The organism is Pedococcus cremeus, assembly GCF_900111375.1.
GTDB classification, from domain to species: Bacteria; Actinomycetota; Actinomycetes; order Actinomycetales; family Dermatophilaceae; genus Pedococcus_A; species Pedococcus_A cremeus.
In genome coordinates, this window is the sequence record NZ_FOHB01000006.1 from 56,356 (window position 1) to 112,699 (window position 56,344).

The following is a 56,344-nucleotide window of genomic DNA, read 5'->3' on the forward strand; positions in this document are numbered from 1 at the left end:
GAACCCGGTCTCGGGCACGTCGCGGTAGTCCTGCAGCCGCACCTCGACCCGGTCGCCGAGGCCCCGCTCGGCGACCCGCTGGTCGATGAACGCCTTCTGCTCCGCGGAGATCGTCACGCCGACGACCCGGGCACCGAAGTGCTCGGCGGCGTAGAGGCTGAGCGACCCCCACCCGCAGCCGATGTCGAGCAGCCGGCTCCCCGGCTCCAGCCCGAGCTTGCGGCAGACGAGGTCGAGCTTGTCGCGCTGGGCGTCCTCGACGCCGTAGCCCGGGACGTCGGAGGTCCAGTAGCCGCAGGAGTAGGCCATGTGCGGGTCGAGGATCAGCGAGTAGAACTCGTTTGAGAGGTCGTAGTGGTGCGCGATCGCGTCGCGATCCCGGCGCGGGGAGTGCAGGCGCCCGCGCAGCCGCGCCTGCGAGGCGGGGGGCGCCGGCGGAAGACCCAGGACGCCGAGCTCACCGGCCAGCCGCACCGCGGCAACGACGTCACCGGGCCCCGGCTTGCGGGTGCGCCCCGCCCGCGCCGAGGACCACACCCGGCGCAGCCCGTCGAGCAGGTCGCCCTCGAGGTCGAGCTCGCCGGTGACGTAGGCCTGGGCCAGCCCGAGCTCACCCGGCCGGGCGACCAGGCGCCGCAGGGCGTCCGGCGAGGAGATGACCACGGTCGGCGCGTCGTCGGGGCCGCTCTGGGAGCCGTCCCAGGCCCGCACCCGCACCGGCAGCGTCCCTCCGAAGAGCGGCGCGGCGAGGGCGGCGACACGGCCGGCCACCCCCGTGGGGTTCTTGGTCCGCTCTGCGGTGGTGGTCATCGCTTCTCCCCTGTTCGACGGCAGGCATGAGGGCCCCTCTCCCTTGGCGTTCGCAGCGACGGCCTACCCGGATTGGCCCGCGCGGATTGGCCCGCTCCGTGCCGGCTGCCTACGGTGGGCCGCATGGAGCTGCGCGTCTTCACCGAGCCCCAGCAGGGGGCCACCTACGACGACCTGCTGGCCGTCGCCCGCACCGCCGAGGAGCTCGGCTTCGCCGGGTTCTTCCGGTCCGACCACTACCTGCACATGGGCGGTGACGGTGGTCCCGGCCCGACCGACGCCTGGACCACGCTGGCAGGCCTGGCACGCGACACCTCCACCATCCGTCTCGGCACGCTGGTCTCGTCGGCGACGTTCCGCCTGCCCGGGCCGCTCGCGGTGGCCGTCGCCGGGGTCGACCAGATGAGCGGCGGACGGGTCGAGCTGGGCCTGGGCGCCGGGTGGTTCGAGGCCGAGCACGCGGCCTACGGCATCCCCTTCCCCGGCGTGCGCGAGCGCTTCGACCGGCTCGAGGAGCAGCTCGCCGTCATCACCGGTCTGTGGCGCACGCCGGTGGGCCGCACGTTCACCCACGAGGGCCGCTACTACCCGGTCACCGACTCCCCTGCGCTCGCCAAGCCGGTGCAGCCCGGTGGCGTGCCGGTGATCGTCGGCGGTCACGGCCCGCGGCGCACCCCCGCGCTGGCCGCCCGGTATGCCGCGGAGTTCAACGCAGCCTTCACCTCGCCCCAGGACGCGGCCCGCCTCTTCGAGGGCGTGCAGCGCGCGTGCCTCGACATCGGCCGCGACCCGGGCACCCTCACGCTCTCGGCCGCCCAGGTGCTCTGCCTCGGCGAGGACGAGGCCGCCGTGCGCCGGCGGGCTGCCGCGATCGGCCGTGAGCCGGACGAGCTGCGGACCAACGGCCTCGCCGGCACCGCCGAGGAGGTGCTCGAGAAGGTGCACGCCTTCGCGTCGGCCGGGGCGACGCGGCTCTACCTCCAGGTGCTCGACCTGTCCGACCTCGAGCACCTCGCCGACGTCGCGCGGCTCGTCATGCCGAAGGTGGGCTGACCCGGACGGCAGGGCGCGTCCCCGTGCTCGGACCGCTTTGCCGGGGTCGGAGGGTTGTCGTCACCTCGCCGATTTCACATAGATAGTCTGTCTATGTATTCTCGGTCGGGTGACCGAGGACCTGACCGCGCTGGGCAACGACCTGCTGCGTGCCATCGCCCGCCTCAACCGGTGGGCGACCCGGCACGCCTCCTTCGACGTGCCCTACGCGCAGGCTCGCCTGCTGGCCCTGCTCGACGAGCTGGGCCCGGAGCGCGTCAGCGCGCTCGCCGAGGCCGACAACTCGAGCCAGCCGACACTGACCACCCAGGTCCAGCGCCTGGAGGCAGCAGGCTGGGCCCGGCGTGAGGCCGACCCCGACGACGCCCGCGCGTCGCTCATCTCGCTGACCGAGCAGGGCCGGGCCGCCCTCGACGCGGTGCGGCACGCGCGCTACGCCGTGCTCGCCCCCGTGCTGGAGCAGCTGTCACCCGACGAGCAGGACCACCTGCGCGACGCCGTGGCCCTGCTCCACCGCCTCGTCGAGGCCACGAGCCAGCCGTCACCCCTCCCCCCGCCGAACTCCCCCCTCCGGAAGGACTGAGCCACCGTCATGTGGAGACAGCCAAAGACCGTCTGGGCCGTCGCCTTCGCCTGCGTCATCGCGTTCATGGGCATCGGCCTCGTCGACCCCATCCTCAAGCCGATCGCCGACGAGCTCGGTGCCGGCCCCTCGCAGGTGTCCCTGCTCTTCACCAGCTACATGGCCATCATGGGCGTCGCCATGCTGGGCACCGGGTGGGTCTCGAGCCGGCTGGGCGGCAAGACCACCCTGCTGATCGGCCTGGCGATCATCATCGTCGGCGCCGGCCTCGCCGGCAGCCAGGACAGCGTGGGCGGCATCGTCGCCTTCCGCGCGGTCTGGGGCCTCGGCAACGCCCTGTTCATCGCCACCGCGCTGACCATGATCGTCAAGGCCGCCAAGGGCTCCGTGGGCCAGGCGATCATCCTCTACGAGGCCGCCCTGGGTCTCGGCATCGCGGCCGGGCCGCTGGTCGGCGGTGAGCTCGGCTCCGTGTCGTGGCGCTGGCCGTTCTACGGCGTCTCGGTGCTCATGCTCGTCGCCCTCGTGGCCACCAGCGTGCTGCTCCCCGCAACTCCGCGCGCCGAGGCACCGACGTCGATCACCGCGCCGCTCAAGGCCCTTCGCCACCGCGGTCTGCTCACCGCGGCCCTGACGTCGCTGTTCTACAACTTCGGGTTCTTCACCCTGCTGGCCTTCACGCCCTTCCCGCTCGACCTCTCCGCCCACGACGTCGGCCTGGTCTTCTTCGGCTGGGGCCTGCTGCTGGCCTTCACGTCGGTCGTCGTGGCCCCGATGGTGCAGCGCGCGGTCGGCACCTTCACCGGCATCGTCGGGGCGCTGCTGGGCTTCGCGGTGATCCTCGCCGCCATGGGCGTCTGGACCGAGCACAAGCCGGTGCTGATCGTCGGTGTGGTGCTGGCCGGCGCCTTCCTCGGCGTCAACAACACCCTCATCACCGAGACGGTCATGAAGGTCGCGCCGGTCGAGCGCGGGGTCGCGTCGGCGGCCTACAGCTTCGTCCGCTTCTCCGGCGGCGCGGTCGCCCCGTGGCTGGCCGGCCGGCTCGGCGAGCGCTCGCTGCACCTGCCGTTCTACGTCGGCGCGGGCGCGGTCGTGCTCGCGGTCGTCGTGCTCTCGACCGGCCGTCGGTTCGTCGCCGCCATCGACGCCCAGCCCGCTCACGGCGCCGAGCGCGTCGACTCCCGGGTGGAGGCCGAGGCGGTCACGGTCGGCGACAGCTGACCTCCACCTCACCCCGGCCCACTGCCCTCTAGGCTGTCGGCCGTGCTCGAACAGATCACCGCGACCCGGTACGTCACCCCCCTGCGGGAGGGCGGCTCACTGCCGGGCATCGTCGAGGGCGACGACTGCGGCACCTACGTGCTGAAGTTCCGCGGCGCCGGGCAGGGCGTGAAGGTCCTCGTGGCCGAGGTGGTCGTCGGCGAGCTCGCCCGGCGGCTCGGGCTGCGGGTCCCCCGGCTCGCCGTCGTCGACCTGCAGGCGCCGATCGCGCGCTACGAGGCTGACGAGGAGGTGCAGGACCTGCTCAGCGCGAGCCTCGGGCTCAACCTCGGCATCGACTTCCTGCCGGGCTCGTTCGGCTACGACGGCTCTCGCCCACCCACGCCCCAGCAGGCCGCCGACATCGTGTGGCTCGACGCGCTGGTCGCCAACGTCGACCGCACCTGGGCCAACCCCAACCTGCTGGTGTGGCACGGCGAACCCTGGTGCATCGACCACGGCGCCGCCCTCTACTTCCACCACCAGTGGCCCAGCAGGGGCCCCGACCCCGACCGCTTCGCCCGCCAGCCCTACGACGCCAGCCGGCACGTGCTGGCCGACGTGGCGGGCAGCGTCGACGACGCCCACGAGCGCCTGGCACCCCAGGTGACCGCCGACCTCCTCGACGAGGTGGCCGCTCAGGTGCCCGACGCCTGGCTGGAGGAGGCACCCGGCCTCGACTCCCCCGGCGCCGTGCGCGCGGCATACCGCGAGCACCTGCTCGCCCGCGTCGGCTCCACGACCTGGCTGCCGGCAGGCGCGCGATGACGGGTCACGGACCGCTGCAGGGCTACCAGTACGTCGTGCTGCGCTGCGTGCCCCGCGTGGAGCGGGAGGAGTTCCTCAACGTGGGCGTGGTGCTCTACAGCCAGGCCGCCGACTACCTCGAGGCCAGCTACACCGTCGACGAGGCACGGCTGCGCGCCTTCGCTCCCGACCTCGACACCACCGAGGTCGCCGACGCGCTCGAGACGGTCTGCCGGGTGTGCCGCGGCGTCACCGGCGGCGGCCTGCCCGACCTCGGTGGGCTCGGCCGCCGCTTCGGCTGGCTCAGTGCACCGCGCAGCACCGTGGTGCAGCCCGGTCCGGTGCACGGGGGGCTCGCGGCCGACCCCGCCGCCGAGCTCGAGCGGCTCGTCGCACGGCTGGTCGGTCCGCCGGACCGCGGCTAGTGTCCCGAGCATGAACCTCGACCGACCGCAACCGCCCAACCCCTACGACTTCCTCCCGCCGGTGCCGTCGTTCACGGTCACGAGCGACGCGTTCTCCGAAGGTGGCGAGGTGCCCTCCAAGCACGCCGTCGACGGCAGCAACGTCTCTCCGCAGCTGTCGTGGATCGGCGCGCCCGAGGGGACCCGCGGCTACGCCGTCACCTGCTTCGACCCCGACGCGCCGACCCCGTCCGGCTTCTGGCACTGGACGGTGCTGAACATCCCCGCCGACGTCACCGAGCTGCCCGAGAACGCCGGCGCCGCCGGTGGGGCGAACCTGCCCGAGGGCGCCTTCCACGTGGTCAACGACTACGGCAAGAAGGCGTTCGGTGGCTGCGCGCCGCCGCCCGGCGACCGGCCGCACCGCTACTACTTCGTGGTGCACGCCCTGGACACCGACGACATGGGCCTCGACGACTCGGCCACCGCCACCGCCGCGTCGTTCAACACCTGCATGCACACGCTGGGCCGCGCGCAGGTGATGGCGCACTACCAGAACGCCTGACCCGCACCGGCCACCGCATGGCGGGGCGGAGCGCCCCGACGATCCGCCCCGCCATGTGAACCGCTCACCACATTGGGGGGTGCCCCTGCGCAAAACTTCCCGGTTTGCTCGGTAGGGTCCCCCGCATGAGCGCAACAACGGTGGGGGCCGAGCGGCGCCGCGGATCCCTCATGGCCTTCGCCTACCTCGTGCCCGCGCTGGTCGTCTTCGCCGTCTTCATCTTCTGGCCGCTGGGCAAGTCCGTCCTGCTGTCCGTCCAGGGCACCGACATCATCGGCAACCCCAGCGGCTTCGTCGGCTTCGTCAACTACACCAAGCTGTTCAGCGACCCCGACTTCCTCCAGGTGCTCTGGGTGACCTTCGCCTTCACGGTGCTCACGGTCTTCCCGAGCATCGCCATCGCACTCGTCATCGCCCTGCTGCTGCAGAGCCGGATCCGGGCGGTGCGGTTCTTCCGCACCGCCTTCGCCCTGCCGTTCGCCTTCTCCGTCGCCACGGCCTCGGTCATCTTCGGTGTGCTCTACAACCCGGCCTCCGGCGTGCTCAACGGCCTGCTGTCCTACATCGGCGTCGACAAGGTGCAGTGGCTCACCGACCCGGACCTCGCGATCTGGTCGGTGGCGGCCGCGACCGTGTGGATGCAGCTCGGCTACAACCTGCTCGTCATCTCCGCCGGCCTCGGCGCCCTGCCCGAGGACGTCCTCGAGGCAGCCCGGCTCGACGGCGCCTCCGGCCTGCGCCTCCAGCGCTCGATCGTCATGCCGCTCATCACCCCACAGCTGTTCTTCCTGGTGGTCGTCGGCACGATCCACGCCCTGCAGAGCTTCGGGCAGATCAAGATCCTGACCGTCGGCGGGCCACAGGGCACGACGACCACGCTCGTGTACTCGATCTACGAGCAGGCCTTCGCCAACAACAACTCCAACTACGGCTACGCCTCCGCACAGGCCATGGTGCTGCTGCTCATCGTGCTGGCGATCACCGCGGTCCAGTTCGGCGTGCTCGAGCGAAAGGTGTTCTACCGATGAGCAGGATCCGCACCGCCCGCGGACGGCAGAGCGGCATCGGCTCCTACGTCGTGCTCGGCCTGCTGTTCCTGGTCGTGCTCTTCCCCGTCTACTACGGCCTCGTCGGCTCGTTCATGGGTGAGCGCGACACCAACTCGTTCCCGCCGGCCCTGTGGCCGGTCAGCGGCCTGCACCCCGAGAACTACGGCGACGCGCTCGGCATCATCCCGCTGGGCAACCAGTACCTCACCAGCGTGCTGCAGACCCTCGTCATCACGGCCGGCCAGATGGTCACCAGCGCCCTCGCGGCATACGCGTTCGTGTTCCTGCCGCTGAGGTGGCGGGCGTTCTGGTTCGGGGTCTTCCTCAGCACGATGATGATCCCCTACGAGTCGATCATCATCCCCAACTACCTGCTCATCTCGCAGTGGGGGCTGAAGGACACCATCGCCGGGCTCACGCTGCCGTTCCTGGCGACCGGCTTCGGCGCCTTCCTGCTGCGCCAGTCGTTCCTGTCCTTCCCGATGGAGCTGCGTGACGCCGCCCGCGTGGACGGCGCCGGTCACTTCCGGTTCCTCTTCTCGATCCTGCTGCCGCTCAGCCGACCCAGCCTCGCCGCGCTCGGCATCTGGTCGGCGCTGTCGGCCTGGAACATGTACTTCTGGCCGCTGCTCGCCACCGAGGACCCGCGCCACCAGACCATCCAGATCGGCATCAGCCAGCTCCAGACCTCCGACGGAGACTCGCCGGGCATGGTTCTCGCCGGCGTGATGCTCGCCCTCTTCCCGACCCTGCTGCTCGTCATCTTCGGGCAGCGGTTCATCGTCCGCGGGCTCACCGCGGGTGCCGTCAAGTGACCGAAGTCAAAGGAGACCACGACGTGTTCAGTTCAAGCAGGGGGACCAACCGGCTCCGGTATGCCGTACCCGCCGGCGTCGCATCGCTGTCCCTCCTCCTCGCCGCCTGCGGCGGCGACAGCTCCGGCGGCGAGGCCTCCGGCGCACCGGCGGCCGGGGCCCTCGACAAGGCCAGCGGCGTCACCACGGTGTCGTTCTGGCACGCGATGGACGGCAAGAACGCCGAGGTGCTGACCAAGCTGGTCAGCGACTTCAACGCCGCGCACCAGGGCAAGATCGAGGTCAAGGCGACCTACGCCGGCAAGTACGACGACGCGATCACCAAGTACAAGGCCGCGATCCAGAGCAAGTCGACGCCCGACGTCATCCAGATCTACGACATCGGCACCCAGTTCATGATCGACGCCAAGCAGACCGTGCCGATGCAGTCGTTCATCGACCGCGACAAGCTCAACGTCGGTGACCTGCAGCCCAACATCACCGGCTACTACTCGGTCGACAAGAAGCTGAACTCGATGCCGTTCAACACGTCGATGCCGGTCATGTACTACAACAAGACGCTCTTCAAGAAGGCCGGCCTCGACCCGGAGAAGCCGCCGACCAACCTCGACGAGATCCGCACCGCCGCGGAGAAGCTGTCGAAGAAGAAGGGCGGGCCCGCCGACTACGGCTTCGGCGCCGCCATCTACGGCTGGCTGCTCGAGCAGTTCATCGCCACCAGCGGCAGCGAGTACTGCGACCAGGGCAACGGCCGCGACGGCAAGGCCACCAAGGTCCAGTTCGACCAGGGCGCGGCCATCGACGTCGTGACCTGGTGGCAGAAGATGGTCAAGGACGGCCTCGCCGCCAACACCGGGCGCGACACCAAGGCGGCCCAGGCCGCCTTCAAGTCGGGCCAGCTCGCGATCAACCTCGAGTCCACCGGCCAGCTCGGCGGCTACAGCGAGGCGGCCAAGCAGGGCGGCTGGGAGCTCGGTGCGGCCAACTACCCGCACGTCAAGGCGGGCGAGACCGGTGGCCCGATCATCGGCGGCGCCTCGCTGTGGATCAACGGTGTCGGCCACAAGGACGCCAACAAGGAGGCCGCCTGGCAGTTCGTGAAGTTCCTCTCCGAGCCGAAGAGCCAGGCCACCTGGCACACCGGCACGGGCTACTTCCCGAACTCGAAGGGTGCCCTCAACGAGCCGGTCGACGTCGAGTACCGCAAGAACAACCCGCTCTTCGACGTGGCGGTCAAGCAGCTCGAGGGAACCGAGCTGACCAAGGCGACCCAGGGCTGCCTCCTCGGCGTCATGCCGCAGGCCCGGAAGGCCTCCGAGGACGGCATCGAGGCCGCGCTCAACGGCGGTGACCCGCAGCAGTCCATGACCAAGGCGGCCCAGGGCCTCGAGGCCCAGATCAAGAGCTACAACGACTCGGTCAAGTAACCGGTACCACCGACGCTGCCGGCAGGCACGTCACCCTCGCTGCGGCGGGCGCAGGGCCCAGGCGGCCACGGCGCCCGCCGCAGCCACGTTCAGGGAGTCCACTCCCCCGCCCATCGGGATCGTGACGGTGAGGTCGGCGGCGGCGATCGTGTGGTGCGACAGCCCGTCGCCCTCGGTGCCCAGCACCAGGGCGAGCCGCTCGGGCGGGTCGGCGGCCAGCGCGTCGAGACTGACGGCGTCGTCGGCCAGCGCGAGTGTGGCCACGGTGAACCCGCTGTGCTGCAACGTCGCCACCGACCCCGGCCACGGGTCGATTCGCGTCCACGGCACCTGGAAGACGGTGCCCATCGAGACGCGGATCGCCCTGCGGTACAACGGGTCCGCGCAGCGCGGTGTCACCAGCACGGCGTCGACCCCCAGCGCGGCGGCCGACCGGAACACCGCGCCGACGTTGGTGTGGTCGACGATGTCCTCGAGCACCATCACGCGCCGCGCGTCCCGCACCAGGTCCTCCACAGCCGGCAGCACCGGACGATGCATGGAGGCCAGGGCGCCGCGATGCAGGTGGAACCCCGTCAGCTGCTCGACGACGTCGTGCTCCCCCACGAAGACCGGGACGCCGGCCGCCTCGGCCTCGGCCACCACGTCGGCGAGGTCGGTGAGCCACCGCTCCGCCATGAGGTAGGACCGCGGCTGGTGCCCGGCCGCCAGGGCACGGCGGATGACCTTCTCCGACTCGGCGATGTAGAGCCCGCGCTCGGGCTCGGTGCGCCGTCGCAGGGCGACGTCGGTGAGGCCGACGTAGTCGAGCAGGCGCGGGTCGGCGGGGTCGTCGATGCGGGTCGGCACCCGGCAATCCTGCCGCACGGCTGCGCAGGTCCGGCGCGCTGGCCCCGCGGCCCATGTCCTACGGTGGCGCGGTGACCGCCGCTCCCCTCGACGACGCCGTGAGGGCCGATGCCGCCGTGCCGGCACTCTGGGCCGAGCTCGGTGTGCCCGGCCTGGTCGATGCCCACGTGCACGTGATGCCCCAGCGGCTGCTGGACAGGATCTGGGCCTACTTCGACTCCGCCGGCCCGCTCGTCGGTCGACCCTGGCCGATCGCCTACCGGTGGCCGCAGGAGGAGCGGCTCTCCCACCTGCGGACCCTGGGCGTGCGGGCGTTCCCGACGCTGTTCTACGCCCACAAGCCCGGCATGGCCGAAGGCCTCAACGACTGGGGCCGCGACTTCGCGCGGGAGCAACGGGCCGGCGGCCGCGACGACGTCGTCCAGAGCGCGACCTTCTTCCCCGAGCCCGGTGTCCTGGACTACACGGCACGGGCGCTCGACGAGGGCGCCCGGGTGTTCAAGGTGCACGTGCAGGTCGGTGCCTTCGACCCGCGCGACCCGCAGCTGGACCCCGTCTGGGGGCTGCTGGCCGAGGCCGGCACCCCTGTGGTCGTGCACACCGGCAGCGGTCCGGCGCCCGGTGAGCACACCGGGCCGGGTCCGTTCGGCGAGGTGCTGGCGCGTCACCCCCGGCTCACAGCGGTGGTGGCGCACCTCGGCATGCCGGAGTACGACGCCTACCTCGAGCTGGCGGCCCGTCACCCCAACGTGCACCTCGACACGACCATGGTGTTCGTCGACTTCTTCGACGGCGCGCAGGCACAGACCCGGCTGGCACGGTCCCTGGCGCCCCGCCTGGCCGACCTCGGCGACCGCGTCGTGCTGGGCACCGACTTCCCCAACATCCCGTACGCCTACGCCCACCAGCTCGACGTGCTCCAGCGTCCCGGCCTCGGGCCCGACTGGCTGCGAGCCGTGCTGTGGCACAACGGCGCCCGCCTCTTCGGGTTGGACGCGTCGCTGGCGTAGGTCGCCCGGTTCAGCCGAGGAGGGCTCGCAGGACCACGCTGGCGCCCGCCACGGTGCAGAACCAGAGCACCGCCAGCCGCAGCCGTCCGCGGTCGAGCCGCTCGCGCAGGGGGCCCGCCGCGGCATACCCGAGGGCCATGAACGGCAGCCAGGTGAGGCCGGCGCGCAGCTGCGCACCGGTGAACTGGCCGGCCACGAGCAGGCCGGCGACAGCCAGCACGCTGCCGCCGAGGAAGAACGCCGCCAGGGTGGCCCTCACCCGGGTGGGGCGCTCGTGCTGGAGCACCAGGGCGAGGAAGGGGCCGCCGATCGACGCGGCGGTGCCCGAGATGCCGGCGAGGCCGCCGGCGACGGCGGCGTTGCGGTCGCTGACCCGCACCTCGATGGCCCAGACCGACGCGGCCACCGACAGCAGGACCAGTGCGCCCACCAGCACCGAGATCGCCTGCACCGACATCAGGGCGACCACCGCGACGCCCACCGGCGTCAGCAGGGCACGGCCACCCAGGGCGATCCCCAGCGGGCGCCACGCGATGTCTGCCGGGGCGTGCACGAGCTGCACCACCGGCAGGCTGAAGCTGGTGACCAGCAGGGCTCCCGGCATGAGGTCGGGAGCGAAGACCACGACGAACGGTGCTGCGACCAGGGCCATCCCGAAGCCGACCGAGCTCTGCACGAACGCGCCGGCGAAGAGGGCGAGCCCGAGAGGCAGGACGACGCCCCAGTCGGTCACGAGCGCACAGCCATCAGGCCCGGCCCATCAGGAGAACCAGACCATCTTCACGATCGCCACGACGCCGATGACGATGATGAACGCCCGCAGCGCGTTGGGGGGCAGCCGGCGCCCGACGGTCGAGCCGATGTAGCCGCCGGCCAGCGCCCCGAGCGCCACGAGTCCGGCCACCGGCCAGGAGATCCGGTCCCACGCCACGACCATGAAGGTCACTGCGGCGACCGCGTTGACCACGGTGCCGAGGACGTTCTTGTAGCCGTTGAGCCGTTGCAGCGGCTCGCTGCTCAGCGCGCTCAGCAGGCCGATGAGGATGACGCCCTGGGCGGCACCGAAGTAGCCGCCGTAGACACCCGCGACGAAGGTGCCGCCCATCATCACCGGCTGGTGCCACGGGACGACCGCGTTGCGGTGCCGGCGGGCGGCGGCGTCCTGCAGGCGCGGACCCACCACGACGAGCACGAGGCCGAGCAGGATCAGCGCGGGCACGATGGCGTTGAACGCCTCGGCCGGCAGCACCAGGAGCAGCAGCGCTCCGGTCACGGCGCCGAGGAACGACATCGGCACGAGCCGGAGCAGGGTGCGCGACGTGCCGCGCAGCTCGGCGCGGTAGCCGTGCACACCGGTCACCCCACCGGCGACCAGGCCCACGGTGTTCGACACGTTGGCCACCACCGGCGGGTAGCCGAAGAACAGGAGGGTGGGGAACGTGATCAGGGTCCCGGAGCCGACGATGGTGTTGATCGTGCCGGCGGCCATGCCCGCGAGCAGGATGCAGAGGGCTTCGACGGGAGACACCCAGCAACCCTAGCGACGGCCCGGGGGCCCCACCTCCCGGGGCCACACAGCGGTATGCCGCCCGCTCGGGTGAGCGGGCGGCATACCGGCACAGCGGGTCGGGCCGTGGTCGTGCCCTGGTCGGGCCGTGGTCGGGCCGTGGTCGGGCCGTGGTCAGGCCGGGGGCTGCGTCCCCGGCTGGCCCTCGACGGGCGGCGTGACCGGCGGGACCGCGGGCTCCTCCGGCGCGACCGACTGGCTGGGCGTGGCCGGGTAGCCGGGCTCCGGCTCGGGGACCGTGTCGGCCGGCGGCAACATCGGGGGCTGCACCCGCGGCGCCGGCGTGGCGTGCTCGGTGGCCTCACGGCTGGCCAGGCCGGCCTGTCCGCGCGCCTCCGCGAGTGCCTGGCGCGGGTCCTCGAGGGCCGTCTCCTCGAAGGCGGTGCCGAGGTCACCCGGGTCGACCCAGGCCTCGTCGTCGCCCCCGTTGAACGGTCCCCCGCCCTCCCCGCGTCCGAGCATCCCGCCGATGCCCTTGAGGGCGTCGGTCAGCTCGCTGGGAATGATCCACATCTTGTTGGAGTCGCCCCGGGCGAGCTGCGGCAGCACCTGGAGGTACTGGTAGGCCAGCAGCTTCTGCGTCGGCTTGCCCCGGTGGATGGCGTCGAAGACCTGCTGGATCGCCCGCGCCTGGCCCTGGGCCTCGAGGATCCGGGCCTGGGCCGACCCCTCGGCGCGAAGGATCTGGCTCTGCTTCTCGCCCTCGGCGGTGAGGATCGCCGACTGCTTGGTGCCCTCGGCATACAGGATCTGGGCACGGCGCTCACGCTCGGCCTTCATCTGCTTCTCCATCGACTCCTGCACCGACATCGGCGGGTCGATCGCTTTGAGCTCGACGCGGTTCACGCGGATGCCCCACTTGCCGGTGGCCTCGTCGAGCACCCCGCGGAGCTGGGCGTTGATCTGGTCGCGGCTGGTGAGGGTCTGCTCGAGGTCGAGCGAGCCGATCACGTTGCGCAGCGTGGTGACGGTGAGCTGCTCGATGCCCTGGATGAAGTTGGCGATCTCGTAGACGGCTGCCTTCGCGTCGATCACCGAGTAGTAGATGACCGTGTCGATGTTGACGACGAGGTTGTCCGAGGTGATGACCGGCTGCGGCGGGAACGAGACGACCTGCTCGCGCAGGTCCACGTTGGCTCGCACCTTGTCGACGAACGGCACCAGGAAGTGGATGCCGCCCTCGAGGGTGCGCGAGTAGCGACCCAACCGTTCGATGATCAGCGCCGTCTGCTGCGGGACGATCCGGACCGTCCGGATGATGACGATCGCCGCGAACAGCACGAGCAGCAGCAGGACGATGTACCCCGCTCCGAATGTCATGTGTGGCTATTCCCCTCTGTTGGAGAGCACGTTTCCGGCGACGATCGCCGTGGCCCCCTGGATGGACACGACCCGGACCTGCTGGCCGGGCGTGGCTGGTGCAGCACCCTCGGCGAGCCTGGCCGACCAGGTCTCCCCCGCGAGCTTGACGCGGCCGTCGGTGGCGGTGACCGTCTGGAGCACCCACGCCTGGCGGCCGACCAGGCTGATGACACCGATGGTGTCGGCTGCGGCGTTGTCGTTGAACCTCCGCTTCAGCCAGGGCCGCACGGCGAGCAGCAGCGCGACGGCCACGACGACCCCGATGAGGATCTGCAGGGGCAGGGGCGCGCCGAACGCCGCCGCGACGGCCGAGGCCAGGGCACCACCCGCCAGCATGACGAAGACGAAGTCGACGGTCGCCGCCTCGATCGCCGCAAGGACCAACGCCACCCCGACCCAGATCAGCCAGGGGTTGTCACCCACCCACTCCATCTCGCCCCTCCTGACAACGGTGTCCTCTGCCCACTACGACGTCGCAGGGGCGCCCTTCGTTCCCGTGCCGAGCGTTCCCGCGTGCTCAGCGTTTTCGTGCTCTCGGTGTCTCCGGCTCAGCCGGTCGCGACGGCGGAGCCGGTGCGGGCCCGCGCCGACCAGCGGTCGCCGTGCCGCTCCAGCACCAGCGGGAGGCCGAAGGTCTCCGACAGGTTCTCGGCGGTGAGCGTCAGCTCGATCGGCCCTTGCGCCACGACGCGTCCCTCGCGCAGGAGCAGCACGTCGGTGAACGAGGGCGGGATCTCCTCGACGTGGTGGGTGACCAGCACCAGGGCCGGAGCCTCCACGTCGGCGGCCAGGTCGCCGAGCCGGCGGACGAGGTCCTCCCGGCCGGCGAGGTCGAGACCGGCGGCGGGCTCGTCGAGCAGCATGAGCTCGGGGTCGGTCATCAGTGCGCGGGCGATCTGCACCCGCTTTCGCTCGCCCTCGGAGAGCGTGCCGAAGCGGCGGTCCGCGAGGTGCTCGGCGCCGAGCGCCTCGAGGAGCTCGGCCGCCCGCTGGTGGTCGAGGTTGTCGTAGCTCTCGCGCCAGCGGCCCACGACGCCGTAGGAGGCGGTGACCACGACGTTGTGCACGACCTCGTCACCGGGGATGCGCTCGGCGAGCGAGGCCGACGCCAGCCCGATGCGGGGACGCAGCTCGAAGACGTCGACGGCCCCGAGGACCTCGCTGAGGACCCCGGCCACGCCACGGGTCGGGTGCATCCGGCCGGCCGCCAGCTGAAGCAGCGTGGTCTTCCCAGCGCCGTTGGGGCCCAGGACGACCCAGCGCTCACCCTCCTCGACCTCCCAGGTGATGTCGTCGAGCAGGGTGCTCTGGCCCCGCACGACGCTCACACCGGCGAACTCCAGGACGTCACTCATGGCCCCGACCCTAGTTCACGCACCACTCGTGGCATTGACGACGTGGCCGGGGCGCCTCCCTAGGATGGACCGGTGCCCGAGCTGCCCGCCTCCGTCCGCCTGGCCCTGTGGACCACCGCGGCGTGGAACGGCGGCCCCTCGCTCGAGCAGGCCCTCGCCGCCGCCCTCCCCGATGTCGACCACGTCGCGGGCGACCTCGGCCGGCTGGACCTGTGGCACGACCTCGGTGAGCGGGCCCTGCTCGTGGCGCTGCCCGCACCCGGCGACCTGACCGGCGTCCCCAGCGCCCGCCCCGATGCCCTGGGCGCCGCGGCCGAGGCGGGCGAGTGCGTCTACGTGCCCGGCGTCGGCGGTCTCCTCGTGCCCACCGTAGCGACCTTCGGCGCCCGCGGGGGCTCCGCGCTCGACACCGGCACCCGGGTCGACTGGACCGCCTACGACGCCGACCCGGTGGCGCGCCACCGGGTGGAGGCGCTCGAGCCGTCGCAGCTCGAGCGGCACCTCCGACTCGAGCTCCTCGAGGTGACCGAGGCGCTCGACCGGGTGGGCGGACGGCCCTTCTCCCCCGGTGCGGCCCGCGACCTCGCCGACGCGGCGCTCGGCGGCCGCTGGGGGCTGCCCGACGGCATACCGTCGCGCGCGCAGCGCGTCATCGCCCTCGCCGGCACCGTCGGCCAGATCGTCGACGCCGGGCTCGGCGGACCCGACGACGCGCTCGACACCGCCACGTCACAGGCCCGCCGGTCACTGCTGCTGCGCCTGCAGCGCGCGGCCGACCGGGCACTGGCCGACGCCACCAGCTCCGCCTGCGCCGTGCTGGCTGGCTGGCGCCCGGCGTGAGAGCGTGAGGCATGGCTGAGAACACGCGCACCGCGGAGGAGGCCGTCCAGGCCTGGCACGACGCCGTCAACGCCCGGGACGTCGAGGCGGCCGTGGCGCTCTGCGCGCCCGACGTCGAGGTCCGGGGACCGCAGGGCACCGGGCACGGTCACGAGCTGATGCGCGCGTGGCTGCGTCGGTCCGGCATACGGCTCGAGCCCCAGCAGCCGCTGCGCGAGGTCGACGGCCGGGTCTTCGTGCACGAGAAGGCGCAGTGGACCACCACCGCCGACGCGCCGGTGCAGGCGCCCACGGACCACCCGGTCGACACGTGGGTCGTCTTCACCGCCCACGACGGCCTGGTGGCGTCGGTCGCCCGCTACGAGACGGAGGACGACGCCCTCGAAGCGGTCGCCGTCGGCGACTGACGTCGGGCGCCTGCCGCACCGGTGGCCTGATCCGCTGGTGACCTGATCCGCTCGGGTCAGCCGCGGTCGCCCAGGACCTCGAGGTAGACCTCCATGGTGCGGTCGCCGATCGACGCCCACGAGAAGGCGTCGACCGCACGCTTGCGCCCCGCCAGACCCATCCGGTCGGCGCGCGCCGTGTCGCTCACCGCGTCGGTCAGCGCCTCGGCGAGGTCGGCGACGAACCGGTCGGGGTCGACGGGGGTGCCGGTGCCGTCCTGCACCTGCTCGACCGGCACCAGCCAGCCGGTCTCCCCCGGGACGACGACCTCGGGTATGCCGCCGGTCGCCGTCGCGACCACCGGCAGCTCACAGGCCATGGCCTCGAGGTTGACGATGCCGAGCGGTTCGTAGATCGATGGGCAGGCGAAGACCGTGGCGCAGCTGAGCAGCGCGACGACCTCGCCGCGCGGCAGCATCTCGGGGATCCAGACCACGCCGTCGCGCTGGGCCCTCAGACCGTCCATCAGCTGCTCGACCTCGGCCCTGATCTCCGGGGTGTCGGGCGCCCCCGCGCAGAGCACGAGCTGCACCTCTGGCGGCAGCGACGCGGCAGCCCGCAGCAGGTACGGCAGCCCCTTCTGGCGGGTGATCCGCCCGACGAAGATCACCGACGGTCGGTCAGGGTCGACGCCGTGCTTCCTGGCGATGTCGGCGTCGGGGTCGTGCTGCCAGAGCTGCGAGTCGATCCCGTTGTGCACCACGTGGACCCGGTCCGGGTCGACCGACGGGTAAGCCCGCAGGACGTCCTCGCGCATGCCCGCGCTCACCGCGATCACCGCGTCGGCGGCCTCGTAGGCGCTGCGCTCGAGGAAGGACGAGACGCGGTAGCCCCCGCCGAGCTGTTCGGCCTTCCAGGGCCGCATGGGCTCGAGGCTGTGCGCGGTCACCACGTGCGGCATCCCACCGAGCAGCGACGCGGTGTGGCCGGCGAAGTTGGCGTACCAGGTGTGCGAGTGCACCAGGTCGGCGCCGACGCAGTCGCCCGCCATGCTGAGGTCGACGCCCATGGTCTGCACCGCGGCGTTGGCACCGGCGAGGCCGGGCAGGTCGGGGTACCCGTAGGTGCCCTCCTCGTCGCGGGGCGGGCCGAAGCAGCGCACCCTCGTGTCGACGTCACCACGGTCCCGCAGGGCCCGCACCAGCTCGGCCACGTGGACTCCGGCCCCGCCGTAGATCTGCGGCGGGTACTCCTTGCTCAGGATGTCGACTCGCACGAGCCGACCCTAGCCCCGAGATGGGGTCGCCGCGAGGCGCTTCATTCCCTACTGTCGTGCCATGCCGTACAGACGTGGTGGACCCAAGGTGCTGGCGATCGTCCTCGCGGGTGGCGAGGGCAAACGGCTGATGCCGTTGACGGCGGACCGTGCCAAGCCCGCGGTCCCGTTCGGCGGCATCTACCGCCTCATCGACTTCGCGCTCAGCAACGTCGTCAACTCCGGCTACCTCAAGAGCGTCGTGCTGACGCAGTACAAGTCGCACAGCCTCGACCGCCACGTCACCAAGACCTGGCGCATGTCGAACATGCTGGGCAACTACGTCACGCCGGTGCCGGCGCAGCAGCGCATCGACAAGAACTGGTACCTCGGCAGCGCTAACGCCATCTTCCAGAGCCTGAACCTGGTCCACGACGAGAGCCCCGACATCGTCGTGGTCGTCGGCGCCGACCACGTCTACCGCATGGACTTCTCGCAGATGGTGCAGCAGCACATCGAGACCGGGGCCGGCGTGACGGTGGCCGCGATCCGGCAGCCGCGGTCGCTGGCCGACCAGTTCGGCGTGATCGAGGTCGCCGCCGACGACCGGCGGCGCATCGACGCCTTCCGTGAGAAGCCCAAGGACGCGCTCGGCCTGCCCGACTCCCCCGACGAGGTGCTGGCCTCGATGGGCAACTACGTCTTCGACGCGAGCGTGCTCATCGACGCCGTCACCCGTGACGACTCCCGCGAGGGCAGCAAGCACGACATGGGCGGCGACATCGTGCCGGCCTTCGTGGACGAGAAGTCGGCCTACGTCTACGACTTCAAGGACAACGAGATCCCCGGCTCGACCGAGCGCGACCGGGCGTACTGGCGCGACGTCGGGACGCTGGACTCCTACTGGGAGGCCAACATGGACCTGGTCTCCGTGCACCCGGTCTTCAACCTCTACAACTACGAGTGGCCCATCTACACGGACTACGGGCCGTACCCGCCGGCGAAGCTGGTGCACGGCTCCAAGGGCAAGTTCGGTGAGGCGCACAACTCGGCCGTCTCCCCCGGTGTCGTCATCAGTGGTGCCACGGTGACCAACTCGGTGCTCTCACCGAGGGTGCACGTGCACAGCCTCACCACCATCGACGACAGCGTGCTGATGGACGGGGTGGAGGTCGGCCGCAGCGTCGTCATCCGCAGGGCCATCATCGACAAGAACGTCTACGTGCCCGAGGGCACGACCATCGGCGTCGACCGCGAGCTCGACCTCGCGCGCGGCTTCCAGGTCACCGAGTCCGGTCTCACCGTGGTCGCCAAGGGGCAGGAGGTCACGCCCTGAGCCAGGACGCCGCCGCGACCGCGTCGAACGCTGCGCGGGCGGGCGGGGCCGACCGCCCCGTGCGCATCGGCGTCCAGCTCCAGCCGCAGCACGCCGAGTACGCCGACATCCGGCGGGCCTGCGCCGAGGCTGAGGAGATCGGCGCCGACGTGCTGTTCACCTGGGACCACTTCTTCCCTCTCTACGGCGACCCCGACGGTGCGCACTTCGAGTGCTGGACCACCCTGGGGGCCTGGGCCGAGGCCACCGAACGTGTCGAGATCGGTGCGCTGGTCACCTGCAACAGCTACCGCAACCCCCACCTGCTGGCCGACATGGCCCGCACGGTCGACCACATCAGCGGCGGGCGGCTGATCCTGGGCATCGGGTCCGGGTGGTTCGAGCGAGACTACGACGAGTACGGCTACGAGTTCGGCACCGCCCGCGGCCGGCTCGACGCCCTCGACCGCGACCTGCCGCAGATCCGTGAGCGGTGGGAACGGCTCAACCCACCGCCCACCCGGCGCATCCCGGTGCTCATCGGCGGCGGGGGCGAGCGGAAGACGCTGCGGATCGTGGCCGAGAACGCCGACATCTGGCACGGCTTCGGCGACGCCGAGACGATCGCGCACAAGCACGCGGTCCTCGACGAGTGGTGCGCGAAGGTCGGCCGCGACCCCGCCTCCATCGAACGCTCGTCCGGCGTCTCACCGCGACCGGGCCGGTTCCCCGAGGACGCCCGCGACTACGCGGCATCCGCCGAGACCCTGTATGCCGTGGGCACCCGCCTCTTCACCGTGGGCGTGTGCGGTCCCTCCTACGACCTCGGGCCGCTCCGCGACCTGGTCGCATGGCGAGACTCGCGCCGGGCCCGCTGAGCGCCCCGGATATCGTGCAGCGGTGGCCGACCTGACCGACCCCGGCAGTGCCCCCCTCCCTGCCGGCCCCAGCAGTGCTCCCCTCGACGCGGCAACGCTGCTGGTGAGCGTCAGCGGTGACGACCGACCGGGTGTGAGCAGCGCCCTCTTCGACGCCATCGCCGACGTGGGCGCCGAGGTGCTCGACGTCGAGCAGGTCGTCGTGCGCGGCCACCTCACGCTCGCCCTCCTGCTCGTGCCGGCACCGGGCGACGAGGCCCGGCTCGAGGCCGTCGTCACCGAGGTGGCGGCCGCCCTGGGGCTCACCGCCCGCTTCGAGGCGGGCACCGGTGACAACGCGCCCCGGCGCACCGGACGGGTGGCCGTCGTGGTGCTCGGCGCTCCGCTCCTGGCCAGCGCGGTCTCGGCCGTGACCGCCCGGATCGCGGCCCACGGCGCCAACATCGACCGCATCCGCCGGCTGTCCCGCTACCCCGTCACCACCGTCGAGTTCGACGTCTCGGGCGCCGACGTGCTGAGCCTGCGCCGCGAGCTGGCCCTGGAGTCGAGCGTGCACGGCGTCGACATCGCCGTGGCGCCGGCCGGCCTCGCCCGGCGCGGGCGACGGCTGGTCGTCATGGACGTCGACTCCACCCTCATCCAGGACGAGGTCATCGAGCTGCTGGCCTCCCACGCCGGTCGCGCCGCCGAGGTCGCCGCGGTGACCGAGGCCGCCATGCGGGGCGAGCTCGACTTCGCCGAGAGCCTGCGGCAGCGGGTCGCCGTTCTCGAGGGCCTGCCGGCCGGCGTGCTCGACGAGGTGCGGGCCGCAGTCCGGCTCACCCCGGGAGCCCGGACCCTGGTGCGCACCCTCAAACGGCTCGGTTTCACCGTCGCGGTCGTCTCCGGCGGCTTCATCGAGGTCGTGGGAGACCTGGCCCGAGAGCTGGAGATCGACCACGCCCGCGCCAACCGGCTGGAGATCGTCGACGGCCGGCTCACCGGCCGGGTCGTGGGCGAGATCGTCGACCGCGCCGGCAAGGCCCGCGCGCTCCGGTCGTTCGCCGAGCAGGAGCACCTGCCCTTGTCGCGGACCGTGGCCATCGGCGACGGCGCCAACGACCTCGACATGCTCGAGGTGGCAGGGCTGGGCATCGCCTTCAACGCCAAGCCCGTCGTGCGCGAGCAGGCCGACACCGCGGTCAACGTTCCCTACCTCGACGCCGTGCTCTACCTCCTGGGGATCACCCGCGAGGAGGTGGAGGAGGCCGACGCCGCGGACGGCACGCCGACGCCTGCACCGCGCATCAGCCCGGCCTGACTCCTAGGCTGTCGCAATGGCTCGCTCGACTGGGAAACCCCCCACGCTGTTCATCATCGGCGGAGCGGAGGACCGCGTCGGAAAGGCCATCGTCCTGCGCCGGTTCGTGCGCCTCGCCGGCGGCCGGCGGTCGCGGATCGTCATCATCCCCACCGCGTCCTCGTTCCAGGACGAGGTGGTCGCGGCCTACACCGAGGTCTTCACCCGCCTCGGCGCCACCGACCTCTCCGTCGTCAACCCCGAGACCAGGGTCGACGCCGACGACGCGGAGGCGGTCGCGCTCATCGACCGGGCCACCGGGGTGTTCATGAGCGGCGGCAGCCAGCTCAAGCTGAGCCAGCGGCTGCCCGGCACCCCGCTCGGCGACGCCCTGCACCGGGCGCACGGCCGCGGGGCCGTCATCGGGGGCACCTCCGCGGGCGCCTCCATCATGAGCCAGTTCATGATCTCGATGGGTGACGAGGGCATCACCCCTCGCCAGCGGCACAGCCAGCTGAGCGCCGGTCTCGGGCTGCTCGACGGCGTCATCATCGACCAGCACTTCGGGCAGCGGGCCCGCTACGGCCGGCTCATGTCGATGGTTGCTGCCTCGCCGAACCTCATCGGGATCGGCATCGACGAGGACACCGCCATCGAGGTGGTCGACCGCAGCGTCTTCACCGTGCACGGGGCGGGTGCGGTGTTCGTGCTCGACTGCCGCACCGCCCTGTCCGACGCGCCGGAGGCCCGTCGCGGTGCCCCCATGATGGTCTCCGGGGCCGTTGTGCACTCGCTGCCCGCGGGCGCTACCTTCGACCTCCGCGAGGTGCGGCTCCTCGACTTCGTCGAGAAGCACCCCGACGCCGCCGTCACCCTCGCGACGGCAAAGGCCTGACCCCCCGGGCCGAGCCGCTCACCCTGCCAGCCCTGCAAGGAGTCCCCCATGGCAGCAGACCGACCGGCCCCGACCGGCCCCGCAGCCCCCGAGCTGCGCATCGTCGAGTCCCGCGTCTACCGCGGCGGCAACATCTGGTCCTACGACCCCGCCATCCACCTCGTGGTCGACCTCGGGGTGCTCGAGGGCTACCCCACCGACACCATCGAGGGGTTCACCGAGCGGCTCGTCGAGCTGCTGCCCGGGCTGGAGAACCACACCTGCTCACGGGGCGTGAGGGGCGGGTTCGTGGCCCGCATGCACGAGGGCACCTGGCTGGGCCACGTCGCCGAGCACGTCGCCCTGCAGCTCCAGCAGGAGGCCGGCCACGACATGCGCCGCGGCAAGACGCGTGCGGTCAAGGGCGAGCCCGGGCGCTACAACGTCATCTACGCCTACGCCGACGAGTCGGTCGGTCTCGCCGCCGGCACCCTCGCCGTGCGGCTGGTCAACCACCTCGTGCAGGCCGAGGAGGGCTTCGACTTCGCCGAGGAGCTCGACCAGTTCCTGCGCCGCGCCCAGCGCACGGCTTTCGGGCCGTCGACCGCTGCCATCATCGAGGAGGCGGTCAGCCGAGACATCCCCTACATCCGGCTCAACACCGCGTCGCTGGTGCAGCTGGGCCAGGGCGTCCACGCGCAGCGCATCCGCGCCACCATGACGTCGAAGACCTCCTCCCTCGCCGTCGACATCGCCGGCGACAAGGACATGACCACCCGCCTCCTGGCCTCGGCGGGGCTGCCCGTGCCGAAGCAGGAGACGGTCCGGTCCGCCGACGCGGCCGCCGCCGCCGCGCGACGCATCGGCTTCCCGGTCGTGGTCAAGCCCCTGGACGGCAACCACGGCCGCGGCGTGTGCCTGGACCTGCAGAGCGACGAGGAGGTGCGGTCCTCGTTCGAGGTCGCCCGCTCGGAGTCGCGGCGCGGCCACGTCATCGTCGAGTCCTTCGTGGCCGGGCGCGACTACCGGTGCCTCATCGTCGGCGGCAGGATGCAGGCCATCGCCGAGCGGGTGCCCGCCCACGTCGTCGGCGACGGCACCCACACCGTCAGTGAGCTGGTCGAGATCACCAACGCCGACCCGCGCCGCGGCGTCGGCCACGAGAAGGTGCTGACCCGCATCAAGGTCGACGACGCAGCCACCGCCCTCGTCAAGGACCAGGGCTGGGAGATGGACGACGTGCCGCCCGAGGGCCAGATGGTCAAGCTCGCCCTGACCGGCAACATGTCGACCGGTGGCATCTCGGTCGACCGCACCTTCGAGGCGCACCCCGACAACGTCGAGATCGCCGAGGAGGCGGCCCGGATGATCGGGCTCGACGTCGCGGGCATCGACTTCATCTGCCCCGACATCGCCTCCCCGGTCCGCGAGACGGGCGGCGCGATCTGCGAGGTGAACGCGGCGCCCGGGTTCCGCATGCACACGCACCCGACGGTCGGCGAGCCGCAGTACATCGCCAAGCCGGTCGTCGACCTGCTCTTCCCGCCGGGCTCCCCCTCCCGGGTCCCGATCGTCTCGGTCACCGGCACCAACGGGAAGACCACGACCGCACGCATGATCGCCCACATCTTCAAGGGCATCGGGCGCAAGGTCGGCATGACCTCGACCGACGGCGTCGTCATCGACGAGCGCCTCGTCATCAAGGCCGACGCGTCCGGCCCCCGGTCGGCCCGCATGGTGCTGCAGAACCCGCGCGTCGACTTCGCCGTCATGGAGGTCGCCCGCGGCGGCATCCTGCGCGAGGGGCTCGGCTACGACCGCAACGACGTCGCCGTCGTCACCAACATCGCGCCCGACCACCTCGGCCTGCGGGGCGTCGACACCCTCGAGCAGCTCGCCGACGTCAAGGCCGTCATCGTCGAGGCCGTGCCCCGCGACGGGTTCGCGGTGCTCAACGCCGACGACGCCCTCGTGCGCAAGATGCGGCGCCGGTGCTCCGGCGGGGTCGTGTGGTTCTCGCTGCAGCCGCCCGGCAGCAAGGTCCGCGAGTTCGTCGAGGACTACTGCCGCCGCGGTGGACGCGCCGTGGTGCTCGAGCCCACCGACAAGGGCGACATGATCGTCATCAAGCACGGCCGCCGCAGCATGCAGCTGGCCTGGACACACCTGCTGCCCTCGACCTTCGGCGGCACCGCCAAGTTCAACGTCGCCAACGCCATGGCGGCGGCCGGTGCGGCCTTCGCCGCCGGCGCCGGGTTGCACGAGATCCGCCAGGGGCTGCGGACGTTCACCACGTCCTACTACCTCTCCCCCGGCCGGATGAACCAGGTCAACGTCAACAACGTCGACGTCTTCGTCGACTACTGCCACAACGCCCCCGGCATGCGGGTGCTGGGCCAGTTCGTCGACGCCTACGCGGAGCAGAAGGCCGGCCAGGCCGACCTGGGCAAGATCTCGCGGATCGGCGTCATCGCCACCGCCGGCGACCGCCGCGACGACGACATGCGAGAGCTCGGAGCCATCGCCGCGGGGCACTTCGACGTGCTCGTCGTGCGCGAGGACGAGCGGCTGCGCGGCCGCCGGCGCGGCGAGACCGCGGCCCTGGTCGCCGAGGGCGCCCGCACCCGGATGGCCGAGGAGGGCGTGCGCTGCCGGCAGGTCGACGTGGTCATCGACGAGGCCGAGGCCGTGCGCAACGCGATGGCCCGGGCCAACCCGGGTGACGTCGTGGTGCTCTGCGTCGACAACCACGCCCAGGTGCTCGGCGAGCTCGAGCAGCTCACCCAGAGCGCACAGGCCGGTGCCCACACCGGCGGACCCGTCGTGGGCGACCCCGACCTCGACCCGGTCGAGCTCCAGACGGAGGCCCAGGCCTCGGGCGACGAGGCGGGCGCCACCGCCGAGGAGGAGCTCGAGGCCGGCCAGCCCGGCTGAGCGGGCGCCCGGGCCAGCAGGCCCTGGCAGCCGGTGAGCAGTGACAGCGGGTATGCCGCGTGGCCCGGCCACGCGGCATACCCCGTCTCAGCGGTGCCGCAGCTCCTCGGCGTAGGCGTGCAGCGCCCGCTGGTAGCTGAGGCTGTCCTCGTCGCCGGCGTGGTGCAGCAGGGCGTCGACGAGGTCGGCGACCGCCTCGTCCCCGCGACCGCAGTCGGCGGCCGCGAGGGCACGGAAGGCGGTGACCGCGACGCTGTGCGGCCGTTCGTGCGCGAGCTCGGTGAGCAGCTGGAGGGACTCCTCCGCCTTGCCGACCACCCGCAGGCTGGAAGCGAGCTGGATCCGGGCCCGGTGACGCTGCGGCTCGCGCAGGCCGAGGTCGAGCGCCTGCTGGTACAGCGGGATCGCCTCCGCCTCGTCACCGGCGGCGTCGAGGGCGCTGGCGTGCTCGTAGGCGAGCCGGGCGTCCTTCGGGTGCTGGGCGTGCAGCTGCCGCGCGGCCCGCACCCGCGCCCGCGGGTCGGCCAGGTCCCACAGCTCGGCGATGGCGGCCTCGGCGTCGTGCTCGCCGCGGGCGGCGACGACCTTGCGCCGGATGTCGGCCGCCGTGTCGGGCACCGCACCCTGGGAGGCGAGCCACGCCGAGACCTCGGCCCGTTCCGAGTGGCACATGAGGCACACGACGTCGCCGTCGGTCGCCTCCGGCACGAGCGCCTGCAGGCCGGCGAGCTCGGTCTCGCAGGACTCGATGTCGGCCACCCCGGCGCGGGCCAGGCCCACGCGCAGGTGGTGCTCGAGGTCGGCCATCGAGCGGCCGCGCAGGTAGTGCGCCTTGTGCGCGGCGACCACCCGGTCGGCGCGCAGGCCCGCGATCTCGCCCATCGACTCGAGCAGGTCGTCGGTGCGGTCACCCGCCAGGCCGAGCCCGAGGTGCACGAGGGCGCCGGGCACCCGAAGGCCGTGGGCGACGTCCATGAGCGCCTCGAGGCCGGCCTCGTTGTGCGCCAGGTCGACGATGACGGTGATGCTGCCGCCATCGGCCGCGGGCATCGTGTAGGTGTTCATGCGGCCGGGGTTGAGCCGCTCGTCGGGCGCGAAGGTCTTCAGCCCCTCCACGACCGCGTCGCGCGGCAGCCCGAGCCCCAGAGCCGCGGCGGCAGCGGCGAGGGCGTTGGCGAGGTTGTGCTGGGAGAGGCCGGCGAGCGTCACCGGCACGTCGAGGATGCTGACGAGGCGGTCGGGCTCCCGGCCCGGGGCGAGCACGGTGATGTCTCCGTCGAGGATCGTGATGGCCCGGCCGCCTGCCGCCAGCGACTCGCGCACGGCAGGTGCGTCGGAGCGGAGGGTGAAGACCCACGGCTTGGCGCGGGTGCCCAGCCGCATGGCCCACACCCGCGGGTCCTCGCCGTTGAGCACGGCCCAGCCGCTCGACTTCGTGACCTTGGTGATGACGGCCTTGACCTCGGCGAGCTGGTCGACGGTGTCGATGCCCTGGAGTCCGAGGTGGTCGGCCGAGACGTTGGTGACCACGCTGACGTCATTGGCGGCGACACCCATGCCCTTGAGCAGCAGGCCACCCCGTGCGGTCTCGAGGATGCCGAGCTGCACCCCCGGCGACGACAGCACGGCCCGCGAACCGGCCGGGCCGGAGTAGTCGCCGGGCTCGACCATCCGGCCCTGCACCACGACGCCGTCGGTGGACGACCACGCCGTCCGCAGCCCGGCGGTCATGCCGATGTGGCCGAGCAGCCGGGTCGTGGTGGTCTTGCCGTTGGTGCCCGTCACCGAGGCGACGGGCACGGAGGGGGTGATGACCGTCGGGCGCTCCCCGGGGTCGGCGCGGGTGATCTCGTGGGACTGCTCGACGGTGACGTCGTTGCCCTCGAGCCACCCGGCGAGCAGTGGCCCGAGCGCGTGGCCGAGTGCGCGAGCCCGGCCGCGTCGGCGCCAGACGTAGGCGGCGACGACCTCCTCAGGCGTGCTGCCCGGGCGGCAACGGACCCCGAGACGGCTCGTGCCGCTCGAGGTCGCGAGGCGCCGCACCGCCCGCTCCACCACCCGGGTGAGGAACCGCTGTCGCTGCTCGGAGCCCGCTGCACCGGCGCGGCTGCCCCGCAGGCCGATCCGTCGGGCGAGGTCGTTCATGGCCGGCTCGTCGGCGTCGAGGTAGCCCGGCAGCGCCAGGGTGACCTTGACCGCGGGCTTGGAGAAGTAGAGGTTGGGGCCCTCCAGGATGCGGACCTCGGCGACGATGACGGCGGGGTCGAGGGGGTCGTGCGTCATGGGCGCCGAGCCTAGTGGCGGCGGCCGGGTGCGGCGCTGCCGGGCGGCATGGGGCGGCGTCGCGTTCCGGCGCTGCCGGGCGGCTACTGGCCCATCACGTGCACGCCGCCGTCGACGTGCACGATCTCGCCGGTCGTGGCCGGGAACCAGTCGGAGAGCAGCGCCGCGCACGCCTTCGCGGCGGGCACCGGGTCGTTGACGTCCCAGCCGAGCGGGGCCCGCTGGTTCCAGGTGTTCTCGAACGCCTCGAAGCCCGGGATGGACTTGGCGGCGGTGGTGCGGATCGGGCCGGCCGAGACGAGGTTGCAGCGCACACCCTTCGGGCCGAGGTCGCGGGCGCAGTAGCGGTTGGTCGACTCGAACGCCGCCTTGGCGACACCCATCCAGTCGTAGACCGGCCACGCGAACTTGGCGTCGAAGGTGAGGCCGACGATGCTGCCGCCGGCCGACATGCGCGGCAGGGCGGCCACCGCGAGGGACTTCAGCGAGAACGCCGACGCGTGCATGGCGGTGCTGACGTCCTCGAAGGTCGCCTCGAGGAAGTTGAAGGCGCCCTGCGGGGCGAACCCGATCGAGTGCAGCACGCCGTCGAGGTGGTCGACGTGCTCTCCGAGCCGGTCGGCGAGGGTGTCGAGGTGCTCCTGGTCGGTGACGTCGAGCTCGAGCACCGGCGGCGTGGTGGGCAGGCGCCTGGCGATCGTCTGGGTGATCTTCATGGTGCGGCCGAAGGAGGTCAGCACCACCTCGGCGCCCTCCTCCTGGGCCAGGCGGGCCACGTGGAACGCGATGGAGGAGTCCATCAGGACCCCGGTGATGAGCAGCTTCTTGCCCTCGAGCAGCATGTGCGCGTCGTCCTTACCGTGCTGGGGTTCGTGGTCAGTGGTGTGGTGCGGGCCGGTTCCGTGGTGCCGTGTCGGCCCGGGTCAGTGGCCCATCCCGAGGCCGCCGTCGACCGGGATGACCGCGCCGGAGATGTATGCCGCCTCGTCCGAGGCGACGAAGCGCACCGCCGCGGCCACCTCCTCCGGGGTGGCGAAGCGGCCGGCGGGGATGCTGGCGAGGTACTGCTTCCTCCGCTCCTCCGGCAGGGCGGCCGTCATGTCGGTCTCGATGAAGCCCGGCGCCACGACGTTGGCGGTGATGCCGCGACCACCGAGCTCACGGGTGATCGAGCGGGCCAGGCCGACGAGGCCCGACTTGCTCGCCGCGTAGTTGGCCTGCCCCGGTGACCCGTAGAGGCCGACGACGCTGGAGATGAGCACGATGCGGCCCCTGCGCAGGCGGATCATGCCCTTGCTGGCGCGGCGGGCACAGCGGAAGGCACCCGCGAGGTTGGTGTCGATGACGGTGTCGAACTCCTCGTCGCTCATGCGCATGAGGAGCTGGTCCTTGGTGACACCGGCGTTGGCCACGAGCACCTCGACCGGGCCCCCGAGCAGCTCCTCGGCGGCGGTGAAGGCGGCGTCGACGGAGGCGGTGTCGGTGACGTCGCAGGTCACCCCGCGCAGGCCCTCCGGCGGCTCGCCGGAGCGATGGGTGATGACGACGTTGTCGCCGGCGTCGGCGAAGGCCCGTGCGATGCACAGGCCGATCCCCCGGTTGCCCCCGGTCACCAGCACGTTGCGGCCCTCGGCCATGGGTCTCCTCTGCTCGTTCCTGCTCGTCGAGGCGGTGCGCGTCGCTGCAGGCGGTCGGCCCGCAGGTCTGCCGGTGACGCTAGCCGACTACCCATGGGTAGTCGGCATCGAGACGGGGGGTGGCGCGTGCTCCTGGTGCCCGGCCCGACGGCATACCGGCGCGTCATCCGCCCCGACGGCGGCTTATCGTGGAGGCATGCCGGGACCCCATCGCCGCCAGCCACCTGTGGTGGTGCAGTCGGTGACCTCGGCGCCGGAGTCGCTCGCCGAGGAGCAGGCCGCCCGGATCCGGCGCTACCTGTTCACCATGGGCGTGCGCACGGCGTGCTTCATCCTCGCCGCGGTGACGGCGACCCAGGGCGCGCCGTGGTGGGTGTGGGGCTCTTTCTCGGTGGCCGCGGTCCTGCTGCCCTACATCGCGGTCGTGATGGCCAACGCGGTCCGGCCCCGCACCGCCGGCCGCACCAACCCCGTGACCCCGATCGTCGACCACACCCGGCAGATCGAGCGGTGAGCACCGGTCTGGTCTGCAGCGCCAAGGGCTGCCGCGCCACTGCCACCTGGGCACACCTGTGGAACAACCCGCGGCTGCACACGCCCGAGCGGCGCAAGGTCTGGCTGGCGTGCGACGAGCACCGGGTCAGCCTCGGCGAGTTCCTGTCCGTCCGCGGGTTCCTCAAGGAGACGGTGCCCGCGGCGGAGATCCCGGCCGATGCCGGCTGAGCGGGCTCGACCCGTCGGTCAGCCGCCGATCGCGGACATGGGGCGGTCCGGCTGCACGAAGCCGGGTTCGCCGATGCCGTGGCCCCGCGCCTTGCGCCACATCTCGCCCTGCAGCAGCCGGGCCAGCTCCTCGTCGGTGGCGCCGTCGCGCAGCGGCCCCCGCAGGTCGGTCTCGGTGCGGGAGAACAGGCAGTTGCGCACCTGGCCGTCGGCGGTGAGCCGCACCCGGTCGCAGGCGGCGCAGAACGGCTGGCTGACGCTGGCGATGATGCCCACCGTCGCAGGTCCGCCGTTCACGAGGAACAGCTCGGCGGGCGCGCTCCCCCGGTCCTCGGCGGGCAGCTCGGTGAGCGTGAAGCGTTCCTCGAGGTGCGCGCGCACCTCCGCGGCAGCGACCATGCTGGTGGCGTCCCAGCCGTGCTGGGCGTCGAGCGGCATCTGCTCGATGAAGCGCAGGTCGTAGCCGCGGTCGAGGCACCACTGCAGCAGCTCGGGCACCGAGGTGTCGTTGACGCCCCGCATCGCCACCGCGTTCACCTTGACCGGTTCCAGCCCGGCTGCGGCAGCCGCCTTCAACCCTGCCTCCACGTCGTGCAGCCGGTCGCGCCGGGTCAGGGTGGCGAACTCCTGCGGGTCGATGGTGTCGAGGCTGACGTTGACGCGGTCGAGCCCGGCGTCGGCCAGCGGCTGGGCGAGCCGGTCGAGCCCCACGCCGTTGGTCGTCATCGCGATCCGGGGCCGTGGCTCCAGGGCGGCGATGCCGCGCACCACGTCGACCAGCGAACGACGGAGCAGCGGCTCACCACCCGTCAGGCGCACCTGCTGCACCCCGAGGCCGACGAAGATCCCCACGAGGCGCACGATCTCCTCGTCGGTGAGCATCTCCGGCTTCGGCAGCCAGGGCAATCCCTCGGCGGGCATGCAGTACGTGCAGCGCAGGTTGCAGCGGTCGGTGACGGAGACGCGCAGGTCGCGCGCCACCCGGCCGAACTGGTCCGGCAGCCCGGTCGTGCCCTCTGGCAACGAGGTGCCCTGGGCGCGCGGGCGCGGGAACGGGAGGCCGGTCATGGGCACCAGACTATGCCGGGTACCGTGATCCGGTGCTCCGGGTTCTCGCTACGCCCCGCTGGCTGGGTGCCCTGGCCCTCGCCGCGGTGTTCGCCGTGGCCGCCTACTTCCTCGGCCAGTGGCAGTGGCACCGCTACGAGGGCAAGAAGGTGCGGGCCGACCGGATCAACGCCCACTACGACGCCCGGCCCGTGCCGCTGGCGGGCCAGGTCGGCAGCAGTCCCATGCCGGTCAGGCTGGACTGGACCCGCGTGACCGCGCAGGGCCGGTATGCCGCGAGCGAGCCGCTGCTGGTCCGGAACCGTCCACTGGAGGGCACCTACGGCTACGAGGTGCTCAGCCCCTTCACCCTCGCCGACGGGCGCACCCTGCTCATCGACCGGGGCTGGGTCCCGAACGCCGAGAACGCCGAGACCCTGCCGAACATCCCTCCGACACCGACCGGCACCGTGACGGTGACGGGGTGGCTGCGCCAGTCGGAGAGGTCCCTGGGTCGCAACCTGCCCGCCGGCCAGCTCGCCAGCATCAACGTCCCGCAGGCGCAGAAGCAGGTGGGCACCGACGTCCTGGGCGCCTACCTCGTCCTGGACCGGGAGCAGGTGGCCGGCAGCAGTGCCACGCCGCCGCGCCCCTACCGGCTGGAGCGCCCCGACACCGGTCTGGGACCGCACCAGGCCTACGCGTTCCAGTGGTGGGGCTCGATGGCGGTCGGCTTCGTGCTGGTCTTCTTCGGTGTCCGCCGCGAGTACCGGGAGGGCCTCGAGGGCGAGGGCGGCACGGAACGCCCGTCGGCGGGCAAGCCGCGGAAGGTCAGGGTCTGGGACGAGGAGGACGCCTGAGCGTCGACGGCCGTCGCCCGAGCGTCAGCGGACGGTCAGGGTCCGCTCCAGGGACCCCCCGAGGCAGGTCTTGCCGTCAGCGGTGCAGGACGACACGTCGGCGATCACGAACGCCGGACCCGTGGTGAAGCCGCGCTCCCCCATCGGCACGACGGTCACCCGCATCGCGTGCGTCTTGCCGTCGCAGACCGGCGCCACCCGGCTGAAGCCGTAGCCGTTGGCGACGAACCCGTCGTTCAGGTTCTGGTGCCCCTCGAGGTTGATGCTGGTGCTCGACTTCGCCGTACAGGTGTAGCCGATGTCGAGGTGGAAGACCGAGCCGGCGGAGACCAGTGACGCTGTCGAGGCGATGGTCACGCGTGGCTTGGTGATGGACGGCAGTGCCGCTGGTGCGGCTGCCACGGCCGTCTTGGCGGCATCGGCGTGCAGGGCCGGCGCGGCCGCTGAGCCGGAGACGGTCAGGGCGGCGAGCAGGACCGCTCCCCCCACGCCTGCGGCGGAACGATGAGCTGAAATAGAACGACGAAGTGACATGGCGTACTCCTCGGGTGTCCCACGGTCCCCCACCACAGCCAGAGTCAACGCGGGTACCCGAACGCAAACAGGGGCCTTCGCCCCGTCCGCGGCGACCTTGCCTGACGTCCGTCAGCGGATGGCGATCGTCCGCTCAGTGGGCACCGGGTCGCAGACCTGCGTCTTCGGCGGGCAGCTGATGAACTCGGTGATGGTGTATGCCGCTCCACGGGTGAAGCCACGCTCACCGGTGGGAACGACAGGGATCCGCACCGTGTGCTTCTTCCCGTTGCAGGTCGGGTTCGCCCGGGCGTACCCCCAACCATTGGCCACGAAGCCGTCACCCAGGTTCTGGTGCGCCTCCACCGAGAGCGAACCGGTGGACTTGGACGGACAGGCGTAGGTCACGTCGATCTGGAAGACCGCCCCTGCATCGATGTACCTCCCGGTGGCCGCCACCCCCGGGGCTGCGACGGAGGGCGAGGCTGCCGCGGCGGCCGGTGCGGCCGGTGCGGCTCCGGGGTGCTGTGCAGGCCCGGCAGCGGTGCCGGAGACGGTCAGGGCGGCGAGCAGGAGCGCTCCCCCCACTGCGGCCGCGGAACGATGCAGTGACATGAGACGACGTACTGACATGGCGTGCTCCTCGGGTGTCCCCACGGTCCCCCACCACCGCCAGAGTGAACGCAAGCACCTGCACGCAAACAGGGGCCTTCGCCCTGTCAGCCTGCCGAGGGGCGACGTCGCGCGCGGCGACGGTCGCGCCACGAGAGCAGGGCGGGAGTATGGCAGCCCCGCGGTGGGGTGGGCAGAGCCAGCACCTCCGGGGGCGCCCACCCGCACCGTGTCCGCGGCGGCGCCGTCAGGCGACGATGCCGTCGGCCTGCTCGGCGAACTGCGTCCGGTAGAGGTCGGCGTAGAGCCCGCCATGGGCGAGGAGCTCGTGGTGCCGTCCACGCTCCACCACGCGCCCGTTCTCCACGACGAGGATCTGGTCGGCGTCGCGCACGGTCGACAGGCGGTGCGCGATGACCAGGGCGGTGCGGCCGCTCAGCGCCTCGTCGAGGGCCCGCTGCACCGCCACCTCCGACTCGCTGTCGAGGTGTGCGGTCGCCTCGTCGAGCACGATGAGGCCGGGTCCCTTGAGGAGCAGGCGGGCGATGGCCAGGCGCTGCTTCTCGCCACCGGAGAGCCGGTGCCCGCGGTCGCCCACGACGGTGTCGAGCCCTTCGGGCAGCGAGTCCACGAGGTTCCAGACCTGGGCCGCCTTGAGCGCGGCCACCATCTCCTCCTCGGTGGCGTCGTGCTTGGCGTAGGACAGGTTGGCGCGGATGGTGTCGTGGAACAGGTGCGCCTCCTGGGTGACGACGCCGATGGTGGCGTGCACCGACTCCAGGGTGGCGTCACGCAGGTCGACACCGTTGACGCGGACCGCACCCGAGGTCGGGTCGTAGAGCCGGGCCACGAGGTTGGTGATGGTGGTCTTGCCGGCGCCGCTGGGACCGACGAGGGCGACGACCTGGCCCGGCTCGACGGTGGCGGTGACGTCCTTGAGCACCGTGCCGCCGCCGCGCCGGTCACCGGTGACGGTGGTCTCCAGCGACGACAGGGACACCTCGTCGGCCGCGGGGTACCGGAAGCCGACGTGGTCGAGCTCGACCCCGACCGGACCGGTGGGCAGCGGCTTCGCCTCCGGCTTCTCGGTGATGAGCGGCTGGAGGTCGAGCACCTCGAAGACCCGCTCGAACGAGACCAGCGCGGTCATGATGTCGACACGGACGTTCGACAGCGACGTCAGCGGGCCGTAGAGCCGCGCGAGGAGCGCGGTCAGCGCGAGCAGCGTGCCGATGGTGAGGGTGCCGTTCACCGCCATGAGGCCGCCGAACCCGTAGACCATGGCCGTCGCGAGCGACGCCACGAGCGTCAGCGCGACGAAGAAGATGCTGCGGTTCATGGCGATCCGCACGCCCATGTCACGCACGCCGCCCGCACGCTCGGCGTACTCGACGTCCTCGCGCGCCGGCAGCCCGAACACCTTGACGAGCAGCGCGCCGGCGACGTTGAACCGCTCGGTCATTCGGTTGCCCATGTCGGCGTTGAGGTTCATCTGGGTGTGCGTCAGCCCGGCGAGGCGGCGCCCCATGACCCGGGCCGGGATGATGAACAACGGCACGAGCGCCAGGGCGGCCAGGGTCAGCTGCCACGACAGGCTCGCCATGGTGCCGATGATCAGGGCCAGTGAGACGACGTTGCTCACCACACTCGAGAGCACGGACGTGAACGCCTGCTGGGCACCGAGCACGTCGTTGTTGAGGCGGCTGACGAGGGCACCGGTCTGGGTGCGCGTGAAGAAGGCGATCGGCTGGCGCAGCACGTGGGAGAACACCTGCGTGCGCAGGTCGTAGATGAGGCCCTCACCGATCCGTGCCGAGTACCACCTCTGCGCCAGCGACAGCACGCCCTCGGCCACGGCCAGGGCCGCCACCAGGAGCGAGAGCTCGATGACGACCGTGCGGTTCTTCGGCGTCACGCCTTCGTCGATCAGCTTGCGCAGCAGCAAGGGGGTGGCGACCACCAGGGCCGAGGTGACGATGACGAGCGCCACGAAGACGACGATCTCGCGGCGGTAGGGACGGGCGTAGCCCATCACCCGCCGGGAGGTGCCCGGGGCGAGCTTGCGGTCCTTGACCGAGTCGTCCTTGGTGAGCGACCGCATCGCGTGCCAACCCTGCATGCTCATGGGGCCTCCCTCCGCGCCATCCGTGCGGGGTACCTGCTCCCGTGGCGCTCATGTCTTCTCGTCGAGCCACTCAACACCGGGCGGTGCGGTTCGATTCCCGACCATCATCGCCGACGCCGCCGACAAGGCGGTTCGGGTATGCCGTCGGGCTCAGTGCCGCGGTCGGGTCACCAGCGCGTGCATCAGGCGCCCCTGTGCCTCGCGCTCGTGCCGCAGCTGGTCGTCGCGGGTCGCGGTGACGGCCCTTCGCAGCAACGGCTTCAGCTCGCGCAGGGCCGGCTCGGGGGCTGCCAGCAGCGCTGACACGAGGTCGGCGGTCGTGGCCTCCAGCTCGTCGACCCGCACGGCCACCGAGGCCAGCCCGATGGCGACCGCCTCGTCGGCATGGACCGTCCGACCCGTCGCGCAGATCTCCAGGGCCTTGCTGTAGCCGACCAGGTGCACCAGCGGCGCCGTGCCGGCGAGGTCGGGCACCAGGCCCAGCGACGTCTCGCGCATGGCGAGCTGCACGTCGTCGGCCACCACCCGCAGGTCGGCCGCCAGCGCGAGCTGGAAACCGGCCCCGATGGCGTGTCCCTGCACCGCGGCGACCACCACGGCGTCGACGTCGGCCCAGGCCGAGAAGCCGCGCTGGAAGGGGGCGATGACGTCGGCCATCTCCTGCGCGCCGCGCGCGGCCTGCTCCAGCATCGAGACCTCGCCGTCGACCCCCTCCGGGGTGAGCATGGCGAGGTCGAGGCCGGCGGAGAAGGACGGGCCGTCGGCACGCAGCACCACCACGCGCACCTCCGGGTCGAGCGTCTCGGCGAGTTCCGCGAGGGCCAGCCACAGGCTCGGCGTCTTGGCGTTGCGTCGCTCCGGGTTGCTGAGGCTGATGGTCAGCACCGGGCCCTCGCGGTCGACCCGCAGGTGGGGATGGGGCCGGTCCTGGCCGGAGGTCCGCTGTTCGGTCACCGCGGCAGGTTACCCGCCCGTTCGACCACGAGGGCGGCGGCGGCCTCCGTGTCACCGAGGGCGCCCGGGACGAGACGGACCCCGGCCGCGTCGCAGTGCTCGGCCATCCGGTCGCGCAGCACGCCCTCGGCGACCATGAACGCCACGGCGACCACCTCCTCGGCCTGCCCGCGCAGCCCGGCGAGCACATCGGGCAGGGTGCTGCCGCCGTCGAGGGCGGCCACGCGCCAGGGGCCCCACTCCCCCGGTGTCCCGTGGGCCTCGAGGGTCTCCCCGACGCTGGCGACCGCCGCGCTGTCGCTGGACCCGGCGGCATACAGCACCACCGCGGTGGACGGCCGGGCCGGCACACCGGCCCGGGCCAGCAGGGCCGCGGCGGCGCGGAGCAGCAGCGGGTGCGGACCGAGGGCCGCAGAGGCGGTGAACGGGCCACCGACCGCGTTCATCGCGTCGACGGCGGCGGGCACGTCGACCCTCGCGTGGTACGCCGGCGTGAGGAGGACCGGGACGACCACGCCGTGGCCGGCCTGCTCAGCCGCTTCGGCCGGCGTGGGCCCGTGGTGGTCGAGGTAGGCGGTGTGGACGCCCCGCAAGTGAGCGGCGGCGCGCACTCGCCGTGCCAGGGCCTCCACGCCGCCGGCGTGCCTCGGGTCCGGGGATCCGTGCGCGAGCAGCACGATGTCGGGCGCTTCGGTCATCCGCAGCAGGCTACGCCGGTCGGGGTGCGAGGTCGCCGAGCTGCTCGCGGACCCGCACCACGTCGCCGACCACGACGATCGCCGGGGCCCTCACGCCTGCCTCCTCGGCATCGGCCGCTGCGCGCTCGAGGGTGGTGACGGTCGTGCGCTGGCGTTCGGTCCATCCCGACTCGATGAGCGCGACGGGCGTTTTCGGCGACCGCCCGGCAGCGACGAGGCCGGTGGCGGTGTCGGCCAGCCGGGTGACGCCCATCAGCAGCACGAGGGTGGCGTCGGCCGGGGCGTCCTTCAGGGCGGTCACCACGGCGTCGGCACCTTCGTGGGCGGAGGCGACCACGAAGGAGGCCGTGATGCCCCGGTGCGTGACCGGGATGCCGGCGGCTGCCGGCACCGAGACCGCGGAGGTGACCCCCGGCACGACCTCGACCGGTATGCCGTGCTGGGCACAGAAGAGCGCCTCCTCACCACCGCGGCCGAGGACGAAGGGGTCACCCCCCTTGAGCCGCACGACGTTCTTCCCTGCCTTCGCGTGGTGGACGAGGATCTCGTTGATGCGGTCCTGGCCCACCGGATGGTTGCCGGGCGTCTTGCCCACGTCGACCACCTCCACGTCGGTCGCGAGGGTCTGGAGCAGGCCGCGGGGCCCGAGGCGGTCGGTGACGACGACATCGGCCGCGGCGAGCAGGCTGCGTCCGCGGACGGTGATGAGGTCGTCCGCGCCGGGGCCGCCACCGACGAGGGCGACCGACCCCACCGGTGCCGGTCCCCCTTCGACGGTGGGGTCTGCCGGGCGAGCACCCTGCCGGCGCACCCGGCGCACCGGCAGGGTGCCGCTCTCGAGGGCCGCGGTGACGGCGTCGCGGACGGCGGTGGCCCTGCGAGGGTCTCCTCCAGCGGTGACCGCGACGGTGACGCCCTCGGCGGGTGTGCCGTCGGCACCGCGGGCCACGGCGGGCGTCCAGGCCGCAGTGGCGGACGCGTCATCGGCTCGCACGCACCAGATGCGTGCCGCGTCGGCGTGGGCGGCCACGGCGTCGTCGACCGGCCGGTCGCCGGTGGCGGTGTGCACGAGCCACGCCGGTTCGGGCTCGACGAGGTCGCCGACGAGGTAGTCGCGCTCGTGCCAGACGAGCCTGCCCTCGAGGGCGGCGTCGCGCAGCTCCTCGGTGACCCACGGGGCAACCACCTCGACGGCGGCACCCGCCGCCAGCAGGCCCAGCGTGCGGCGGGCCGCGACCGGACCGCCGCCCACGACCACCACACGGCGTCCGCTGAGGTCGAGGGCGAGCGGGTAGGCGCTCTCCATCAGATCCCCTCCCCCGCGCTGCGGTCGGGCGCCTCGGCCATGCCGGCGGCGAGCGTCGCGCCGTCGGACTCGTCGATGAGCAGGAACGCTCCGGAGCGTCGCAGCTCGCGGTAGTCGTCGATGGCGACGTCCTCGGCCAGCCGCAGGCGCACGCGGCCGATGGCGTTGAGGGACAGGCCGTCTGGCGCCGGTCGGTGCTCCATCGTCTCGATGTCGAGCTGGTCGACGACGTCGTCGACGAGGGCGCGCACGGTGCGGGTCCCGACCCGCAGCAGCAGGCGGTCGCGGGTACGCAGCGTGCGATCCGCGAGCACCGCCACGGTGCCGGTCAGCGAGCGGGTCAGCGTGCTCGGGCGGTCGGCCGCGGCGATGATGTCGCCGCGGGAGATGTCGATGTCGTCGGCGAGGCGCAGCACCACGCTCTGCGGCGCGAACGCCAGCTCGCGCTCCTCCACGGTGCCGTCGGCGGCCGCGCGGTCGATCCCCACGACGGTGGTGCGGCGCCCGGACGGCAGCACGACCACCTCGTCGCCCGGGTGCACGACCCCGGAGGCCAGCCGCCCGGCATACCCGCGGTAGTCGGGGTGCTCGGCCGTGCGGGGACGCACGACGTACTGCACCGGGAAGCGCAGTGGCTCCAGCGCCGGGTTGGTGCCCACGGGCACGGCCTCGAGGTGCTCGAGAAGGGTCGGCCCGGCATACCAGGGGGTGTGCGCGGAGCGGTCCACCACGTTGTCGCCGAGCAGGGCGGAGACGGGCACTGCGGCGACGTCGTCGATGCCGAACCGGCCTGCGAGCCGGGCGAACTCGCCCACGATGTCGCCGAAGACCTCGGCGTCCCAGCCCACCAGGTCCATCTTGTTGACGGCGAGGGCCACGTGCCGCACGCCGAGGAGGCCCGTGACGGCGAGATGGCGCCGGGTCTGCTCGACGACTCCGTGCCGGGCGTCGACCAGGATCAGGGCGAGCTCGGCCGTCGAGGCGCCGGTCACCATGTTGCGCGTGTACTGCACGTGCCCCGGGGTGTCGGCGAGGACGTAGGAGCGGGTCGCCGTCGAGAAGTACCGGTACGCGACGTCGATGGTGATGCCCTGCTCGCGCTCGGCACGCAGGCCGTCGGTGAGCAGCGCGAGGTCGGCCGCCTCGAGCCCCCGGTCACGGCTCACCCGCTCGACGGCGTCGAGCTGGTCGGTGAGCACCGACTTGGTGTCGTAGAGAAGCCGGCCCACGAGGGTCGACTTGCCGTCGTCGACGCTGCCGGCGGTTGCCAGCCGGAGCAGGTCGTGGCCCGCAGCCGGGGCGCCGGCCGTGTGTGCCGCGGCGGCGGCAGTGGGCGCGGGGAGGGTGGTGGTCATCAGAAGTACCCCTGTCGCTTGCGGTCCTCCATGGCGGCCTCGGAGAGCCGGTCGTCGGCGCGGGTGGCGCCTCGCTCGGTGAGGCGGCTGGCGGCGACCTCGAGGATCACTGCCTCGACATCCGTGGCGTCGGACTCGACAGCGCCGGTGCAGCTCATGTCGCCGACCGTGCGGTAGCGCACGAGGCGCGTCTCGGTGGTCTCGGCGGCCTTGGGGCCGCCCCACTCACCGGCGGTCAGCCACATGCCGTCGCGCTGGAACACCTCACGCTCGTGGGCGTAGTAGATCTCCGGGAGCTCGATGTCCTCGCGGGCGATGTAGCGCCAGACGTCGAGCTCGGTCCAGTTCGACAGCGGGAAGACGCGCACGTGCTCGCCGGCGGTGTGCCGGCCGTTGTAGAGGTCCCAGAGCTCAGGTCGCTGGCGCCGCGGGTCCCAGGCGCCGAACGCGTCGCGGAGACTGAAGACGCGCTCCTTGGCGCGGGCCTTCTCCTCGTCGCGGCGCCCGCCACCGAAGACGGCGTCGAACCGGTTCTCCTCGATCGCGTCGAGCAGCGGCACGGTCTGCAGTGGGTTGCGGGTGCCGTCGGCGCGCTCGCGCAGCCGCCCGTCGTTGAGGTAGTCCTGCACCTGGGCGACGACCAGCCGGGCGCCGAGGCGGGCCACGGTGGCGTCGCGGTAGTCCAGCACCTCGGGGAAGTTGTGCCCGGTGTCGACGTGTAGCAGCGGGAAGGGCAGCGGCGCCGGTGCGAAGGCCTTGCGGGCCAGGTGCACCATCACCACGGAGTCCTTGCCGCCGGAGAAGAGGATCACCGGCCGCTCGAACTCACCCGCCACCTCGCGGAAGATGTGGATGGCCTCCGACTCGAGGTGGTCGAGGTGGTCGAGGACGTAGTCGGCTGGCACCGTGTCGGCCGACAGTGCCTGCGCCGCAACGGTGTTCGTCACTGGGTTCGTCTCCGTGGTCGTCTCTGTGGTCGTCGTGCTCATGTGTGCAGCCCGCATTCCGTCTTGGTCTTCCCGGCCCAGCGACCGGCTCGGAGGTCCTCGCCGTCAGCAACAGGACGCGTGCACGGTGCACAGCCGATGGACGCGAAACCAAGCTGGCGCAACGGGTTCAGGAAGACTCCGTGCTCCTCTGCGTAGCGGTCGACGTCGTCCTGGGTCCACAGGGCGAGGGGGTTGAGCTTGACGACCTTGCGTCGTGCGTCCCACCCGACGATGTCGATGTCGGTGCGGGTCGGGGCGTCCTCGCGGCGCATGCCGGTGACCCAGGCCTCGTGTCCGGCGATCGCGTCCTCGAGCGGAACGACCTTGCGCAGCGTGCAGCACAGGTCCGGGTTCCGGTCGTGCAGCCGCGGGCCGTGTTCGGCGTCCTGTTCCGCGACGGTCTGCCGCGGCGTGACCGTGCGGATGCTCAGGGGGGGCAGCATCGCGGCGTAGGCGTCACGGGTGCCGAGCGTCTCGGCAAAGTGGTAGCCGGTGTCGAGGAAGAAGACGTCGGCGCCGGGGACGGTGGTGCCGAGCAGGTGCACGAGCACCTCGTCGCCCATGCTGCTGGCGGTGGTGAGCCGGTCTCCGAACTCCTCTGCAGCCCAGCGGAGGGCCTCGCGCGACTGCTCGACCACGACCTCGTGGCGGTCGTGCCCGGCGTCCGAGTGCCGGGTGGCCGACTGCTCGACCCGAGCAGTGCCGGCTGCGACGAGGGCGCGCAGCTCGGCTGTGTCCCGTGCGGTGGGTGTGGTGCTCATGCCTGTCCTCCTCTCCGTGCGTCCTCCTCGGCCAGGCGGCCGGGGATCGCGGTGGTGTCGACGGTGACGAGCTCGACGGTGAAGACCCGTGCACAGGCCCGGCACTCCCACGCCCCGCGTGGCTCCTCCACGGGCCAGAGGTCCTCCTCGGCGCAGAAGGGGCAGTGGTAGACGGCCGTGGTGGCGCGGTGCCCACTCATCGGAGGTCGTCCTCGTCGGCGCGGCGGGCCCACGCGGCGAAGGACTCCCCTGCCTCGCGCTGGGCCAGGTAGCGACCGGCGAGCCGCTCGACGTAGTCGGGCAGGTCCTCGGCACGCACCTTCAGGGCCCGGGTCTTGCGGGCCAGCGACGGCTCGGTGCCGAGTCCGCCTCCGAGGTGCACCTGGAAGACCTCGACGAGGTTGCCGTCGTCGTCCTTCTGCACCATGCCCTTGAGGCCGACGTCGGCGACCTGGGTGCGGGCACAGGAGTTGGGGCAGCCGTTGACGTGGATGGAGAAGGGCACGTCGAAGTCAGGGAGCCGGCGCTCCAGCTCGGCGACCACCGTGCGGGCCCGGGCCTTGGTCTCGACGAGGGCGAGCTTGCAGAACTCGATGCCGGTGCAGGCCATGACGCCTCGACGCCACTCGCTCGGGGCCGCCGGGAGGCCGAGGGCCTCGAGCCCCTCGGCGACGGCGGCGGTCTCCTCCTCCGGCACGTCGAGCACGAGGATCTTCTGGTGGGCGGTCAGCCGCACGCGAGCCGAGCCATGGCGCTCGGCCAGCTCCGCCACGGCATACAGGGTGGTGCCGCTGACGCGCCCCGCGACGGGAGCGCCGCCGACCCAGAACCGGCCGTCGTTCTGGGCGTGCACGCCGACGTGGTCCCTGCGGTGGCCGCTGGGCTGCTCCGGGGCCGGGCCGTCGACGAGGGCGCGCCCGAGGTACTCCTTCTCGAGCACCTCCCGGAACCTCTCCGGCCCCCAGTCGGCCATGAGGAACTTCAGGCGGGCCCGGTTGCGCAGCCGACGGTAGCCGTGGTCGCGGAAGATCGAGACGACGCCCTTCCAGACCTCGGGGACCTCCTCGAGCGAGACCCAGGTGCCGAGGCGCTGGGCGAACATGGGGTTGGTGGACAGGCCTCCGCCGACCCAGACGTCGAAGCCCGGGCCGAAGTCGGGGTGGTGCACGCCGACGAAGGAGACGTCGTTGACCTCGTGGGCGACGTCGAGACTGGGCGAGCCGGAGATGGCGGTCTTGAACTTGCGCGGCAGGTTGGAGAACTCGGGGCTGCCGATGTACCGCTCGAGGATCTCGCGCACCGCCGGGGTGCCGTCGACGACCTCGTCGGCCGCGATGCCGGCGACCGGCGAGCCGAGGATCACGCGCGGGGTGTCGCCACAGGCCTCCGCGGTGGTCAGGCCGACCGCCTCCAGCCGGCGCCAGATCTCGGGCACGTCCTCCACCCGGATCCAGTGCAGCTGGATGTTCTGCCGGTCGGTGATGTCGGCGGTGTCGCGGCCGAACTCGGTGCTGACGCCGGCGACGGTGCGCAGCTGCACGGTGCTCAGCGCCCCGCCGTCGCTGCGCACGCGGAGCATGAAGTACTGGTCGTCGAGCTCGGCCGGGTCGAGCGAGGCGGTCTGGCCGCCGTCGATGCCGGGCTTGCGCTGGGTGTAGAGGCCCCACCAGCGCATCCGGCCGCGCAGGTCGTCGGGGGCGATGGACTCGAAGCCCTCCTTGGCGTAGACCTCCTCGATGCGGGTCCGCACGTTGAGGCCGTCGTCGTCCTGCTTGAACGCCTCGTTGTGGTTCAGCGGAGTGCGGTCACCGTCGGCCCAGGCACCGGTGGCCTTGCCGGCCTGCCGGTTGGGGCGGGCGGCCGGGGCCTGGCGAGGCGTGGTCTCGACTGACACGGGCGATCCTTTGCGTATGCCGGGTGGCTCGGTATGCCGGGTGGCTGGGTATGCCGGGTGGCGGGGACAGGTGCGCGGTCACCAGTGTGGATCGCATGCCGTTATGGCATCCATAACCGTCCATTATTTGGGTGGAAGTCCTACCCCGTGTGTAGGACTGGACTGTGGGACGAGGGCCGGGCCGGCCCACTAGGAGCGGGGCCGGCCCAGCTCTCCCACGAGTCGCCCCAGCTCTTGTCCGACGGCGACGACGAGGCGGTCGACATCCGGCAGGGCCTCGCCGTCGCCCGTGATGCCGATGGTGAGCCGGCCGGCGTAGGAGACCATCGCCGCGCTCACGCGGATCTCCTGCGCGATGGGGACGTAGGGCACCAGCTCCAACAGCCTGCGGCCCGCGAGGTACTGCGGCTGAGCCGGGCCGCGGACGTTCGACGCGACGACGTTGACCCGCCCCTGGCCCGACCGGCCGTAGGCCCGGGCTCCCCGAGCCAGCAACGGCGCGGGGATGTGGTCGGCCAGGCGCACGACGGCAGCCGTCGCGTCGGCCACCTCACGGGACTTCTGGGCAGCTGTCCGCTCGGCCACCGCGGCCAGCCGGGCGGCTGGGGCCGCGAGGTCGGCAGGCAGCTCGACGAACATCGCCGAGGAGAGGTTCCCCGCCCACCCCGTCTGCCCGGGCACCCTGCGCGACACCGGCACGATCGCCCGGAGCACCATCTGGTCCAAGGACTCCCCCCGCTCCAGCAGGTACCGGCGGTAACCGCCAGAGAGGGCGGCGAGGAACACGTCGTTGACGGTGCAGCCCTGCCGGCGCGCGACCCGCTCGACACCGGCGAGGTCGCACCCGGTCCAGCTCCAGATCCTCCGGCGGCTCAACGGCCCGTTGAGGACCGACGGCGGCAGGTCGGGCCGCAGCACCTGGGACAGCCCGAACCGCAGGCGCCTGGTGCGGAGCCACGCCTCGCGCGGAGCGCGGAGCGACCGCAGCAGCAACCGGAGCGCGCGAACCGGCAGGAGGACCAGCCACGCGAGCAACGCACCCACGAGCACGACGCGTGACGGAGCCGGCTGCGGTGGTGGTGCTGGTGGCTCTGGTGACGCCGGCCCACCGTCGGGCGCGCCGGACAGGAGGGACTGCACCAGGTCGACTCCCGACTGCCCGTCGACCATCGTGTGGTGCGCCTTGGCAACCACGGCCCAGCGGCCACCGGAGAGCCCGTCGACCTGCCACACCTCCCACAGGGGACGACCGGGGTCGAGGCGCGGCACCATCAGGCGCGCCACCAGGGTCCGCAGCTGCGAGTCCTCACCAGGGGCTGCCAGCACGGTGTGGTGGACCTGGTCGGCGGGGTCGAAGTCCGCGGCGTCCACCCAGACCGGCCGACCGAGGTCCAGTGGCATCGTCTGGACCCGGCGCCGGTGGACCGGCACGGACGCCAACCTCCCCACGACGTGCTCCCGGAACGACGCGGGGTCCGGCGCAGGACCTTCGAGGACCAGGACGGAGCCGACGTGCAGCGACTGGGTGTCGGTCTCCATCGGCAGGAAGATCGCGTCCAGGGCGCTGAGCCGATCGGCTCGGGTCACCGGGCCAGTCTGGCATCGGCTTACCGCCCCGACGGGCCACCACACCGGAGGGGGCCGGTCCACGACACCGGAAGGGCCGAAGTCCCCGGACCCGGGGCCGGACGGGACGTTGGTCCCTGCCCGTGCCGGCTGGACGACCGGACGATCGATGGACGACCCGCAGCCGTGTGTCGCCGGACACGCGACCGACCTGAAGGGCAGCCACCATGGCCGACCACGTCACGACCGGACGACCGTCGAAGGCCCTGCGGAGGGTGCTCGTGCCCCTCGCCCTCGCCCAGTTCATCTGCAGCTTCGCCGGCTCGAACATGAACGTGATGATCAACGACATGAGCAAGGACCTCGACACCACCGTCCAGGGCATCCAGGTGGCGATCACCATCTTCCTGCTCGTCATGGCGGCGCTCATGATCCCCGGGGGCAAGCTGACCGACCGCTACGGACGCAAGCGGCTCTTCACGCTGGGGCTCGTGGTCTACGGGGTCGGCGCGCTCCTCAGCGCGGCAGCGCCGGGGCTCGGCGTCCTCATCCTCGGCAACTCGATCCTCGAGGGCGTCGGCACCGCGCTGCTGATCCCACCCGTCTACATCCTCACGACGCTGCTGTTCACCGAGATCACCTCACGGGCCCGCGCGTTCGGCGCGATCAGCGCGATGGGCGGCGTCGGCGCGGCAGCTGGACCACTCATCGGCGGCCTCATCACCTCGGCCATCAGCTGGCGGGCAGCCTTCGTCTTCCAGGCGCTGGTCATCGCGGCGATCGTCCTGCTCAGCCGCCATGTCGAGGACCCCCTGCCGCCGGACCCGACGCGAGCCTTCGACACCGGCGGGGCGGTGCTGTCGTCCGTCGGCCTCATCCTGGTGGTCAGCGGCATCCTGGCGACCGACAACAACATCTGGCTGATGCTCGGCCTGGTGGCGGCCGGCTCGCTGGTCCTGCTGTGGTTCTTCCTGTCGATGCGGGCCAAGGAGCGCGCCGGCAAGGAGGCGCTCCTGTCGACGAGCCTGTTCCGGAACCGCACGTCCAACCTCGGACTCATCACCCAGAACGCCCAGTGGCTGATGCTGATGGGAGTCTCGTTCACGGTCGCGGCCTACCTGCAGGTGGTCCACGGCTACGACGCGATCCAGACCGGGGTGATCTTCACGGCAGCCACCGTCGGCCTGCTGGCGTCGTCGCTCGGGGCCGAGCGGTTCGCGAAGCGGCGTGCCCAGAGGACCCTCATCATGGGCGGCTTCCTCCTGACGACCGCCGGGATCGTCGTCTTCCTCACCATGGTCTCCCTCGCCGTGTCGAAGGACCTCACCAGCGCCTGGGTCTTCGCCCCCGGGCTCTTCCTGATCGGGCTCGGAGTCGGCCTGATGCTGACGCCGTCGGTCAACCTGGTGCAGTCGGCCTTCGGCGAGGAGCTCCAGGGCGAGATCTCGGGCCTGTCGCGCAGCGTGTCCAACCTGGGCTCATCGCTCGGCACCGCCATCGCCGGCACCATCCTCGTCGCGGGGATCACGGCCACCCCGGAGCGCTCCTACGGGCTCGCGCTCGCCGTCCTGGCCCTGGTCGGTGTCGTCGGCCTCGCGGCATCGGCGATGCTGCCCAGAACTCCCGCCCCCGTGACGACCGCACAGGAGGCAACCGCCTGATCGGCCCGGCCGGCAGGGACGACGCTCAACGGCGCCGTTGCACTCATCGCGAGCCGCCCTGGATCGCTCGGTCGTGCTGTCGGCTCAGCAGGTCCTTCACGTGCCACGGCAGGGCCACCAGCGCCACGAGCGCGGGGGCCGCGCCGAATGCCAGACCCATCTGCCACGGGTCGAGCACCAGCATGACTGCGCCGACGACGACCAGCACGAAGGCCGAGGACGCGACCCGTGCCCACATCGGGCGCCAGTACCCGAGGGCGAGCCAGAGCAGCACGAGCTCTGCCGGCAGCACCACGAGGTAGAGGAAGCCGGCCATGATCGGGTCAGGCGAGGGCGATGAGGTCGCGGTAGTCCTGGCCCCACAGGTCCTCGACGCCGTCGGGCAGCAGCAGGATGCGCTCCGGCTCCAGCGCGTCGACGGCGCCCTCGTCGTGCGTGACGAGGACGACGGCACCCTTGTAGGTCCGCAGTGCGCCGAGGATCTCCGCACGCGACGCCGGGTCGAGGTTGTTGGTCGGCTCGTCGAGCAGCAGCACGTTCGCCGACGACACCACGAGCATCGCCAGCGAGAGGCGCGTCTTCTCGCCGCCGGACAGCACCCCGGCGGACTTCTCGACGTCGTCGCCGCTGAACAGGAACGAGCCGAGCACCTTGCGCACCTCGGTCTCGCCGAAGCTGTCGGGCGCGGCCGACTTCATGTTCTCGAGCACGCTCCGCGACACGTCGAGGTTCTCGTGCTCCTGGGCGTAGTAGCCCAGCCGCAGGCCGTGACCCGGCTCCACCTGGCCGGTGTCCGGCTCGTCGACGCCGGCGAGCATCCGCAGCAGGGTGGTCTTGCCTGCACCGTTGAGCCCGAGCACCACCACGCGTGAGCCCCGGTCGATGGCCAGGTCGACGTCGGTGAAGACCTCCTGCGAGCCGTAGCTGCGCGACAGGCCACTGGCCCGCAGCGGGGTCTTCCCGCAGGGCGCAGGCTCCGGGAACCGCAGCTTGGCGACCTTGTCCTGCACCCGCTCGCCCTCGACCCCGGCCAGCATCCTCTCCGCGCGGCGCATCATGTTCTGGGCAGCGACGGCCTTGGTGGCCTTCGCCCGCATCTTCTCGGCCTGCTCCATGAGGGCTGCGGCCTTCTTCTGCGCGTTGGCCAGCTCCCGCTTGCGGCGCCGCTCGTCGGTCTCCCGCTGGAGCAGGTAGGCCTTCCAGCCGACGTTGTACTGGTCGAGCTCGCCACGGTTGGCGTCGAGGTGGAACACCCGGTTCACCACGGCCTCGAGCAGCTCCACGTCGTGGCTGATGACGACGAGCCCACCCTTGTAGCCCTTGAGGTAGTCACGAAGCCAGGCGATGGAGTCGGCGTCGAGGTGGTTGGTCGGCTCGTCGAGGAGCAGCGTCTCGGCACCGGAGAACAGGATCCGTGACAGCTCGACACGGCGACGCTGCCCGCCGGACAGCGTCGACAGCGGCTGCCCGAGCACCCGCTCGTCGAGACCGAGCGCGGAGGCGATCGACGCAGCCTCGGACTCCGCGGCATACCCACCGAGGGTGGTGAACTCGCCCTCGAGCCGGGAGTAGCGGCGCATCGCCTTCTCGCGGGTCTCGTCGTCGGCGTCGGCCATCGCCTTCTCGGCCGCCCGCATGTCGGTGATGATGCGGTCGAGGCCCCGGGCCGAGAGGACCCGGTCGCGGGCGAGCACGTGCAGGTCACCGGTGCGCGGGTCCTGCGGGAGGTAGCCCACCTGCCCCGACGTGGTCACGCTGCCGGCGGCGGGCTGGCCCTGGCCGGCCAGGACCTTGGTCAGGGTGGTCTTGCCGGCGCCGTTGCGACCCACCAACCCCACACGGTCCCCGGCGGCGATGCGGAAGGTGGCATGGTCGAGCAGCAGGCGCGAACCCGCGCGCAGCTCGATCCCGCTGGCGGCGATCACTACGAAACTCCAGACGTCGACTCGGGTGCCACACTGCCCGCGGACGGGCGGCAGGCGCTCGCATCAGTTGCGGTTGCGCCGCTGAGGGGCTGAGATTCCTAGTCTACGAGAGTTCACGGGCCGAGCCCGCCACGCCCATGCTCCACGGAGGTCCGATTGAGCTTCAACGACAACGTCCAGCTCGACACCGGTCAGGTGTCCGGCGGCGGCGGTGGTGGTGGCCGCGGAGGCATGGTCATCGGTGGCGGCCTCGGCGGCATCATCCTGCTGATCGTCGCCCTCATCTTCGGCATCAACCCCTCGGACCTGCCCGGCACCGGCACCGACACCGCCAACAGCCAGGTCGAGAGCGGCGGCTCGGTGGACAACAGCGCGATCGCGCAGTGCAAGACCGGCGCCGACGCCAACCGCAGCGACACCTGCCGGATCGTCGGCACGGTCAACTCCGTGCAGGCCTACTGGGGTGACGAGCTCAAGCGGTACGGCAAGGACTACACGCCCGCGAAGACCGTCATCTACCAGGGCTCGGAGCAGTCGGCGTGCGGCACCGCCTCCAACCAGGTCGGCCCGTTCTACTGCCCGCTGGACCAGAAGGTCTACATCGACGCCAGCTTCTTCTCGATCCTCACCCAGCAGTTCGGCTCCGATGCCGGTGCCCTGGCGCAGGAGTACGTCGTGGCCCACGAGTACGGCCACCACATCCAGGACCTCCTGGGCCTGCTCGACCGCGCCCAGCAGGACCCCCAGGGCGCCGAGAGCGGCAGCGTCAGGACCGAGCTGATGGCCGACTGCCTCGCCGGGGTCTGGGCCAACCACGCCGCGAACACCAAGGACGCCAACGGCACGACGTACCTCAAGCCGCTCACCGAGTCGGACATCAAGTCCGCGCTCTCGGCCGCGTCCGCCGTGGGCGACGACCGGATCCAGCAGAAGACGCAGGGCCGGGTCAACCCCGAGTCGTGGACCCACGGCTCGGCCGCGGAGCGGCAGAAGTGGTTCCTCACCGGTTACCAGAAGGGCGACCTCAACGCCTGCGACACCTTCGCGGCGACCTCGCTCGGCTGAGGTCCTAGCCGGACGTGTCGGGCTCGTCGAGGTCGACCCACACCGCGCGGCCCCGCCGCACGGCCTCCTGCAGCACCGCGAGCCTGGGGTCGGGCACGTCGTAGAGCTCACGCCGAGGCAGGTCGACGAGGTGGCCGAGCCGCGGGTCGGCGAGCACGTCACGCACGAGGGCCCGGTCTCCCCCGACCACCATCCCCCGCAGTCCTGCGCCGGCGGGCAGCAGGCGCAGGACGTGGTCGGAGACCGCCCGGACCAGCTCGTCGGCCTGGTTGCCCCGTCTCCGGGCGAACCGCTGCTGCGACCAGCCCCCGGCGGCGGTGCGCGACTGCACGTACCTCGTGCCGCACTTGTGGGCGGTGAGCCGGCCGTCCCTGGCCAGCCCGACGGCATACCCGCCCCTGCGCAGGAGCACCACGCCGAGCGGGTCGTGCGGGAAGGAGGTGCCCACCGCCACCGCGCCGTCGCCGCCCTCGGCACGCACGACGGCGCCCTCCTCGGTGAGGCGGGCGCCGTCGTGTCGCTCGGCGAAGCCGTCGAGCCAGCGGCCGATCCGCTCCGGCGCGATCTCCAGGCATCGGGTCACAGGCGTCGGGTCACGGGCGCAGGCTCGAAGGGCTCAGGAGCCGAACAGGCTCAGAGGTTGAAGCCCAGGGCGCGGAGCTGCTCGCGGCCGTCGTCGGTGATCTTGTCCGGGCCCCACGGCGGCATCCAGACCCAGTTCACCCGGTAGGACGCGACGAGACCCTGCAACGCCTGGTCGGTCTGGTCCTCGATGACGTCGGTGAGCGGGCAGGCGGCGCTGGTGAGCGTCATGTCGATGACGGCGTGGTTCTGTGCGTCGACGGTGATGCCGTAGACGAGCCCGAGGTCCACGACGTTGATCCCGAGCTCGGGGTCGACGACATCGCGCATGGCCTCCTCGACGTCTGCGACGTTCGCGGGCAGCTGCTGCGTGTCGGTCATGCTGTCTCTCCTTGGGTTGCGGGCGAGAGCGGAGTCTCGGGTGAGAGGTCGGTGGTGGGGTCGGTCGCGCCGGTGCTGTTATCGACACCTGAGCGGTTCAACGCGTCGGTGAAGGCCATCCATCCCAGTAGGGCGCACTTCACGCGGGCGGGGTACTTCGCGACTCCGGCGAACGCGACGCCGTCGCCGATCTGCTCCTCGTCACCGGGGTCGGTGCCTCTGGAGGTGAGCATCGAGCGCATCGCCTCGTGGGTGCGCAGCGCCTCGTCGACGGTGTGGCCGATGACCTCGTCGGCGAGCACCGACGTCGACGCCGTCGAGATCGAGCAGCCTAGGGTGTCGTACGAGACGTCGCGGACCACCGCGTCGCGGCCGGTCCCCTCGACGTGCACGCGCAGCGTCACCTCGTCACCGCAGGTGGGGTTCACGTGGTGCACCTCGGCGTCGTACGGCTCGCGGAGCCCGGCGTGGTGCGGGCGCTTGCTGTGCTCGAGGATGAGCTCCTGGTAGAGGTCCACTCAGACCGCCACCCCGAACACCGAGGGCACCCGGTCGAGGGCGCCGAGCAGCACTGCGACCTCATCCAGGGTGTTGTATGCCGCGAAGCTGGCGCGCGCGGTCGCCGTCACCCTGAAGCGGCGGTGCAGCGGCCAGGCGCAGTGGTGGCCGACCCGGACGGCGACGCCCTGGTCGTCGAGCACCTGGCCCACGTCGTGGGCGTGCACGCCGTCGACGACGAACGAGACGGCTCCGACGCGGTCGGTCGTGTCCGTGGGGCCGACGACGCGGATCCACGGGCGCTGGGCGAGGCCGTCGAGAAGCGCCTCGGTCAGCACGTGGTCGTGTGCCGCGACGCGGTCCATCCCCAGCTCCTCGAGGTACTCGACGGCGGCACCGAGCCCGACGGCCTGCATCACGTTGGGCGAGCCGGCCTCGAAACGCTGCGGCGGCGCGGCATACGTGCTGCCCTCCATCCGCACCGTCTCGATCATCGAGCCGCCGGTGATGAACGGCGGCATCTGCTCGAGCAGCTCGTAGCGGCCCCAGAGCACGCCGACGCCGGTCGGGCCGAACATCTTGTGCCCGGAGAACGCCGCGAGGTCGACACCGAGGTCGCCGACGTCGAGCGGCAGGTGCGGGGCGCTCTGGCAGGCGTCGAGCACGGTGAGCGCGCCGACCGCCTTCGCCGCCGCGGTGAGCTCGCGCACAGGGTTGACCGTGCCCAGCACGTTGGAGACGTGCGTGAACGCGAAGACCTTGGTGCGCTCGGTCAGCAGGCTGCCGAGGTCGGTGAGGTCGAGGCGCCCCTCGTCGGTCACGGGGACCCACCGCAGCGTCGCACCCGTGCGGCGGCACAGCTCCTGCCACGGCACCAGGTTGGCGTGGTGCTCCATCTCGGTGACGAGCACCTCGTCGCCCTCGCGCAGCCCGAGGCGCGGGTCCTTGGCCTGTCCGGCAACGGAGTTCGAGAACGCGTAGGCCACCAGGTTCAGCGACTCCGTGGCGTTCTTGGTGAAGACCACCTCGTCGTCCCGTCCGCCGGCGAAACCGGCGATGGCGGCACGAGCCGCCTCGTAGCGGTCGGTCGCCTCCTCCGAGAGCTGGTGCGCGCCCCGGTGCACGGCGGCGTTGACCTCCTCGGCGTAGGAGCGCTCGGCGTCGAGCGCCCGCGCCACCCGGTGCGAGGTCGCACCGGAGTCGAGGTAGACCAGCGGCTTCCCGTCACGCACGGTGCGCGACAGGATCGGGAAGTCGGCCCTGATGCGGGCCGACTCCCCCGCGCTGAACGGCGCTGCGGTCATCGTGACGGTCTCCGTGTTCCCTGCCGTTGGTGCTGGTGCCGGGTGTCGCCTGCTCAGGCGTTCGCCGCCAGGAAGCGGTCGTAGCCCTCGGCCTCGAGGCGGTCGGCCAGCTCGGAGCCACCCTCCTCGACGACGCGGCCCTCGACGAACACGTGCACGAAGTCGGGCTTGATGTAGCGCAGGATCCGCGTGTAGTGCGTGATCAGCAGGACACCCACGTCGGTGTTGTCCTTGGCCCGGTTCACGCCCTCGGAGACGATGCGCAGCGCGTCGACGTCGAGGCCGGAGTCGGTCTCGTCGAGCACGGCGATCTTCGGCTTCAGGAGCTCCATCTGCAGGATCTCGTGGCGCTTCTTCTCACCGCCGGAGAAGCCCTCGTTGACGTTGCGCTCGGCGAACGCCGGGTCCATGCGCAGGTTGCCCATGGCCTCCTTGACGTCCTTGACCCAGGTGCGCAGCTTGGGGGCCTCGCCCTCGACCGCGGTCTTGGCGGTGCGCAGGAAGTTGGAGACGGTCACGCCGGGGACCTCGACGGGGTACTGCATCGCGAGGAACAGGCCGGCGCGGGCGCGCTCGTCGACGCTCATCGCGAGGACGTCCTCGCCGTCGAGGGTGACGGTGCCGGCGGTGATCGTGTACTTCGGGTGGCCGGCGATCGAGTAGGCCAGCGTCGACTTGCCCGAGCCGTTCGGGCCCATGATCGCGTGGGTCTCGCCGGACTTCACGGTGAGGTCGACGCCGCGGAGGATCTCCTTGGTGCCGTTCTCCGTCTCGACGGTGACGTGCAGGTCGCGGATCTCAAGCGTGCTCATCAGGTATCTCTCTCGTTCTCAGGAGTTCAGGGGGGTCGTGCCGACGTAGACCTCGTCGTCCTCGACCCTCACCGGGTAGACGTTGACGGGGACGGTGGCGGGCGGGCCGGAGGGCTCACCGGTGCGGATGTCGAACCGGGAGCCGTGCAGCCAGCACTCGAGGGTGTGGTCGTCGAGCTCGCCCTCGGAGAGCGAGACGTTCGCGTGGCTGCAGGTGTCGTCGAGCGCGTACAGCTCGCCCTCCTTGGTCCGCACGATCGCCACGACCTGGCCGTAGATGTCGGCCGCGGCCGCCCCGAAGGCAGGCAGCTCGTCGACGCGGCAGACCCTCACGAAGTCGACACCGTCCTCGACCTTCTCGGCGGCGGCGCTCACGCGGCGCCCTCGCTGTCGTCGGCCTCCTGCGCAACCGCAGCGCCCTCCACGCCCTCGAGCTCGACGTCGATGGCCGCCATGAGGTGCTCCTGCACCTCGGGCACACCGATGCGGCCGATGATGCTGGCGAAGAAGCCACGCACGACCAAGCGGCGGGCGGCAGCCTCGTCGATGCCGCGCGACTGCAGGTAGAACAGCTGCTCGTCGTCGAAGCGGCCGGTCGCCGAGGCGTGGCCGGCACCGATGATCTCGCCGGTCTCGATCTCGAGGTTGGGCACCGAGTCGGCGCGGGCACCCTCGGTGAGGACCAGGTTGCGGTTGAGCTCGTAGGTGTCGGTGCCCTCGGCCGCCGCGCGGATCAGGACGTCGCCGACCCAGACGGTGTGGGCGGTGTCGCCCTGCAGGGCGCCCTTGTACTCGACGTTGGAGGTGCAGTGCGGCGCCTCGTGGTCGACGAACAGGCGGTGCTCCTGGTGCTGGCCGGCGTCGGCGAAGTAGACCCCGAGGCCCTCGAACGAGCCACCCGGGCCGGCGTAGCGGGCGTTGGTCGACACCCGCACGATCTCGCCGCCGAGGGTGACCACGACGTGCTTGAGGTGGGCGTCACGACCGATCAGCGCGTCGTGCTGCGCGACGTGGATCGCGTCGTCGTCCCACTCCTGCACGCTGACGACGGTCAGGTCCGCGCCGTCGCCGACGCGCACCTCGACACCGGCGTTGTGCTGTGCGGAGCCCGAGTGCTGGAGCACGACGGTGGCGCGGCTGTGCCGGCCGGCCTCGATGACCGTGTGGCCGTTGCCCCGGCCCGCACCGGTGCCGGTGAGCCGCACGAGGACCGGGGCGTCGAGCTCGGCCTCCTTGGCGATCCCGACGTACAGGGCACGCTCGGTGCCCGCCCATGCGGTGACCGCGGCGCGGTCGGCCGGGCGGTAGGCGCTGCCCACGCGCTCGTCGTCCATCGGCAGGCTGAGCAGCTCGACGCCCTCGGGCGCCTCGGACTCCACCGTGACCGCGCGCTCGGCGCTGCCCTCCTCGGCGAACAGGCCGGAGAGCCGGTCCACGGGGGTGAAACGCCAGTCCTCCTCACGGCCACCGGGAACCGGGAAGTCCGCCACGGCATACGAGGTCTTGCGCTCGGCACGGGACTGGTCGGGGACCATCGTCTCCGCGGAGTGCGTGTGCGCTCCCTCGGTGGGGCGGGGCTTGTCTGCCAGAAGGCTCATCAGCCGACGGCTCCTTCCATCTGCAGCTCGATCAGGCGGTTCAGCTCGAGGGCGTACTCCATGGGCAGCTCGCGCGCGATGGGCTCGACGAAGCCGCGCACGATCATCGCCATGGCCTCCTCCTCGGTGAGGCCGCGGGACATCAGGTAGAACAGCTGGTCCTCGGACACCTTCGAGACGGTCGCCTCGTGGCCCATCTTCACGTCGTCCTCGCGGATGTCGACGTACGGGTAGGTGTCGGAGCGGCTGATGTTGTCGACCAGCAGCGCGTCACAGACCACCGAGCTCTTCGAGCCGTGCGCGCCCTCCATGATCTGGACCAGGCCGCGGTAGGAGGTGCGGCCACCGCCACGGGCCACCGACTTCGACACGATCGTCGAGGAGGTGTTGGGGGCGGCGTGGACCATCTTGGAGCCGGCGTCCTGGTGCTGGCCCTCGCCGGCGAACGCGATCGACAGGGTCTCGCCCTTCGCGTGCTCGCCGAGCAGGAACACGGCCGGGTACTTCATGGTGACCTTGGAGCCGATGTTGCCGTCGATCCACTCCATGGTGGCGCCCTCGGCGGCGGTGGCCCGCTTGGTGACCAGGTTGTACACGTTGTTCGACCAGTTCTGGATGGTCGTGTAGCGGACCCGGGCGTTCTTCTTCACGACGATCTCGACGACCGCGGAGTGCAGCGAGTCGGACTTGTAGATCGGCGCGGTGCAGCCCTCGACGTAGTGCACGTAGGAGCCCTCGTCGGCGATGATCAGCGTCCGCTCGAACTGACCCATGTTCTCGGTGTTGATCCGGAAGTAGGCCTGCAGCGGGATGTCGACGTGCACGCCCGGCGGGACGTAGATGAACGAGCCGCCCGACCACACGGCGGTGTTCAGCGAGGCGAACTTGTTGTCACCGGCCGGGATGACGCTGGCGAAGTACTCGCGGAACAGGTCCTCGTGCTCGCGCAGGCCGGTGTCGGTGTCGACGAAGATGACGCCCTTCTCCTCCAGGTCCTCGCGGATCTGGTGGTAGACGACCTCCGACTCGTACTGGGCCGCGACGCCCGCGATGAGGCGCTGCTTCTCCGCCTCCGGGATGCCGAGCCGGTCGTAGGTGTTCTTGATGTCCTCGGGCAGCTCGTCCCAGGTGGTCGCCTGCTTCTCGGTGGACTTCACGAAGTACTTGATGTTCTGGAAGTCGATGCCCGACAGGTCCGAGCCCCAGCTCGGCATCGGCTTCTTGCCGAACAGCCGCAGCGACTTCAGGCGGAGGTTGAGCATCCACTCCGGCTCGCCCTTCCGGCCGGAGATGTCGCGAACGACGTCCTCGTTGAGGCCACGCCGAGCGGAGGAGCCAGCGGTGTCGCTGTCAGCCCAGCCGTACTCGTAGCGACCGAGGTCCTTCAGACCTGGGTTCAGCTCTTCGATGGTGCTCATCGCGTGGACCCTTTCGTGGTTTCTGCGGTGTGGGTGGTCGTTCTGGCCGGGCGGGTGCCCCGTGCCATGGTCGTGCGGGTCGTGGCCGTGCGCGTGCTGGCCGGTGCCGGCCCGGCGGCGCGCACGGTCGGCGTGGGGACGAAGGTGGTGCAGACGTGGTCGCCGTGCGCGAGCGTCGCCAGCCGCTGGACGTGCACGCCCAGCAGGCGCGAGAACGCATCTGTTTCAGCGTCACAGAACTGGGGAAATTCCCGCGCCACGTGCTGCACGGGGCAGTGCCCCTGGCACAGCTGTATGCCGGTCAGGGCGCCGGGGCTGCCGGCATCCCCCACGGGGCGGGCCGAGGCCGCGAAGCCGTCACGCGTCAGGGCCTTCACCAGGGCTGCCGTACGAGCCTGCCGGTCCGAGCCCGCCTCGGCGAGCTCGGCGGCATACCGCTCCTCGAGCTCGGCGACGCGCTGCTGGGCGAACCGGGTCACGGCCTCCTCCCCCGCCGCGTCGGCGAGGAAGCGCAGGGCCTCGGTGGCCAGGTGGTCGTAGTCGGACTCGAGGGACTGGTGGCCGGCGTCGCTGACGACGTAGGCACGGGCCGGACGGCCCCGGCCACGGTTGCCCGCGGCGGCCTCGCGGCCGGTGATGAGGCCGAGCTCGACGAGGTTGTCGAGGTGGCGGCGGACGGCGGCGGCGGTCAGCCCGAGCTGGTCGGCGAGCACGCCGGCCGTGATGGGCCCGCGCTCGCTGATCGCCTGGAGCACCCGGTCGCGCGTGCGCGACTCCAGGGCCTGCGGCTGGGCCGCGGCGTCCTGGCGCTCGTCTCCGGCGATAAACACAACAGCGATGTTACGTAATTAACCCCGCGGGTGGAAAGGAAGGTCCACCTAACCCGGGCAAAGGGTGCTCCGGGGCTGGTAGCGCGCAGCAGGGGCGGCGGCCTCGGAGGCACGGGCTCAGTCGAGCAGACCGCGCTGGCGGGCCACCGCGACGGCCTCGCCCCGGCCGGTCGCGCCCAGCTTGGCCATGATGTTCGAGACGTGCACGCTGGCCGTCTTGGCGCTGATGAACAGCTGGGTGCCGATCTGCTTGTTGCTGCGCCCGAGGGCCACCAGGGAGAGGATCTCGCGCTCGCGGGGGGTGAGGTGCTCCCCCGGCCTGGTCG

58 protein-coding genes (2 of these 58 running past the window's edge) are annotated in these 56,344 nt (G+C 71.9%); 22 read left to right on the plus strand and 36 right to left on the minus strand.

Features of this window, described 5'->3' with window-relative positions; genetic code table 11:
- Positions 1–810, minus strand: partial view of an SAM-dependent methyltransferase gene (locus BMW78_RS12715; protein ID WP_091760261.1) — the 5' portion only. The gene continues 474 nt to the left of window position 1, outside the view; the window shows 810 of its 1,284 coding nt (coding positions 1–810); it begins with the start codon at positions 808–810; its stop codon lies off the left edge, out of view.
- Between the two features lie 123 nt (positions 811–933).
- Between BMW78_RS12715 and BMW78_RS12720 the strand changes: the two genes are divergently transcribed.
- From BMW78_RS12720 to BMW78_RS12760, 9 genes are all read left to right on the plus strand, one after another.
- A complete protein-coding gene (locus BMW78_RS12720; protein ID WP_091760264.1) occupies positions 934–1,863 on the plus strand; it encodes an LLM class F420-dependent oxidoreductase in 930 nt (309 codons plus the stop codon).
- A gap of 109 nt (positions 1,864–1,972) precedes the next feature.
- Complete coding sequence (locus BMW78_RS12725) at positions 1,973–2,446, plus strand: MarR family winged helix-turn-helix transcriptional regulator (protein WP_091760267.1); 474 nt, start codon at positions 1,973–1,975, stop codon at positions 2,444–2,446.
- Positions 2,447–2,455: 9 nt separating this feature from the next.
- Positions 2,456–3,670, plus strand: a complete 1,215-nt coding sequence (locus BMW78_RS12730; RefSeq protein WP_091760270.1) for an MFS transporter — start codon at positions 2,456–2,458, stop codon at positions 3,668–3,670.
- 42 nt (positions 3,671–3,712) lie between these two features.
- A complete protein-coding gene (locus BMW78_RS12735) occupies positions 3,713–4,477 on the plus strand; it encodes a HipA family kinase (protein WP_091760274.1) in 765 nt (254 codons plus the stop codon).
- A complete protein-coding gene (locus BMW78_RS12740) occupies positions 4,474–4,881 on the plus strand; it encodes a DUF3037 domain-containing protein (RefSeq protein ID WP_091760277.1) in 408 nt (135 codons plus the stop codon). Before BMW78_RS12735 ends, BMW78_RS12740 begins: the two co-directional genes overlap by 4 nt.
- Before the next feature lie 10 nt (positions 4,882–4,891).
- Positions 4,892–5,425 carry a YbhB/YbcL family Raf kinase inhibitor-like protein gene (locus BMW78_RS12745; protein ID WP_091760280.1) on the plus strand — a complete coding sequence of 178 codons (534 nt, stop codon included), beginning with the start codon at positions 4,892–4,894 and terminating at the stop codon, positions 5,423–5,425.
- A gap of 125 nt (positions 5,426–5,550) precedes the next feature.
- Entirely contained in the window at positions 5,551–6,453 is a 903-nt protein-coding gene (locus tag BMW78_RS12750; protein WP_218144350.1) for a carbohydrate ABC transporter permease, read from the plus strand.
- Entirely contained in the window at positions 6,450–7,289 is an 840-nt protein-coding gene (locus BMW78_RS12755) for a carbohydrate ABC transporter permease (RefSeq protein ID WP_091760284.1), read from the plus strand. The genes BMW78_RS12750 and BMW78_RS12755 overlap by 4 nt, the downstream gene beginning before the upstream one ends.
- 23 nt (positions 7,290–7,312) lie before the next feature.
- Positions 7,313–8,716, plus strand: a complete 1,404-nt coding sequence (locus BMW78_RS12760) for an ABC transporter substrate-binding protein (RefSeq protein ID WP_091760287.1) — start codon at positions 7,313–7,315, stop codon at positions 8,714–8,716.
- A 30-nt stretch (positions 8,717–8,746) separates the two neighbouring features.
- Here the strand turns inward: BMW78_RS12760 and BMW78_RS12765 are convergent, their stop codons facing one another.
- Positions 8,747–9,565 (minus strand): TrmH family RNA methyltransferase, encoded by an 819-nt coding sequence (locus BMW78_RS12765; protein ID WP_091760289.1) that lies wholly within the window; start codon positions 9,563–9,565, stop codon positions 8,747–8,749.
- 71 nt (positions 9,566–9,636) lie between these two features.
- On the opposite strand from BMW78_RS12765, the gene BMW78_RS12770 reads away from it, so the two are divergent.
- Positions 9,637–10,575: an amidohydrolase family protein gene (locus BMW78_RS12770; protein ID WP_245735837.1), complete on the plus strand. Its 939-nt coding sequence runs from the start codon at positions 9,637–9,639 to the stop codon at positions 10,573–10,575.
- Positions 10,576–10,585: 10 nt separating this feature from the next.
- On the opposite strand, the gene BMW78_RS12775 is transcribed toward BMW78_RS12770, so the two are convergent.
- The 5 genes from BMW78_RS12775 to BMW78_RS12795 all read right to left on the minus strand — a co-directional run bounded on the left by BMW78_RS12775 (position 10,586) and on the right by BMW78_RS12795 (position 14,859).
- Positions 10,586–11,308, minus strand: coding sequence for a sulfite exporter TauE/SafE family protein (locus BMW78_RS12775; RefSeq protein ID WP_091760294.1), 723 nt, complete (start codon positions 11,306–11,308; stop codon positions 10,586–10,588).
- A 27-nt stretch (positions 11,309–11,335) separates the two neighbouring features.
- A complete protein-coding gene (locus tag BMW78_RS12780) occupies positions 11,336–12,103 on the minus strand; it encodes a sulfite exporter TauE/SafE family protein (protein ID WP_091760297.1) in 768 nt (255 codons plus the stop codon).
- Positions 12,104–12,256: 153 nt separating this feature from the next.
- Positions 12,257–13,462, minus strand: coding sequence for an SPFH domain-containing protein (locus BMW78_RS12785; protein ID WP_091760300.1), 1,206 nt, complete (start codon positions 13,460–13,462; stop codon positions 12,257–12,259).
- Between the two features lie 6 nt (positions 13,463–13,468).
- The gene (locus tag BMW78_RS12790) at positions 13,469–13,936 is read right to left on the minus strand and encodes an NfeD family protein (protein ID WP_091760304.1); all 468 of its coding nucleotides are present in this window, start codon (positions 13,934–13,936) and stop codon (positions 13,469–13,471) included.
- A gap of 116 nt (positions 13,937–14,052) precedes the next feature.
- Positions 14,053–14,859: an ABC transporter ATP-binding protein gene (locus BMW78_RS12795; RefSeq protein WP_091760307.1), complete on the minus strand. Its 807-nt coding sequence runs from the start codon at positions 14,857–14,859 to the stop codon at positions 14,053–14,055.
- 72 nt (positions 14,860–14,931) lie between these two features.
- Here BMW78_RS12795 and BMW78_RS12800 point away from each other — a divergent pair, with 72 nt between their 5' ends.
- A complete protein-coding gene (locus tag BMW78_RS12800) occupies positions 14,932–15,699 on the plus strand; it encodes a hypothetical protein (RefSeq protein ID WP_091760310.1) in 768 nt (255 codons plus the stop codon).
- 11 nt (positions 15,700–15,710) lie between these two features.
- Positions 15,711–16,106: a nuclear transport factor 2 family protein gene (locus BMW78_RS12805; RefSeq protein ID WP_091760313.1), complete on the plus strand. Its 396-nt coding sequence runs from the start codon at positions 15,711–15,713 to the stop codon at positions 16,104–16,106.
- Between the two features lie 56 nt (positions 16,107–16,162).
- Here the strand turns inward: BMW78_RS12805 and glgA are convergent, their stop codons facing one another.
- Positions 16,163–17,362, minus strand: coding sequence for a glycogen synthase (gene glgA / locus BMW78_RS12810; protein WP_091760316.1), 1,200 nt, complete (start codon positions 17,360–17,362; stop codon positions 16,163–16,165).
- A gap of 61 nt (positions 17,363–17,423) precedes the next feature.
- On the opposite strand from glgA, the gene glgC reads away from it, so the two are divergent.
- The 5 genes from glgC to cphA are packed head-to-tail and all read left to right on the plus strand — an operon-like array spanning position 17,424 to position 24,621.
- The gene (glgC, locus tag BMW78_RS12815; RefSeq protein ID WP_091760319.1) at positions 17,424–18,677 is read left to right on the plus strand and encodes a glucose-1-phosphate adenylyltransferase; all 1,254 of its coding nucleotides are present in this window, start codon (positions 17,424–17,426) and stop codon (positions 18,675–18,677) included.
- Between the two features lie 59 nt (positions 18,678–18,736).
- Positions 18,737–19,534 carry an LLM class F420-dependent oxidoreductase gene (locus tag BMW78_RS12820; RefSeq protein ID WP_091760322.1) on the plus strand — a complete coding sequence of 266 codons (798 nt, stop codon included), beginning with the start codon at positions 18,737–18,739 and terminating at the stop codon, positions 19,532–19,534.
- A 22-nt stretch (positions 19,535–19,556) separates the two neighbouring features.
- On the plus strand, positions 19,557–20,834 hold the full coding sequence (gene serB, locus BMW78_RS12825) for a phosphoserine phosphatase SerB (protein WP_091760325.1): 1,278 nt from the start codon (positions 19,557–19,559) through the stop codon (positions 20,832–20,834).
- Positions 20,835–20,850: 16 nt separating this feature from the next.
- The gene (locus BMW78_RS12830; protein WP_091760328.1) at positions 20,851–21,708 is read left to right on the plus strand and encodes a cyanophycinase; all 858 of its coding nucleotides are present in this window, start codon (positions 20,851–20,853) and stop codon (positions 21,706–21,708) included.
- 48 nt (positions 21,709–21,756) lie between these two features.
- A complete protein-coding gene (gene cphA / locus BMW78_RS12835; protein WP_091760331.1) occupies positions 21,757–24,621 on the plus strand; it encodes a cyanophycin synthetase in 2,865 nt (954 codons plus the stop codon).
- 87 nt (positions 24,622–24,708) lie between these two features.
- Here the strand turns inward: cphA and BMW78_RS12840 are convergent, their stop codons facing one another.
- The 3 genes from BMW78_RS12840 to fabG form a co-directional block, all read right to left on the minus strand.
- Entirely contained in the window at positions 24,709–26,904 is a 2,196-nt protein-coding gene (locus BMW78_RS12840; RefSeq protein ID WP_091760335.1) for a tetratricopeptide repeat protein, read from the minus strand.
- 83 nt (positions 26,905–26,987) lie between these two features.
- Positions 26,988–27,746: an enoyl-ACP reductase FabI gene (fabI, locus tag BMW78_RS12845; RefSeq protein WP_091760338.1), complete on the minus strand. Its 759-nt coding sequence runs from the start codon at positions 27,744–27,746 to the stop codon at positions 26,988–26,990.
- Positions 27,747–27,827: 81 nt separating this feature from the next.
- Entirely contained in the window at positions 27,828–28,541 is a 714-nt protein-coding gene (gene fabG, locus BMW78_RS12850) for a beta-ketoacyl-ACP reductase (RefSeq protein WP_091760341.1), read from the minus strand.
- A gap of 196 nt (positions 28,542–28,737) precedes the next feature.
- On the opposite strand from fabG, the gene BMW78_RS12855 reads away from it, so the two are divergent.
- Complete coding sequence (locus BMW78_RS12855; RefSeq protein WP_091760344.1) at positions 28,738–29,055, plus strand: DUF3099 domain-containing protein; 318 nt, start codon at positions 28,738–28,740, stop codon at positions 29,053–29,055.
- A complete protein-coding gene (locus BMW78_RS12860) occupies positions 29,052–29,264 on the plus strand; it encodes a hypothetical protein (protein ID WP_091760347.1) in 213 nt (70 codons plus the stop codon). The genes BMW78_RS12855 and BMW78_RS12860 overlap by 4 nt, the downstream gene beginning before the upstream one ends.
- An 18-nt stretch (positions 29,265–29,282) precedes the next feature.
- Here BMW78_RS12860 and moaA read toward each other — a convergent pair whose 3' ends face one another.
- Positions 29,283–30,332: a GTP 3',8-cyclase MoaA gene (gene moaA / locus BMW78_RS12865; RefSeq protein WP_091760350.1), complete on the minus strand. Its 1,050-nt coding sequence runs from the start codon at positions 30,330–30,332 to the stop codon at positions 29,283–29,285.
- A 32-nt stretch (positions 30,333–30,364) separates the two neighbouring features.
- Between moaA and BMW78_RS12870 the strand changes: the two genes are divergently transcribed.
- Positions 30,365–31,171 carry an SURF1 family cytochrome oxidase biogenesis protein gene (locus tag BMW78_RS12870; RefSeq protein ID WP_091760353.1) on the plus strand — a complete coding sequence of 269 codons (807 nt, stop codon included), beginning with the start codon at positions 30,365–30,367 and terminating at the stop codon, positions 31,169–31,171.
- A gap of 24 nt (positions 31,172–31,195) precedes the next feature.
- Here BMW78_RS12870 and BMW78_RS12875 read toward each other — a convergent pair whose 3' ends face one another.
- From BMW78_RS12875 to BMW78_RS12930, 12 genes are all read right to left on the minus strand, one after another.
- Positions 31,196–31,705, minus strand: a complete 510-nt coding sequence (locus BMW78_RS12875) for a hypothetical protein (protein ID WP_143056249.1) — start codon at positions 31,703–31,705, stop codon at positions 31,196–31,198.
- A gap of 111 nt (positions 31,706–31,816) precedes the next feature.
- A complete protein-coding gene (locus BMW78_RS12880; RefSeq protein WP_143056250.1) occupies positions 31,817–32,317 on the minus strand; it encodes a hypothetical protein in 501 nt (166 codons plus the stop codon).
- 226 nt (positions 32,318–32,543) lie between these two features.
- On the minus strand, positions 32,544–34,421 hold the full coding sequence (locus tag BMW78_RS12885) for an ABC transporter ATP-binding protein (protein ID WP_091760360.1): 1,878 nt from the start codon (positions 34,419–34,421) through the stop codon (positions 32,544–32,546).
- A gap of 150 nt (positions 34,422–34,571) precedes the next feature.
- Positions 34,572–35,375 (minus strand): enoyl-CoA hydratase/isomerase family protein, encoded by an 804-nt coding sequence (locus BMW78_RS12890; protein WP_091760363.1) that lies wholly within the window; start codon positions 35,373–35,375, stop codon positions 34,572–34,574.
- On the minus strand, positions 35,372–36,073 hold the full coding sequence (locus BMW78_RS12895; RefSeq protein WP_091760366.1) for a sirohydrochlorin chelatase: 702 nt from the start codon (positions 36,071–36,073) through the stop codon (positions 35,372–35,374). The genes BMW78_RS12890 and BMW78_RS12895 overlap by 4 nt, the downstream gene beginning before the upstream one ends.
- A 10-nt stretch (positions 36,074–36,083) precedes the next feature.
- Positions 36,084–37,379: a uroporphyrinogen-III C-methyltransferase gene (cobA, locus tag BMW78_RS12900; RefSeq protein ID WP_091760369.1), complete on the minus strand. Its 1,296-nt coding sequence runs from the start codon at positions 37,377–37,379 to the stop codon at positions 36,084–36,086.
- Positions 37,379–38,734, minus strand: coding sequence for a sulfate adenylyltransferase subunit 1 (locus BMW78_RS12905; RefSeq protein WP_091760373.1), 1,356 nt, complete (start codon positions 38,732–38,734; stop codon positions 37,379–37,381). Before BMW78_RS12905 ends, cobA begins: the two co-directional genes overlap by 1 nt.
- Positions 38,734–39,723 (minus strand): sulfate adenylyltransferase subunit CysD, encoded by a 990-nt coding sequence (cysD, locus tag BMW78_RS12910; RefSeq protein WP_091760376.1) that lies wholly within the window; start codon positions 39,721–39,723, stop codon positions 38,734–38,736. Before cysD ends, BMW78_RS12905 begins: the two co-directional genes overlap by 1 nt.
- A complete protein-coding gene (locus tag BMW78_RS12915; RefSeq protein WP_091760380.1) occupies positions 39,720–40,484 on the minus strand; it encodes a phosphoadenylyl-sulfate reductase in 765 nt (254 codons plus the stop codon). Before BMW78_RS12915 ends, cysD begins: the two co-directional genes overlap by 4 nt.
- Positions 40,481–40,684 (minus strand): hypothetical protein, encoded by a 204-nt coding sequence (locus BMW78_RS21040; protein WP_091760383.1) that lies wholly within the window; start codon positions 40,682–40,684, stop codon positions 40,481–40,483. Before BMW78_RS21040 ends, BMW78_RS12915 begins: the two co-directional genes overlap by 4 nt.
- A complete protein-coding gene (locus BMW78_RS12925; RefSeq protein ID WP_091760385.1) occupies positions 40,681–42,378 on the minus strand; it encodes a nitrite/sulfite reductase in 1,698 nt (565 codons plus the stop codon). The genes BMW78_RS21040 and BMW78_RS12925 overlap by 4 nt, the downstream gene beginning before the upstream one ends.
- Before the next feature lie 189 nt (positions 42,379–42,567).
- Positions 42,568–43,965: a wax ester/triacylglycerol synthase family O-acyltransferase gene (locus BMW78_RS12930; protein WP_091760387.1), complete on the minus strand. Its 1,398-nt coding sequence runs from the start codon at positions 43,963–43,965 to the stop codon at positions 42,568–42,570.
- A gap of 206 nt (positions 43,966–44,171) precedes the next feature.
- On the opposite strand from BMW78_RS12930, the gene BMW78_RS12935 reads away from it, so the two are divergent.
- Positions 44,172–45,605 (plus strand): MFS transporter, encoded by a 1,434-nt coding sequence (locus BMW78_RS12935; protein ID WP_091760390.1) that lies wholly within the window; start codon positions 44,172–44,174, stop codon positions 45,603–45,605.
- A gap of 43 nt (positions 45,606–45,648) precedes the next feature.
- Here BMW78_RS12935 and BMW78_RS12940 read toward each other — a convergent pair whose 3' ends face one another.
- Both BMW78_RS12940 and BMW78_RS12945 read right to left on the minus strand, forming a co-directional pair.
- Entirely contained in the window at positions 45,649–45,921 is a 273-nt protein-coding gene (locus tag BMW78_RS12940) for a hypothetical protein (RefSeq protein WP_091760393.1), read from the minus strand.
- Between the two features lie 7 nt (positions 45,922–45,928).
- Positions 45,929–47,530 carry an ABC-F family ATP-binding cassette domain-containing protein gene (locus BMW78_RS12945; protein ID WP_091760396.1) on the minus strand — a complete coding sequence of 534 codons (1,602 nt, stop codon included), beginning with the start codon at positions 47,528–47,530 and terminating at the stop codon, positions 45,929–45,931.
- Positions 47,531–47,686: 156 nt separating this feature from the next.
- On the opposite strand from BMW78_RS12945, the gene ypfJ reads away from it, so the two are divergent.
- On the plus strand, positions 47,687–48,595 hold the full coding sequence (gene ypfJ, locus BMW78_RS12950; RefSeq protein ID WP_091760399.1) for a KPN_02809 family neutral zinc metallopeptidase: 909 nt from the start codon (positions 47,687–47,689) through the stop codon (positions 48,593–48,595).
- Positions 48,596–48,599: 4 nt separating this feature from the next.
- On the opposite strand, the gene BMW78_RS12955 is transcribed toward ypfJ, so the two are convergent.
- From BMW78_RS12955 to BMW78_RS13000, 10 genes are all read right to left on the minus strand, one after another.
- On the minus strand, positions 48,600–49,178 hold the full coding sequence (locus BMW78_RS12955; protein ID WP_091760403.1) for an acVLRF1 family peptidyl-tRNA hydrolase: 579 nt from the start codon (positions 49,176–49,178) through the stop codon (positions 48,600–48,602).
- A 50-nt stretch (positions 49,179–49,228) separates the two neighbouring features.
- Positions 49,229–49,558: a metal-sulfur cluster assembly factor gene (locus BMW78_RS12960; protein ID WP_091760406.1), complete on the minus strand. Its 330-nt coding sequence runs from the start codon at positions 49,556–49,558 to the stop codon at positions 49,229–49,231.
- On the minus strand, positions 49,555–50,076 hold the full coding sequence (gene sufU, locus BMW78_RS12965; protein ID WP_091760409.1) for a Fe-S cluster assembly sulfur transfer protein SufU: 522 nt from the start codon (positions 50,074–50,076) through the stop codon (positions 49,555–49,557). Before sufU ends, BMW78_RS12960 begins: the two co-directional genes overlap by 4 nt.
- A complete protein-coding gene (locus BMW78_RS12970) occupies positions 50,077–51,360 on the minus strand; it encodes a SufS family cysteine desulfurase (RefSeq protein ID WP_091760411.1) in 1,284 nt (427 codons plus the stop codon).
- Positions 51,361–51,413: 53 nt separating this feature from the next.
- Complete coding sequence (gene sufC / locus BMW78_RS12975; RefSeq protein WP_091760414.1) at positions 51,414–52,172, minus strand: Fe-S cluster assembly ATPase SufC; 759 nt, start codon at positions 52,170–52,172, stop codon at positions 51,414–51,416.
- Between the two features lie 18 nt (positions 52,173–52,190).
- Entirely contained in the window at positions 52,191–52,547 is a 357-nt protein-coding gene (locus tag BMW78_RS12980) for a non-heme iron oxygenase ferredoxin subunit (protein WP_091760415.1), read from the minus strand.
- The gene (sufD, locus tag BMW78_RS12985; protein WP_091760418.1) at positions 52,544–53,770 is read right to left on the minus strand and encodes a Fe-S cluster assembly protein SufD; all 1,227 of its coding nucleotides are present in this window, start codon (positions 53,768–53,770) and stop codon (positions 52,544–52,546) included. The genes BMW78_RS12980 and sufD overlap by 4 nt, the downstream gene beginning before the upstream one ends.
- Positions 53,770–55,188, minus strand: a complete 1,419-nt coding sequence (sufB, locus tag BMW78_RS12990; RefSeq protein ID WP_091760420.1) for a Fe-S cluster assembly protein SufB — start codon at positions 55,186–55,188, stop codon at positions 53,770–53,772. The genes sufD and sufB overlap by 1 nt, the downstream gene beginning before the upstream one ends.
- On the minus strand, positions 55,185–56,018 hold the full coding sequence (locus BMW78_RS12995; RefSeq protein WP_245735838.1) for a helix-turn-helix transcriptional regulator: 834 nt from the start codon (positions 56,016–56,018) through the stop codon (positions 55,185–55,187). The genes sufB and BMW78_RS12995 overlap by 4 nt, the downstream gene beginning before the upstream one ends.
- A gap of 117 nt (positions 56,019–56,135) precedes the next feature.
- Positions 56,136–56,344 carry the 3' end of a helix-turn-helix transcriptional regulator gene (locus BMW78_RS13000; protein ID WP_177180381.1) on the minus strand. Its footprint extends 2,728 nt past the window's final position, so the window shows 209 of its 2,937 coding nt (coding positions 2,729–2,937); the start codon falls outside the window, past its right edge — the gene reads right to left on this strand; its stop codon occupies positions 56,136–56,138.

Bases quoted from the DNA above. Each gene is read 5' to 3' on its own strand.
- cobA (WP_091760369.1), bottom strand. From the start codon at position 37,379: ATGGAGAGCGCCTACCCGCTCGCCCTCGACCTCAGCGGACGCCGTGTG.
- BMW78_RS12905 (WP_091760373.1), bottom strand. From the start codon at position 38,734: ATGACCACCACCCTCCCCGCGCCCACTGCCGCCGCCGCGGCACACACG.
- BMW78_RS12730 (WP_091760270.1), top strand. From the start codon at position 2,456: ATGTGGAGACAGCCAAAGACCGTCTGGGCCGTCGCCTTCGCCTGCGTC.
- BMW78_RS12915 (WP_091760380.1), bottom strand. From the start codon at position 40,484: ATGAGCACCACACCCACCGCACGGGACACAGCCGAGCTGCGCGCCCTC.
- sufB (WP_091760420.1), bottom strand. From the start codon at position 55,188: ATGAGCACCATCGAAGAGCTGAACCCAGGTCTGAAGGACCTCGGTCGC.
- BMW78_RS12745 (WP_091760280.1), top strand. From the start codon at position 4,892: ATGAACCTCGACCGACCGCAACCGCCCAACCCCTACGACTTCCTCCCG.
- BMW78_RS12875 (WP_143056249.1), bottom strand. From the start codon at position 31,705: ATGTCACTTCGTCGTTCTATTTCAGCTCATCGTTCCGCCGCAGGCGTG.
- BMW78_RS12785 (WP_091760300.1), bottom strand. From the start codon at position 13,462: ATGACATTCGGAGCGGGGTACATCGTCCTGCTGCTGCTCGTGCTGTTC.
- BMW78_RS12750 (WP_218144350.1), top strand. From the start codon at position 5,551: ATGAGCGCAACAACGGTGGGGGCCGAGCGGCGCCGCGGATCCCTCATG.
- BMW78_RS12795 (WP_091760307.1), bottom strand. From the start codon at position 14,859: ATGAGTGACGTCCTGGAGTTCGCCGGTGTGAGCGTCGTGCGGGGCCAG.
- moaA (WP_091760350.1), bottom strand. From the start codon at position 30,332: ATGACCGGCCTCCCGTTCCCGCGCCCGCGCGCCCAGGGCACCTCGTTG.
- sufD (WP_091760418.1), bottom strand. From the start codon at position 53,770: ATGAGCCTTCTGGCAGACAAGCCCCGCCCCACCGAGGGAGCGCACACG.
- BMW78_RS12885 (WP_091760360.1), bottom strand. From the start codon at position 34,421: ATGAGCATGCAGGGTTGGCACGCGATGCGGTCGCTCACCAAGGACGAC.
- BMW78_RS12935 (WP_091760390.1), top strand. From the start codon at position 44,172: ATGGCCGACCACGTCACGACCGGACGACCGTCGAAGGCCCTGCGGAGG.
- fabI (WP_091760338.1), bottom strand. From the start codon at position 27,746: ATGCTGCTCGAGGGCAAGAAGCTGCTCATCACCGGGGTCCTGATGGAC.
- BMW78_RS12895 (WP_091760366.1), bottom strand. From the start codon at position 36,073: ATGACCGAAGCGCCCGACATCGTGCTGCTCGCGCACGGATCCCCGGAC.
- BMW78_RS12970 (WP_091760411.1), bottom strand. From the start codon at position 51,360: ATGACCGCAGCGCCGTTCAGCGCGGGGGAGTCGGCCCGCATCAGGGCC.
- BMW78_RS12880 (WP_143056250.1), bottom strand. From the start codon at position 32,317: ATGTCAGTACGTCGTCTCATGTCACTGCATCGTTCCGCGGCCGCAGTG.
- BMW78_RS12740 (WP_091760277.1), top strand. From the start codon at position 4,474: ATGACGGGTCACGGACCGCTGCAGGGCTACCAGTACGTCGTGCTGCGC.
- fabG (WP_091760341.1), bottom strand. From the start codon at position 28,541: ATGGCCGAGGGCCGCAACGTGCTGGTGACCGGGGGCAACCGGGGGATC.
- BMW78_RS12720 (WP_091760264.1), top strand. From the start codon at position 934: ATGGAGCTGCGCGTCTTCACCGAGCCCCAGCAGGGGGCCACCTACGAC.
- BMW78_RS12940 (WP_091760393.1), bottom strand. From the start codon at position 45,921: ATGGCCGGCTTCCTCTACCTCGTGGTGCTGCCGGCAGAGCTCGTGCTG.
- cysD (WP_091760376.1), bottom strand. From the start codon at position 39,723: ATGAGCACGACGACCACAGAGACGACCACGGAGACGAACCCAGTGACG.
- glgC (WP_091760319.1), top strand. From the start codon at position 17,424: ATGCCGTACAGACGTGGTGGACCCAAGGTGCTGGCGATCGTCCTCGCG.
- BMW78_RS12755 (WP_091760284.1), top strand. From the start codon at position 6,450: ATGAGCAGGATCCGCACCGCCCGCGGACGGCAGAGCGGCATCGGCTCC.
- sufC (WP_091760414.1), bottom strand. From the start codon at position 52,172: ATGAGCACGCTTGAGATCCGCGACCTGCACGTCACCGTCGAGACGGAG.
- cphA (WP_091760331.1), top strand. From the start codon at position 21,757: ATGGCAGCAGACCGACCGGCCCCGACCGGCCCCGCAGCCCCCGAGCTG.
- BMW78_RS21040 (WP_091760383.1), bottom strand. From the start codon at position 40,684: ATGAGTGGGCACCGCGCCACCACGGCCGTCTACCACTGCCCCTTCTGC.
- BMW78_RS12805 (WP_091760313.1), top strand. From the start codon at position 15,711: ATGGCTGAGAACACGCGCACCGCGGAGGAGGCCGTCCAGGCCTGGCAC.
- BMW78_RS12855 (WP_091760344.1), top strand. From the start codon at position 28,738: ATGCCGGGACCCCATCGCCGCCAGCCACCTGTGGTGGTGCAGTCGGTG.
- BMW78_RS12830 (WP_091760328.1), top strand. From the start codon at position 20,851: ATGGCTCGCTCGACTGGGAAACCCCCCACGCTGTTCATCATCGGCGGA.
- BMW78_RS12960 (WP_091760406.1), bottom strand. From the start codon at position 49,558: ATGACCGACACGCAGCAGCTGCCCGCGAACGTCGCAGACGTCGAGGAG.
- BMW78_RS12840 (WP_091760335.1), bottom strand. From the start codon at position 26,904: ATGACGCACGACCCCCTCGACCCCGCCGTCATCGTCGCCGAGGTCCGC.
- BMW78_RS12790 (WP_091760304.1), bottom strand. From the start codon at position 13,936: ATGGAGTGGGTGGGTGACAACCCCTGGCTGATCTGGGTCGGGGTGGCG.